The sequence below is a fragment of the Companilactobacillus pabuli genome (assembly GCF_014058425.1).
Classification (GTDB): Bacteria; Bacillota; Bacilli; order Lactobacillales; family Lactobacillaceae; genus Companilactobacillus; species Companilactobacillus pabuli.
This window is the reverse complement of the sequence record NZ_CP049366.1, coordinates 2,249,186-2,306,856: the sequence shown is the minus strand read 5'-3', so window position 1 is coordinate 2,306,856 and position 57,671 is coordinate 2,249,186. Positions and strand designations below refer to the sequence as shown.

57 protein-coding genes and 1 CRISPR repeat array are annotated in these 57,671 nt (G+C 35.2%); of the genes, 25 read left to right on the top strand and 32 right to left on the bottom strand.

Annotation, left to right across the window (positions count from 1 at the left end; translation table 11 throughout):
* Nucleotides 1–31: 31 nt before the first annotated feature.
* The 6 genes from G6534_RS11195 (at nt 32) to csn2 (ending at nt 6,139) form a co-directional block, all read left to right on the top strand.
* Nucleotides 32–214 (top strand): hypothetical protein, encoded by a 183-nt coding sequence (locus tag G6534_RS11195; protein WP_182082882.1) that lies wholly within the window; start codon nt 32–34, stop codon nt 212–214.
* A gap of 33 nt (nt 215–247) precedes the next feature.
* Entirely contained in the window at nt 248–4,102 is a 3,855-nt protein-coding gene (gene cas9, locus G6534_RS11190) for a type II CRISPR RNA-guided endonuclease Cas9 (RefSeq protein ID WP_182082881.1), read from the top strand.
* A gap of 157 nt (nt 4,103–4,259) precedes the next feature.
* A complete protein-coding gene (gene cas1, locus G6534_RS11185; RefSeq protein WP_182082880.1) occupies nt 4,260–5,138 on the top strand; it encodes a type II CRISPR-associated endonuclease Cas1 in 879 nt (292 codons plus the stop codon).
* A gap of 4 nt (nt 5,139–5,142) precedes the next feature.
* Nucleotides 5,143–5,448: a CRISPR-associated endonuclease Cas2 gene (gene cas2, locus G6534_RS11180; RefSeq protein ID WP_182082879.1), complete on the top strand. Its 306-nt coding sequence runs from the start codon at nt 5,143–5,145 to the stop codon at nt 5,446–5,448.
* Complete coding sequence (locus tag G6534_RS11175) at nt 5,445–5,855, top strand: P-loop NTPase family protein (RefSeq protein WP_182082878.1); 411 nt, start codon at nt 5,445–5,447, stop codon at nt 5,853–5,855. Before cas2 ends, G6534_RS11175 begins: the two co-directional genes overlap by 4 nt.
* An 11-nt stretch (nt 5,856–5,866) precedes the next feature.
* Nucleotides 5,867–6,139, top strand: coding sequence for a type II-A CRISPR-associated protein Csn2 (gene csn2 / locus G6534_RS11170; RefSeq protein ID WP_182083304.1), 273 nt, complete (start codon nt 5,867–5,869; stop codon nt 6,137–6,139).
* Nucleotides 6,140–6,159: 20 nt separating this feature from the next.
* Nucleotides 6,160–6,987: a CRISPR direct-repeat array (repeat unit 36 nt; unit sequence GTTTTAGAAGTATGTCTTTCTATTTACTTAAGAACC).
* A gap of 160 nt (nt 6,988–7,147) precedes the next feature.
* Here the strand turns inward: csn2 and G6534_RS11165 are convergent.
* Together G6534_RS11165 and G6534_RS11160 are read right to left on the bottom strand one after the other, a co-directional pair.
* Nucleotides 7,148–7,591, bottom strand: coding sequence for a flavodoxin domain-containing protein (locus G6534_RS11165; protein ID WP_182082877.1), 444 nt, complete (start codon nt 7,589–7,591; stop codon nt 7,148–7,150).
* Nucleotides 7,592–7,595: 4 nt separating this feature from the next.
* Complete coding sequence (locus G6534_RS11160) at nt 7,596–8,216, bottom strand: NAD(P)-dependent oxidoreductase (protein ID WP_182082876.1); 621 nt, start codon at nt 8,214–8,216, stop codon at nt 7,596–7,598.
* Nucleotides 8,217–8,327: 111 nt separating this feature from the next.
* On the opposite strand from G6534_RS11160, the gene G6534_RS11155 reads away from it, so the two are divergent.
* From G6534_RS11155 to G6534_RS11145, 3 genes are all read left to right on the top strand, one after another.
* Complete coding sequence (locus G6534_RS11155; protein ID WP_182082875.1) at nt 8,328–8,987, top strand: histidine phosphatase family protein; 660 nt, start codon at nt 8,328–8,330, stop codon at nt 8,985–8,987.
* A gap of 43 nt (nt 8,988–9,030) precedes the next feature.
* Complete coding sequence (locus G6534_RS11150) at nt 9,031–9,690, top strand: histidine phosphatase family protein (protein ID WP_182082874.1); 660 nt, start codon at nt 9,031–9,033, stop codon at nt 9,688–9,690.
* A gap of 236 nt (nt 9,691–9,926) precedes the next feature.
* Nucleotides 9,927–11,066 carry a trans-sulfuration enzyme family protein gene (locus G6534_RS11145; protein ID WP_182082873.1) on the top strand — a complete coding sequence of 380 codons (1,140 nt, stop codon included), beginning with the start codon at nt 9,927–9,929 and terminating at the stop codon, nt 11,064–11,066.
* Nucleotides 11,067–11,110: 44 nt separating this feature from the next.
* On the opposite strand, the gene G6534_RS11140 is transcribed toward G6534_RS11145, so the two are convergent.
* The 5 genes from G6534_RS11140 to G6534_RS11120 form a co-directional block, all read right to left on the bottom strand.
* The gene (locus G6534_RS11140; RefSeq protein ID WP_182082872.1) at nt 11,111–11,332 is read right to left on the bottom strand and encodes a hypothetical protein; all 222 of its coding nucleotides are present in this window, start codon (nt 11,330–11,332) and stop codon (nt 11,111–11,113) included.
* A gap of 108 nt (nt 11,333–11,440) precedes the next feature.
* Nucleotides 11,441–13,207 (bottom strand): PTS lactose transporter subunit IIBC, encoded by a 1,767-nt coding sequence (locus tag G6534_RS11135; protein WP_182082871.1) that lies wholly within the window; start codon nt 13,205–13,207, stop codon nt 11,441–11,443.
* A gap of 118 nt (nt 13,208–13,325) precedes the next feature.
* Nucleotides 13,326–14,756, bottom strand: a complete 1,431-nt coding sequence (gene lacG, locus G6534_RS11130) for a 6-phospho-beta-galactosidase (protein ID WP_182082870.1) — start codon at nt 14,754–14,756, stop codon at nt 13,326–13,328.
* A 13-nt stretch (nt 14,757–14,769) separates the two neighbouring features.
* Complete coding sequence (locus tag G6534_RS11125) at nt 14,770–15,114, bottom strand: PTS lactose/cellobiose transporter subunit IIA (RefSeq protein ID WP_010018965.1); 345 nt, start codon at nt 15,112–15,114, stop codon at nt 14,770–14,772.
* A 23-nt stretch (nt 15,115–15,137) separates the two neighbouring features.
* On the bottom strand, nt 15,138–15,998 hold the full coding sequence (locus tag G6534_RS11120; protein WP_238788898.1) for a PRD domain-containing protein: 861 nt from the start codon (nt 15,996–15,998) through the stop codon (nt 15,138–15,140).
* Between the two features lie 466 nt (nt 15,999–16,464).
* Between G6534_RS11120 and G6534_RS11115 the strand changes: the two genes are divergently transcribed.
* Nucleotides 16,465–18,159 carry a phosphoenolpyruvate carboxykinase gene (locus G6534_RS11115; RefSeq protein WP_119318580.1) on the top strand — a complete coding sequence of 565 codons (1,695 nt, stop codon included), beginning with the start codon at nt 16,465–16,467 and terminating at the stop codon, nt 18,157–18,159.
* Between the two features lie 567 nt (nt 18,160–18,726).
* On the opposite strand, the gene G6534_RS11110 is transcribed toward G6534_RS11115, so the two are convergent.
* The 14 genes from G6534_RS11110 to G6534_RS11045 all read right to left on the bottom strand — a co-directional run bounded on the left by G6534_RS11110 (nt 18,727) and on the right by G6534_RS11045 (nt 32,878).
* Nucleotides 18,727–19,467, bottom strand: a complete 741-nt coding sequence (locus tag G6534_RS11110; protein ID WP_182082868.1) for a hypothetical protein — start codon at nt 19,465–19,467, stop codon at nt 18,727–18,729.
* A 100-nt stretch (nt 19,468–19,567) separates the two neighbouring features.
* Nucleotides 19,568–21,259 (bottom strand): FAD-dependent oxidoreductase, encoded by a 1,692-nt coding sequence (locus G6534_RS11105; protein WP_182082867.1) that lies wholly within the window; start codon nt 21,257–21,259, stop codon nt 19,568–19,570.
* Nucleotides 21,260–21,274: 15 nt separating this feature from the next.
* Complete coding sequence (locus tag G6534_RS11100) at nt 21,275–21,763, bottom strand: prolyl-tRNA synthetase associated domain-containing protein (RefSeq protein WP_182082866.1); 489 nt, start codon at nt 21,761–21,763, stop codon at nt 21,275–21,277.
* 105 nt (nt 21,764–21,868) lie between these two features.
* Complete coding sequence (locus G6534_RS11095; RefSeq protein ID WP_182082865.1) at nt 21,869–22,321, bottom strand: hypothetical protein; 453 nt, start codon at nt 22,319–22,321, stop codon at nt 21,869–21,871.
* An 8-nt stretch (nt 22,322–22,329) separates the two neighbouring features.
* Entirely contained in the window at nt 22,330–23,481 is a 1,152-nt protein-coding gene (locus G6534_RS11090; protein ID WP_182082864.1) for an ABC transporter permease, read from the bottom strand.
* Nucleotides 23,474–24,151 (bottom strand): ABC transporter ATP-binding protein, encoded by a 678-nt coding sequence (locus tag G6534_RS11085; protein WP_059073778.1) that lies wholly within the window; start codon nt 24,149–24,151, stop codon nt 23,474–23,476. Before G6534_RS11085 ends, G6534_RS11090 begins: the two co-directional genes overlap by 8 nt.
* 12 nt (nt 24,152–24,163) lie before the next feature.
* Nucleotides 24,164–25,075 (bottom strand): permuted SH3 domain-containing protein, encoded by a 912-nt coding sequence (locus G6534_RS11080; RefSeq protein WP_182082863.1) that lies wholly within the window; start codon nt 25,073–25,075, stop codon nt 24,164–24,166.
* Nucleotides 25,076–25,268: 193 nt separating this feature from the next.
* Nucleotides 25,269–26,684: a Na+/H+ antiporter NhaC gene (gene nhaC, locus G6534_RS11075; RefSeq protein ID WP_182082862.1), complete on the bottom strand. Its 1,416-nt coding sequence runs from the start codon at nt 26,682–26,684 to the stop codon at nt 25,269–25,271.
* A gap of 386 nt (nt 26,685–27,070) precedes the next feature.
* The gene (locus G6534_RS11070; protein WP_059073775.1) at nt 27,071–27,724 is read right to left on the bottom strand and encodes an amino acid ABC transporter permease; all 654 of its coding nucleotides are present in this window, start codon (nt 27,722–27,724) and stop codon (nt 27,071–27,073) included.
* A 12-nt stretch (nt 27,725–27,736) separates the two neighbouring features.
* Nucleotides 27,737–28,375, bottom strand: a complete 639-nt coding sequence (locus tag G6534_RS11065) for an amino acid ABC transporter permease (RefSeq protein ID WP_182082861.1) — start codon at nt 28,373–28,375, stop codon at nt 27,737–27,739.
* Nucleotides 28,372–29,199, bottom strand: coding sequence for a glutamate ABC transporter substrate-binding protein (locus tag G6534_RS11060; RefSeq protein WP_059073773.1), 828 nt, complete (start codon nt 29,197–29,199; stop codon nt 28,372–28,374). Before G6534_RS11060 ends, G6534_RS11065 begins: the two co-directional genes overlap by 4 nt.
* 12 nt (nt 29,200–29,211) lie before the next feature.
* On the bottom strand, nt 29,212–29,949 hold the full coding sequence (locus G6534_RS11055) for an amino acid ABC transporter ATP-binding protein (RefSeq protein WP_059073772.1): 738 nt from the start codon (nt 29,947–29,949) through the stop codon (nt 29,212–29,214).
* Nucleotides 29,950–30,323: 374 nt separating this feature from the next.
* Nucleotides 30,324–32,114, bottom strand: a complete 1,791-nt coding sequence (locus G6534_RS11050; RefSeq protein ID WP_182082860.1) for an FtsX-like permease family protein — start codon at nt 32,112–32,114, stop codon at nt 30,324–30,326.
* Nucleotides 32,115–32,125: 11 nt separating this feature from the next.
* A complete protein-coding gene (locus G6534_RS11045) occupies nt 32,126–32,878 on the bottom strand; it encodes an ABC transporter ATP-binding protein (RefSeq protein ID WP_182082859.1) in 753 nt (250 codons plus the stop codon).
* Between the two features lie 601 nt (nt 32,879–33,479).
* Here G6534_RS11045 and G6534_RS11040 point away from each other — a divergent pair.
* Both G6534_RS11040 and G6534_RS11035 read left to right on the top strand, forming a co-directional pair.
* Nucleotides 33,480–34,919 (top strand): APC family permease, encoded by a 1,440-nt coding sequence (locus G6534_RS11040; RefSeq protein ID WP_059073870.1) that lies wholly within the window; start codon nt 33,480–33,482, stop codon nt 34,917–34,919.
* A gap of 80 nt (nt 34,920–34,999) precedes the next feature.
* Nucleotides 35,000–35,932 (top strand): DHH family phosphoesterase, encoded by a 933-nt coding sequence (locus tag G6534_RS11035; protein ID WP_182082858.1) that lies wholly within the window; start codon nt 35,000–35,002, stop codon nt 35,930–35,932.
* Nucleotides 35,933–35,974: 42 nt separating this feature from the next.
* On the opposite strand, the gene G6534_RS11030 is transcribed toward G6534_RS11035, so the two are convergent.
* Nucleotides 35,975–36,844: an aldo/keto reductase gene (locus G6534_RS11030; protein ID WP_059073768.1), complete on the bottom strand. Its 870-nt coding sequence runs from the start codon at nt 36,842–36,844 to the stop codon at nt 35,975–35,977.
* A gap of 116 nt (nt 36,845–36,960) precedes the next feature.
* Nucleotides 36,961–37,617 carry a histidine phosphatase family protein gene (locus tag G6534_RS11025; protein ID WP_059073767.1) on the bottom strand — a complete coding sequence of 219 codons (657 nt, stop codon included), beginning with the start codon at nt 37,615–37,617 and terminating at the stop codon, nt 36,961–36,963.
* 155 nt (nt 37,618–37,772) lie between these two features.
* Here G6534_RS11025 and G6534_RS11020 point away from each other — a divergent pair, with 155 nt between their 5' ends.
* Complete coding sequence (locus G6534_RS11020) at nt 37,773–38,795, top strand: lipoate--protein ligase (protein WP_182082857.1); 1,023 nt, start codon at nt 37,773–37,775, stop codon at nt 38,793–38,795.
* A 38-nt stretch (nt 38,796–38,833) separates the two neighbouring features.
* Here the strand turns inward: G6534_RS11020 and G6534_RS11015 are convergent, their stop codons facing one another.
* The 7 genes from G6534_RS11015 to G6534_RS10985 all read right to left on the bottom strand — a co-directional run bounded on the left by G6534_RS11015 (nt 38,834) and on the right by G6534_RS10985 (nt 43,487).
* On the bottom strand, nt 38,834–39,403 hold the full coding sequence (locus G6534_RS11015; RefSeq protein ID WP_059074791.1) for a hypothetical protein: 570 nt from the start codon (nt 39,401–39,403) through the stop codon (nt 38,834–38,836).
* Nucleotides 39,404–39,459: 56 nt separating this feature from the next.
* Entirely contained in the window at nt 39,460–39,645 is a 186-nt protein-coding gene (locus G6534_RS11010) for a hypothetical protein (RefSeq protein WP_057811927.1), read from the bottom strand.
* Nucleotides 39,646–40,142: 497 nt separating this feature from the next.
* Entirely contained in the window at nt 40,143–40,916 is a 774-nt protein-coding gene (locus G6534_RS11005) for a hypothetical protein (RefSeq protein WP_182082856.1), read from the bottom strand.
* Nucleotides 40,909–41,622: an ATP-binding cassette domain-containing protein gene (locus G6534_RS11000; RefSeq protein WP_182082855.1), complete on the bottom strand. Its 714-nt coding sequence runs from the start codon at nt 41,620–41,622 to the stop codon at nt 40,909–40,911. Before G6534_RS11000 ends, G6534_RS11005 begins: the two co-directional genes overlap by 8 nt.
* A 15-nt stretch (nt 41,623–41,637) precedes the next feature.
* Nucleotides 41,638–42,387 (bottom strand): hypothetical protein, encoded by a 750-nt coding sequence (locus G6534_RS10995; RefSeq protein ID WP_182082854.1) that lies wholly within the window; start codon nt 42,385–42,387, stop codon nt 41,638–41,640.
* Nucleotides 42,380–43,120 carry an ATP-binding cassette domain-containing protein gene (locus G6534_RS10990; RefSeq protein ID WP_182082853.1) on the bottom strand — a complete coding sequence of 247 codons (741 nt, stop codon included), beginning with the start codon at nt 43,118–43,120 and terminating at the stop codon, nt 42,380–42,382. Before G6534_RS10990 ends, G6534_RS10995 begins: the two co-directional genes overlap by 8 nt.
* Nucleotides 43,113–43,487 carry a GntR family transcriptional regulator gene (locus G6534_RS10985; protein ID WP_182082852.1) on the bottom strand — a complete coding sequence of 125 codons (375 nt, stop codon included), beginning with the start codon at nt 43,485–43,487 and terminating at the stop codon, nt 43,113–43,115. Before G6534_RS10985 ends, G6534_RS10990 begins: the two co-directional genes overlap by 8 nt.
* A 193-nt stretch (nt 43,488–43,680) precedes the next feature.
* Here G6534_RS10985 and G6534_RS10980 point away from each other — a divergent pair, with 193 nt between their 5' ends.
* Nucleotides 43,681–44,268, top strand: coding sequence for a hypothetical protein (locus G6534_RS10980; RefSeq protein ID WP_182082851.1), 588 nt, complete (start codon nt 43,681–43,683; stop codon nt 44,266–44,268).
* 15 nt (nt 44,269–44,283) lie between these two features.
* On the opposite strand, the gene G6534_RS10975 is transcribed toward G6534_RS10980, so the two are convergent.
* A complete protein-coding gene (locus tag G6534_RS10975; protein WP_182082850.1) occupies nt 44,284–44,634 on the bottom strand; it encodes a hypothetical protein in 351 nt (116 codons plus the stop codon).
* 116 nt (nt 44,635–44,750) lie between these two features.
* Here G6534_RS10975 and G6534_RS10970 point away from each other — a divergent pair, with 116 nt between their 5' ends.
* The 11 genes from G6534_RS10970 to G6534_RS10920 all read left to right on the top strand — a co-directional run bounded on the left by G6534_RS10970 (nt 44,751) and on the right by G6534_RS10920 (nt 56,516).
* Nucleotides 44,751–44,957 carry a hypothetical protein gene (locus G6534_RS10970; protein WP_182082849.1) on the top strand — a complete coding sequence of 69 codons (207 nt, stop codon included), beginning with the start codon at nt 44,751–44,753 and terminating at the stop codon, nt 44,955–44,957.
* A 174-nt stretch (nt 44,958–45,131) separates the two neighbouring features.
* Nucleotides 45,132–46,424, top strand: coding sequence for a GTPase HflX (gene hflX / locus G6534_RS10965; RefSeq protein ID WP_182082848.1), 1,293 nt, complete (start codon nt 45,132–45,134; stop codon nt 46,422–46,424).
* A 140-nt stretch (nt 46,425–46,564) separates the two neighbouring features.
* On the top strand, nt 46,565–48,202 hold the full coding sequence (locus tag G6534_RS10960) for a peptide ABC transporter substrate-binding protein (protein ID WP_059074802.1): 1,638 nt from the start codon (nt 46,565–46,567) through the stop codon (nt 48,200–48,202).
* A 23-nt stretch (nt 48,203–48,225) separates the two neighbouring features.
* Entirely contained in the window at nt 48,226–49,158 is a 933-nt protein-coding gene (gene opp3b / locus G6534_RS10955; protein WP_010019019.1) for an oligopeptide ABC transporter permease, read from the top strand.
* Nucleotides 49,158–50,183: an ABC transporter permease gene (locus G6534_RS10950; protein ID WP_182082847.1), complete on the top strand. Its 1,026-nt coding sequence runs from the start codon at nt 49,158–49,160 to the stop codon at nt 50,181–50,183. Before opp3b ends, G6534_RS10950 begins: the two co-directional genes overlap by 1 nt.
* 16 nt (nt 50,184–50,199) lie before the next feature.
* The gene (locus G6534_RS10945) at nt 50,200–51,246 is read left to right on the top strand and encodes an ABC transporter ATP-binding protein (RefSeq protein WP_059074804.1); all 1,047 of its coding nucleotides are present in this window, start codon (nt 50,200–50,202) and stop codon (nt 51,244–51,246) included.
* Nucleotides 51,246–52,172, top strand: coding sequence for an ABC transporter ATP-binding protein (locus G6534_RS10940; RefSeq protein WP_182082846.1), 927 nt, complete (start codon nt 51,246–51,248; stop codon nt 52,170–52,172). Before G6534_RS10945 ends, G6534_RS10940 begins: the two co-directional genes overlap by 1 nt.
* Nucleotides 52,173–52,588: 416 nt before the next feature.
* Complete coding sequence (locus G6534_RS10935) at nt 52,589–52,732, top strand: hypothetical protein (protein ID WP_161936662.1); 144 nt, start codon at nt 52,589–52,591, stop codon at nt 52,730–52,732.
* Between the two features lie 616 nt (nt 52,733–53,348).
* Entirely contained in the window at nt 53,349–53,855 is a 507-nt protein-coding gene (locus G6534_RS10930; protein WP_059074806.1) for a YagU family protein, read from the top strand.
* A 7-nt stretch (nt 53,856–53,862) separates the two neighbouring features.
* Nucleotides 53,863–55,176 carry a glycoside-pentoside-hexuronide (GPH):cation symporter gene (locus G6534_RS10925; protein ID WP_182082845.1) on the top strand — a complete coding sequence of 438 codons (1,314 nt, stop codon included), beginning with the start codon at nt 53,863–53,865 and terminating at the stop codon, nt 55,174–55,176.
* Between the two features lie 11 nt (nt 55,177–55,187).
* Nucleotides 55,188–56,516 carry a replication-associated recombination protein A gene (locus G6534_RS10920; protein WP_182082844.1) on the top strand — a complete coding sequence of 443 codons (1,329 nt, stop codon included), beginning with the start codon at nt 55,188–55,190 and terminating at the stop codon, nt 56,514–56,516.
* 35 nt (nt 56,517–56,551) lie between these two features.
* Here the strand turns inward: G6534_RS10920 and rpiA are convergent, their stop codons facing one another.
* Nucleotides 56,552–57,214, bottom strand: coding sequence for a ribose 5-phosphate isomerase A (gene rpiA, locus G6534_RS10915; protein WP_182082843.1), 663 nt, complete (start codon nt 57,212–57,214; stop codon nt 56,552–56,554).
* Nucleotides 57,215–57,671 lie beyond the last annotated feature (457 nt).

Genomic DNA, 57,671 nt, shown 5'->3' with positions numbered 1-57,671 from the left:
ACATTATAATTAAATGAAATTGGGGGATATTATGACTAAAAAAGAACAACCTTACAATATCGGTTTAGATATCGGAACAGGCTCAGTTGGATGGGCTGTTACCAATGACAATTATGATCTACTTAATATCAAAAAGAAGAATCTCTGGGGGGTTAGATTATTTGAAGGCGCTCAAACAGCTAAGGAAACCAGACTAAATCGTTCAACAAGATGACGCTATAGAAGACGCAAAAATCGTATCAACTGGTTGAATGAAATCTTTAGTGAAGAATTAGCCAACACTGATCCTTCTTTTTTAATTCGACTACAAAATTCTTGGGTTTCTAAAAAAGATCCTGATAGAAAAAGAGATAAGTACAATTTATTCATTGACAATCCTTACACGGATAAAGAATACTATCGAGAATTTCCAACAATTTTCCATTTAAGAAAAGAATTAATCATAAATAAAAATAAGGCGGATATTCGCTTAGTCTACTTAGCACTCCACAATATTCTTAAGTATCGTGGCAATTTTACTTACGAACATCAAAAATTTAATATCTCTACTTTAAATAGCAATTTATCAAAAGAACTAATTGAACTTAATCAGCAATTAATAAAATACGACATTTCTTTCCCGGACAATTGTGATTGGAACCACATCAGTGATATCTTAATTGGCCGTGGTAATGCTACTCAAAAATCAAGCAATATTTTAAACAACTTTACATTGGATAAAGAAACTAAAAAATTGCTTAAAGAAGTCATTAATCTAATCTTAGGAAACGTAGCACATCTAAATACTATCTTTAAAACATCATTAACTAAGGATGAAGAAAAACTGAGTTTTTCTGGTAAAGATATAGAATCAAAATTAGATGATCTAGATTCCATACTAGATGATGATCAGTTCACAGTTCTAGATACAGCCAACAGAATATATAGCACTATCACTTTGAACGAGATTCTTAACGGCGAATCTTATTTTAGTATGGCTAAAGTGAATCAATACGAAAATCACGCTATTGATTTATGTAAACTACGCGATATGTGGCATACTACCAAGAATGAAAAGGCTGTTGGACTATCAAGACAAGCCTATGATGACTATATAAATAAACCAAAATATGGAACTAAAGAATTATATACTAGTTTAAAAAAATTTTTGAAAGTTGCTCTCCCAACTAATTTAGCCAAAGAAGCTGAAGAAAAGATATCCAAAGGAACATATCTAGTAAAACCACGTAATAGTGAAAATGGCGTCGTTCCTTATCAATTGAATAAAATTGAAATGGAAAAGATCATTGATAATCAAAGCCAATACTATCCATTTCTAAAAGAAAATAAGGAAAAACTACTGTCAATACTAAGCTTTCGTATACCTTACTATGTAGGACCTTTACAATCATCCGAAAAAAATCCTTTTGCTTGGATGGAACGTAAGTCTAATGGCCATGCCCGTCCTTGGAACTTTGATGAAATAGTAGATAGAGAAAAATCTTCAAATAAATTTATTCGCCGTATGACTGTAACAGATTCATATTTAGTAGGTGAACCTGTCTTACCTAAAAATAGTTTGATATACCAACGATATGAAGTTCTCAACGAATTAAACAATATTCGCATAACAGAAAATCTAAAAACAAATCCCACTGGATCTAGATTAACTGTAGAAACCAAACAACGTATTTACAACGAACTATTTAAAAACTATAAAAAAATTACCGTAAAAAAGTTAACGAAATGGTTAATTGCTCAAGGATATTACAAAAATCCTATTTTAATTGGATTATCACAAAAAGATGAATTTAATTCTACTTTAACTACTTATTTAGATATGAAAAAAATATTTGGCTCATCTTTTATGGAAAATAATAAAAATTACAATCAAATTGAAGAGCTCATTGAATGGCTAACAATTTTCGAAGATAAGCAAATATTAAATGAAAAACTTCATTCTTCTAATTACTCTTACACATCTGACCAAATCAAAAAAATATCTAACATGCGTTATAAGGGATGGGGACGTTTATCTAAAAAAATTCTTACGTGTATTACAACTGAAACTAATACCCCAAAATCTTTGCAGTTATCTAATTACTCTGTACTAGATTTAATGTGGACAACAAACAATAATTTCATTAGCATCATTTCCAATGATAAATATGACTTTAAGAATTATATAGAAAATCACAATCTAAATAAAAACGAAGATCAAAACATATCTAATTTAGTTAATGATATTCACGTCTCCCCTGCTCTTAAACGTGGAATCACGCAATCTATTAAGATAGTTCAAGAAATAGTTAAATTTATGGGACATGCACCTAAATATATTTTTATTGAAGTTACTCGTGAAACAAAAAAATCCGAAATTACTACTTCACGTGGAAAAAGAATTCAAAGATTACAAAGCAAACTTCTCAATAAAGCCAATGGTTTCAAACCACAATTACGCAAATATTTGGTTCCAAATGAGAAAATTCAAGAAGAATTAAAAAAACATAAAAATGACTTGTCTAGTGAACGAATCATGCTCTATTTCCTACAAAATGGAAAATCATTGTACTCAGAAGAAAGTCTAAATATAAACAAACTATCTGATTATCAAGTTGACCATATTTTACCTAGAACTTATATCCCTGATGATTCCTTGGAAAATAAAGCCTTAGTATTGGCTAAAGAAAACCAACGTAAAGCAGACGATTTATTATTAAATTCCAATGTAATAGATAAAAACCTAGAACGATGGACCTACATGTTAAACAACAACATGATGGGACTAAAGAAATTTAAGAATTTAACTAGACGTGTAATTACGGATAAAGACAAACTAGGATTTATTCATCGTCAATTAGTCCAAACTTCTCAGATGGTAAAAGGTGTCGCCAATATTTTGAATAGTATGTATAAAAATCAGGGAACTACCTGTATCCAAGCTAGAGCTAACCTCTCTACTGCTTTTAGAAAAGCCCTAAGTGATCAAGACGATAGATATCATTTTAAACACCCTGAATTAGTCAAAAACCGTAATATCAATGACTTTCATCATGCTCAGGATGCTTATTTGGCTAGTTTCTTAGGTACATATCGCTTACGTAGATTCCCTACCGATGAAATGTTACTAATGAATGGTGAATATAATAAATTCTACGGTCAAGTAAAAGAATTATATTCTAAAAAGAAAAAGTTACCTGACAGTAGAAAGAATGGCTTTATTATTTCTCCATTAGTGAATGGAACAACTCAATATGATAGAAATACTGGCGAAATTATTTGGAATGTCGGATTCCGAGATAAGATTTTAAAAATATTCAATTACCACCAATGTAACGTTACCAGAAAGACTGAAATTAAAACTGGCCAATTTTATGATCAAACAATCTATTCTCCTAAAAATCCCAAGTATAAGAAACTCATTGCTCAAAAGAAAGATATGGATCCAAATATATATGGCGGCTTTAGTGGAGACAATAAATCTTCCATCACAATTGTCAAAATTGATAATAATAAAATTAAACCTGTTGCTATTCCAATTCGATTAATTAATGATTTGAAGGATAAAAAAACACTTCAAAATTGGCTGGAGGAAAACGTCAAACATAAGAAATCTATTCAAATCATTAAAAATAATGTTCCCATAGGACAAATAATTTATAGCAAAAAAGTTGGTCTTTTATCATTAAACTCGGATAGGGAAATTGCTAACAGGCAACAATTAATTTTGCCTCCTGAACACTCGGCATTATTACGAATACTTCAAATACCTGATGAAGATCCAGATCAAATTCTAGCATTCTACGACAAAAATATTCTTGTTGAAATACTTCAAGAATTAATTACAAAAATGAAAAAATTTTATCCTTTTTATAAAAATGAACAGGAATTTCTAGCATCCAATATTGAAAATTTCAATCAGGCTACTACTTCTGAAAAAATAAACTCGCTAGAAGAATTGATTACTCTTTTACATGCCAATTCTACTTCAGCACATTTAATTTTTAACAATATAGAAAAAAAAGCTTTTGGAAGGAAAACTCATGGTTTAACACTCAATGATACAGATTTTATTTATCAATCTGTAACCGGCTTATATGAAACAAGAATTCACATCGAATAACAAAAAGGGCAAAAAAAAAGCCCCCACGTGGGAGCAGTCTTATGACCGTTTAACATTATTGTTTATTTTAATCTAAGTATGTCTTTCTATTTACTTAAGAACAACTACAGTTTATCGTACTTCTATTTTTATATCAATATTTTTAGGAGGAGAAATTATGGGTTGGCGAACTATTTATATTACACAGAAGGCTAAATTATCTTACAAAGCTAATCATTTGCTTATTCAAACTAATATGGACATAAAGCAAATCCCTTTTCACCAGATTAATTGTATTATCATAGCTACTACGCAATCAGTTATTACAGGATATTTGATTTCAAAGCTAGTATCCGAAAATATCAAAGTTATTTTTTGTGCCGAGGATCACAATCCTTGTGCTGAATTGAACGGTTACTATAACAATATTCAACGTAATCAAAATATTGAAAATCAAGTTTCTTGGTCTTTACCTAAAAAACAAGATTTATGGACACAAGTCGTCAAAAATAAATTGCAAAATCAGCGTTCCGTACTCGTAAGAGCCAAACTATCACCGTCTTTTTTAGATAATGAATATAGATTTATTCAAGAAAATGATTCTTCAAACCGTGAAGCAGTGATAGCTAGAAAATATTTCTTGGCACTCTTTAATGAAAATTTCTCACGCGGGAAAGATACCAAAATAAACGCCATGCTTAATTACGGTTACACCATTTTGTTGTCCGCTACTAATCAAGAAATTATTGCTCAAGGATATCTAACACAATTGGGAATCCATCATCATAGTTTAAAGAATTGTTTCAATTTATCTAGTGATTTAATGGAACCTTTTCGCCCCTTTGTTGATGATAAGGTCTTTCAAAAATTAGACTACAATTTTGATGAATATATGAAATTAGAACTAGTTGATATTTTAAATCAAGAAATCTCTTACGGTTCTAAAACTTTTATCTTAAAAAATGCTTTATCTCAATATATTCGAGATTGCATCTCATATTTAGATTCAAATCAAGAAGTAGAAATCAAAAAAGTAGGTTTTAAAGATGAGGAGTAGAGTGATGCGTTTAATAATAATGTTTGATTTACCCACTTTAACTGCTGCAGATAGAAGAAATTATCGTCAATTTAGAAAACGACTTTTAAATGACGGTTTCACGATGATGCAAGAATCAATTTACACGTGTATTTTAATTGATCGTCAATCCGCTAATTTATTGAATAAAAGGATTTCTATGTACGCCCCACAGAAGGGATTGGTTCAATCCTTAATCGTTACTGAAAAACAATTTGCATCAATTTCATTTTTAACTGGTAAAAAAGATGCTTCAGAAGAAAATACTTTTGAAAGGTTGACGGTAATATGACTAATACAATTACAGTATTTCCTTATAAGCCTTTTGAAATAAATGATGGCATAACACTACTCAATTTTCAGAATATTGATGAATTCTCTAGTTTGATTTTTAGAATTAACAAATTAAAAAATGGTGAAACTTTTTATGACGACACCAACCGAATTATTCATTTTTATACTAACGACAACGATTCTATTGAAGAACATCTAAAAGACATTAGTTTTATTGGTGATCTTGGTTCATTCAATCTCAATGCAAGTAGTCAAATGAAAATTATTTTAAAAAAGATAATCGAAGACTCACAAATAATGCTTAACGAAATTGAAAAAGTTAATACCGATTTAAATAGTGTCGTTTTTGATTCCATTACTAGGTATTCGTTGCCTCTAACCCTTGATATGTTTGCCAACTTTTAAAGTCAAAAGACATCAAGATAGATTTTAGTAACTGGACCAATTACTGTGATAAACTTATGGATGTAATCAGTTTCTATTCTGATTTCACTAATAAAAAATTGCTTATTTTTAACAACATTGGTCGACTATTGAACGTTAATCAGTTAAATGAGATACATACTTATCTAAAATCCGTTGATTTAAAGCTAGTTTCTTTAGAATCTTACCCTATGATTTTTAAGGAGAAAAAATTAAATGCTAAAGTCTATTCAATCGATAATGATCACGTTAGATTTGATTATTAGAAATTGATTAGAAAATAACGGTTTTAGAAGTATGTCTTTCTATTTACTTAAGAACTAAGAATCTTAGCCACAACAAAGATGAGAGTGTTTTAGAAGTATGTCTTTCTATTTACTTAAGAACTCCATTAGGAGTAATTGTCCACCGTATCCAAGTTTTAGAAGTATGTCTTTCTATTTACTTAAGAACTAATTCTCTAAATTCTGTCACATCCGACATCGTTTTAGAAGTATGTCTTTCTATTTACTTAAGAACTAATGTCGAAACTAAAGTCGATGAGACTAACGTTTTAGAAGTATGTCTTTCTATTTACTTAAGAACCAGAATCTCATGCGTTTGTTGGTGATTTGAAGTTTTAGAAGTATGTCTTTCTATTTACTTAAGAACCCGTTAAGCATTCTCGAAGTAACTCAGCTAAGTTTTAGAAGTATGTCTTTCTATTTACTTAAGAACCCTAGTATCGAAGAGCCAAAACAAAACGAGCGTTTTAGAAGTATGTCTTTCTATTTACTTAAGAACCGTCTGCATTATAGTTTGTTTCCACGTGTGGGTTTTAGAAGTATGTCTTTCTATTTACTTAAGAACCCGTTAAGCATTCTCGAAGTAACTCAGCTAAGTTTTAGAAGTATGTCTTTCTATTTACTTAAGAACCTAAAAAACTCTTGATCCTTGCCAAAATGATGTTTTAGAAGTATGTCTTTCTATTTACTTAAGAACCTAGCACAAATGAGAACTGCAGATGATAATAGTTTTAGAAGTATGTCTTTCTATTTACTTAAGAACCATGAGATAATCGTAAAAAATCGAGATCGTGGTTTTAGAAGTATATCTTTCTATTTTTTCAAGAACTTGCTATACTGTTCCTCGTTAAAAGATTCAAATCAATAAACCATTTTTAGTATACTTACAAGTATGCCATCTCAATTACTTGTTTTAGAAGTGAATCATCTCAAATAAAAAGCTCTAGTACAGAATCCCAAAAGATTCCAATACTAGAGCTTTTCATTTTTTTATCCTAAACTCTTCATAACATAATCACCCAAAGTCCGAACACGTTTCAAATCATCTTCATATGGATCTTGATCAATCTTCACGGAGTCAGCAACTTGTTCGCCATTACTGGAGTTCAGTTGCATTGTAAAATAATCTACGGCACGACCAAAGTGAATGTGTCCTTTGGAACTTGATCCTAACACCGCAAACTTAGTTCTTTTTAAATCAACATCTTCCAAGTCTTCATAAAAATCCTGGGCTTCTTCTGGTACTTCACCATCATTGTAAGTATAAGTATCGACAATCACAGCATCATAATTAGAAATTTCATACGCATCAGTGTCGATCATTTGTTCTAGGGTCACGTCCGCATTATTTTTTTCTAAATAATCAGTCAAATACTTGGCTAATTTTTCATTACGACCAGTCATACTAGTATAAGTTATCAAAATGTTCATCATTTACCTACCATCTAACGCTAATACGTTCTTTTTGATGTTTAGCATTAACGATTTCATCAACCATGGCTAAGGCAAAATCTGCGTAACTGATCTCGCTTTTACCATTTTTATCAAAGGTCAATTCTTCGCCAGCTAAAACATATTCGTCAGTCTTTGGTCCTTTAGCATCGAAACTAGCAGCTGGGCTAATGAAGGTCCAGTTAATGTCACTTTCACGCAAAACATCTAGTGACTTACCCATTTCTTCACTCAAAGGTTTGACACTTTCTGGGAAATCAGCTTCTTGATAAAGTTGTTTAGTATGAGCTTTATCGACGTACAAAGAACCGGCTCCACCAACAACTAACAATCTAGTGTTCGTACCTTCCAAAACTTCAATCAAGTGCTTAGTTGCGGGTACATATTGATCCACGTTAGGTCCGAAAAATCCTAGTGCATCTACTAACACATCAAAGTCTTTGACATCATCTTTTTTTAAACTATAAACGTCACGGACTAAAAATTTATCCGTTTTAGCCTTCTTTTCGTCACGCACAATTGAGGTCACGTCCATTCCACGGTCCAAAGCTTCCTCAACGATCAAAGAACCTTCTTTACCATTAGCTCCAATAACTGCTATTTTCATAATCATTACCTCCAAATTCTTTCGACAAGTTTACTTTACACAAATACGAGCAAAATCACTAAAGATAAGTCTCTTTTATAGTAAACTTGTTGTGCTAGGAGGCGGAAATTAATGGCATATCAAATTTATTTAGTAAGACACGGTAGAACTTGGTACAACGAATATGAAAAAATGCAAGGTTGGTCTGACACACCTTTGACGACTGATGGGGTCGCAGTTGCTCAAAAAGCCGCTGAATCACTCAAAAATGTCAATTTTGCGGCAGCTTTGACATCCGATATGAAACGTGCAGTCGATACTACTCGCATCATTACTAGAAGAAATAAAAATCATTTGGTACCACAAGAATTATCCGAATTCAGAGAACAGTTCTATGGCTATTTTGAGGGTCGCAGTATTGATGAATCTTGGTTTGCCATTGGTAAGCCACATCACGCTAGAGGATTTGCGGACATCGTTAATAAATACGGCTTCGATGCCACAATGGACTTCGTTAAAGAAGCCGATCCACTTCACGATGCCGAAAATTCACAAGAGTATTGGAGCCGAATCGAACGTGGTTTCAAGAAAGTCGATCAAATTGCTAAAGACGGCGACAAAATTCTTTTAGTTACTCACAGTATTACTATTTTAGGTTTTGCTATTCGCTATAAAACTAAAGATATCGTCCTAAATGACATCCCTGCTAATGCCAGTTTAACTTTACTAGAACGTGATCCAACTACAGATACTAACAAAATCACTAAGTACAACCAGTCTCTAATCAAATAATGTAGTAAGATTAAGTTACACATTACCAGGAGGATACTTTTTAATGGCAAAATACCAAATTTACTTAGTTCGTCACGGACGTACTTGGTTTAATCGTTACAACAAAATGCAAGGCTGGTCAGATACTCCCCTTGCGCCCGAGGGAATTGAAGTAGCTAAACAAGCTGCTCACGCACTAAAAGATGTCGATTTTGCGGCCGCATTCTCATCCGATGCTAGACGTGCTATCGATACTTGTAAATTAATCGTTGATGAGAATATCAATCACGATAAAATCACTCCACAAAAAATGGTGGAATTTCGTGAAGAGTTCTACGGATATTATGAAGGTATGAATTCACCCGAAGCTTGGTTCATGGTTGGTCAACCACACGGTGCTAGTTCTTTTGCAGAAATCATTGCTAAATATGGCATGGATGCTACTAAAGACTTCATGAAAGAAGCCGATCCTTTCCACGAAGCTGAAAATGCTGAAGAATATTGGAATCGTGTCGATAAAGGTTTCGAAAAATTAGACCAAATTGCTAAAGATGGCGATAAGATTCTTTTAGTTTCCCATGGAACAACGATTCGTTCTATCACTGACCGCTATAACGATGGTTCTTTCGACGTAACGGTCAGCCCTAGAAACTCTAGTTTAACAATGTTAACTCGTGATAACGGTGAAAATCACGTCACTAGCTACAATCAAATGCTCAAATAAAAAAATATTTGACAAACTAATTTTATTCATCTATTCTCAAGTCATCAATTATTAGGAGGTCCCAAACATGATTTTTATCAATGCTCAAAACTTATGTTGTTGCGGTTCGCATTCTATGCGTGCCGTCTGTTTGAGTATTTAAAAATCACAACGGACTAGTAATAAAACGCGTAGGGTGCAGATCATTTATTGATTTGCACCCTTTTTTTACGCTCAAAAACAAAGGAGAATTCATAATGAAATTCAATACAAAGTTAATTCACGGTGGCATTAGTGAGGATCAAGAAACTGGTGCTGTTTCAATTCCAATCTATCGCTCATCCACCTTCCACCAACACCAACTTGGCGCTCAACCCAAATGGGAATATGCTCGTACTGGCAATCCTACTCGTAACGCTCTAGAAGCATTGATTGCTGATATTGAAAATGGTAAAGCCGGTTTTGCTTTTAGTTCCGGTTCAGCTGCTATTCACGCAGTCTTCTCACTCTTTTCTAGTGGTGACCACATTATCATTGGTAATGACGTTTACGGTGGTACTTTCAGACTAGTCAACAAAGTTCTCAAACGCTTCGGTTTAGAATTTACCGTCGTTGACACTAGAGATCTTGTAGCTATCGAGAATGCTATTCAAAACAATACCAAAGCAATTTATTTCGAAACGCCTACTAATCCTCTTTTGAAAATCACTGATATCGAAGCTGTAGCTAAAATTGCTAAAAAGCATGATTTATTGACTATCGTCGATAATACTTTTGCCACACCATACAATCAAAATCCTTTAACTCTCGGTGTCGATATTGTCGTTCACAGTGCTACTAAATACCTTGGTGGTCACAGTGACGTCGTTGCTGGTTTAGCTGTTACGAATGATACTGAAATTGCTGAAGAATTAGCTTTCTTGCAAAATTCAATCGGTAGTGTCTTAGGACCTGACGACAGTTGGCTCTTAATGCGTGGAATTAAGACACTTGGTGTCAGAATGCGTGTCCATCACGAAAATGCTAACGCAGTTTATGACTACTTAACTAACAACGACAAAGTTGCCAAAGTTTACTATCCTGGCAATCCAGATTCAACTGGCTATGAAATTGCTAAGAAACAAATGAACGGCTTTGGCGCAATGATCTCCTTTGAATTACAACCCGGCTTAGATGCTAAGAAGTTTGTCGAGAGTTTAAAACTGATTGATTTAGCTGAAAGTCTCGGTGGCATCGAAAGTTTGATTGAGGTTCCTGCTGTTATGACCCATGCTGCCATCCCTCGAGAAATTCGTCTTCAAAATGGTATTACTGACGAATTGATTCGTTTATCAGTTGGTTTGGAAGATGAAACTGACTTACTAGACGACTTGAAACAAGCATTTGCTCAAATATAAAAAAACTGCCCATCCCTTTGATAGGATGAACAGTCTAAATGATTTTAGTGACTCAATGGGCCAACTAGTAACATAATGGCAAAACAAAGTAATCCGATTGCCGTTACATAATTGTTCCAGATCATCATTCCTCCAAAAGATACCGGTTGACCGGTACCATGCTTCATAATCGTCTTTTTATAATTACGAGCATTTCTAAATTGATACAAGGATAATAGGATAAATATAACTGAGAAAACATGTTGTGCAGTAAAAATACTAGACATCTTGGTCACCTCACCATATTCATTTATTAATTTTATTATATCTCCAAATTGTTATTTAGACGAAAAAACATCCTCAATGAGGGTGTTTTTCTTCTTTAATGATGATTATTATTTATCATCTTTCTTTTCGTCATCTTTTTTATTCAAATTTTCCATAACGAAGTCCAAAGCTTTCTTAGAATCACGTGTTAGGGCAATGTATTGTTGACCTTTTGTAGCAACTAATTGAATACCTAAACGATCAGTATCGGCTTTTAGATCATCGTAATAAGTTCTAACTTGTGGAGCTAAGACAACTAAATCATAATTTGGAAGAATATCGTGGTGAGAACCATAAGCTCCGGCACTGGCTACGATAGGTTCGTCGTATTTCTCAGCACCTTCTGTTAAAGCATTTGCTAATTGTTCACTAGTACCACCACCGGCACATAGAACTAAGACTTTAACTTGTTTATCAAGTTTCTTTGCTTCTGGATCAGATGTTTCTTCTGTTGTTGCTGTTTCTGGAGTAGCTGAATCTGTAGCTGCTGTTGCAACTGCACCTGTTGTTCCTGCAGTAGCACCGGCAAGTTCAACACCTTCTGTAGCATCGTCTTCTGCATCAACAGCTGCTTCCTTAGCAACTAGTGAAGCATCATAAGCTTTACAGAATGGAAGGTAGATCAATGTATCTAGAGCTAGTAATAGAACCATTAATACTAATGAAATTGGTTGGAAGTTAGTATCCAAGAACGCACCGATAGGCCCAGGCAATGCCCACGATAGAACGTACATGAACCCTCTCATATTGAAGACATCAATAAATAGTTTACCAACGACAACGTTGACAACTGGTGATAAAACAAATGGAATGAAGAAGTAAGGATTCAAAATGATTGGAGCACCGAACAATAGAGGTTCGTTAACGGCAAACATTACGGGAATAAATGAGGCCTTACCAATAGCTTTCAATTGCTTTGATTTCATTAAGAACATGAAGATAAATGGAACAACAAATGTAGCACCAGTACCACCAAGTTCACCAACGAAGTTACCAAAGTTTTCTGTTAGTGAGTGGAATGGGAAATGACCGGTCTTGAACAAAGCCAAGTTAGCAGTTGTATTACCATACAAAGCAGCGGTAATAGCAGGCTTTACAACTGAAGGTCCGTGGATACCCATGAACCAGAACAAAGGAATAAGGAACCAAATAATTGCCATACCAAAGTAACTTTCAGCACCTTTGAACAATGGAGCAATCAAAGTAGCAATCATAGCACTGAATGGAACATGCAACCATGCACGGATAGCAACATCAATAATACCCATAGCAATGATTGAGAATGAGAATGGGAAGACATCACGGAAGTTTTGGGAAATAGCACCAGGAACTTCCTTAGGCATCTTGATAGTAATATCTTTCTCAACACAGAACTTGTAAATATGTACTGTTAAGAAAGCTGAAACAAAGGCTGATAGGATACCTTTTGTACCAAAGTAGTCGCCTAAGTAAGCACCACTCTTAGTAGTACCGATAGCCAAAAGCATGAAACCACACATTGCGGCCATCATAGTAGATGTACTATTAATAAATCTACTACCTTTAATACGTTGGTTCATAGAACCTGTGAAGGCTTTAGCTGTTGTCCCCGCAACGTAGAACCCTACAAATCCCATAGTATAGTTATAAATTTTGTTAAACCAATTGTTTAGATCAGTTGGTAGGTTAACTCCAAACAATGGTGGAACAGATGTTAAAAGAATGAAAATACTTGAGAACAAGATAATCGGCATAGCTGCCAAGAATCCATCCTTGATAGCCATCAGATAAACGTTCTTTGAAATTTTATCAAAGAATTTCTGGTGCTTTTCCAATCTATCAATAATAAACTGCATAATTACACCCCTTTTATAATTTCATAAAAAAATGACCGCAATTGGGCAAGGTACGACAAAGTACCAAGCACCAACTGCGGTCATGCCTAATTTAATAGTAACAATCCACAACTAGAAGCTATTTCATTGTGTCAGCAAGTGCCTTGTACCACAAAGCACTCTTCTTGATGTAACGTTTTTGTGTTGCAAAATCTACAAAGAACAAACCATAACGTTTGTTGTATCCATTGGCCCATGAGAATTGATCTTGAAGCGACCAAATAAAGTAACCATTTACATTGACCCCTTCACTACGAGCCTTCAAAATTGCTTCCATGTGTTGATCGACGAAATCGATACGTTTGTCGTCATTGATAATCGTGTCATCAGTCACATTTTCTGGCAATTCCTCTTTTAGTCCTAAACCATTTTCAGTAATGAAAATTTCTTTACTGTTTGGATATTCAGAACTTACTCGTTTCAAAATGTCATACAAACCTTCTGGATAGATGTTCCAATCCCAATCAGTTGTTGGGATATTAGGATTTTTAACTGCTTGACCAACTCCTTTGAATTTGAATGATGAGGTACCCTTCTCACCAGTACCATTGAAATGATTAGTACTTTCACCGTTATATGCGGCGAAGAATGATGGTTGATAATAGTTCAAACCAAAGTAATCATTTCGTGTCGAGGCTTTCTTCAAGATATCCATATCGCCATCTTGAATATCTAACTTAGCATCGTTAGCGTCAAGAATCTCATTGATAAGTTTCATTGTCTTATCAGTGTATTCACCTTTGAATGTCCCATCTAGTAAGAAGGCATTCATGAAGGCATCACTAAGGTCGGCTGCGTGTTGATTTTCTGGCGTATTTGGATATGGATAAACTGGTTGAAGTACATGAATCAAACCAATCTTGCCCTTGTAACCACCATCTTTGAACAAGTTGACTACTTTAGCATGTGCTAGTAGTTCGTTATGTTCAGCTTGAATGGCACTAGTTACATCGAACTTGTGGCTTGGTGGGAAGTTTCCTTGGATATATTGTGAATATGCTAGAGAAATCAATTCATTGATTGTAAACCAATGAGTAACTTCTGGGAATTCGTCGAAACAGAATTTCGCATAATCAACAAAATGATCAATATTCTTGCGGTTCAACCAATCGCCATCATCAAACAATGTCTTTGGAGAATCAAAATGATGTAGCGATACATATGGTTCAATGCCGTTATCTAAGCATTCCTTAAATAATCTGTGGTAGTAATCAACCCCGGCTTGAACTGGTTCTCCATAACCTTTAGGGAAGATTCTTGTCCAAGCAATTGAAACACGGATAGCATTCAAACCGTATTTCTTAGATAGGCGAATATCTTCAGGATATAAATGATAAAAATCACTGGCTGGATCTGGAGCAAAACGACCTTGAGCTTTCAAATAGTCATCCCACATCGTTTTACCTTTGCCATCAACTTTTGTAGCACCTTCTACTTGATATGCGGCAGTAGCGCCACCCCAAACAAAGTCTTTGGGCAATTTTTTCACACGATTTAATTCAATACTCAAACCCTTACCTCCTCTATTTCATATTCAAATTACGTTCGATCTTGTCGATACGCTTGTACTCATCAATGAAGAACTTGACCTCATCCATCAACATCATCGTTGTCATCAAAGTATCTTGTCCGTGAACCATGATGAAGGTAACATCCATATCTTCACCACCGGCTTCTTTACTCAAAAGCTTAGTTTGTTCATTGTGGGCATCAACGATTGATTGGTTAGCTTCATCGACACAAGCTTCAGCCTTGTCAAATTCACCCTTCTGAGCATGTTGTAATGCCTCGATCAAACTAGTTTTAGCATCACCAGCGTAAGCAACGATGGAAAAACCAGTCATTGATATTTCTTCTTTAGTAGCCATAAGAGAAACCTCCCTGAATTTCTTTATTTTTCTTGTATTATTCTTTGGATATGAATTAGAAAGTAGAGCAATTCATTATCATTCAAGTTAATATCCAGTCTTCTTTGAATCTTGTCACAAATTTCACTGGCAATCTTATAAGATTTTGGATATAACTTTCGAAAATCCGATTCGATATCTCGGTTCAAAATTCTTTTATCTTGTTCATGTGTTTGAATTCTCGCAACCAAATATTGGAGATGAATCATCAGACGGTCAAAATAATTCTGATTAGTGATATTTCTTGTGATTCCGTATTCTTTAAAAACTGTCTTAACGATTTTATTGACGTTATCACCGAAATTAGCTTGTTCTACTTTCTCCTTTTCCTCAGAGTTCTCACTCCCATGAGCATTGATAAAGTGCAAAGCAATTGCTTGGGCCGCATCTTTTGGAAAACGAACATTCAAATCATGATTAATCATCTCAACAGCTTTGTCCGCAATCTCATACTCAGTAGGATATTTGTCACGTATGTCAGGTGCGGTACTCTTTTGATACTTTCCTGCCATGATGTGCTTGTAAGTTTGTGCAATGTGGTCTGTTAACGTTACGTAGATGTAATCCAAAACTGGGTAGTGATAGGTTTGCTTTGCCATCTCAATGATTGAAAAGCTTGTCATCGTGATATCGATCGGTACGTCCTTGAGCAAGGTACCAAAACGATGCTTTGCTTCTTTGGTGTTTAGATAAAAGATCCGTTCAACTTGAGTTGGCGAAATATCATCTCCATGACGTTTTTGGAAGCCAACACCTTTACCTTGAACAATTGCCTGATCAGAATTATCTACGTCCACAAGAACTGTATTATTGTTATAAACTCGATTCACTACTAACAATGCCATCCATTCATCCCCCCTCTTTTCGAAAAAAAAGACCATGATCCCCACCCAAATAAAGTGAGGTTCATGGTCATGCCTAATTTAATAGTAACAATCCACGTGTTATTTAACTTACGACGTTAGTATAACTTCTATTGCCAATTTTGTAAACGCTTTAATTATAAAAATTGTTAAAAATTTTCATAATCCAATTATTTACCGGTCTACTTTTCAACCAAAAAAGTCATTGCTCTAGTCCGCTAATTATATGTAAGGAAGTGGTTTTTTTCATAAACCAAAATTAAAATATGATTAATTTAATAAAAAAGTTTTTTTCGTTTAAAATAAAGCGCTTAATCAATTGTCTAACAACAAGTTTAAACATTTTTATTTTTAGTAATATTAAATTTATTCTAATTATTACTACCAGTTTTATGAAAAATGCTTTAAACTATTACTAAGCTCGTATTTGAAAGGAGTTCTTTAACGTATGTCGAAATCTACACAAGCTATCGAATCTAAAGCATTTTATATTAACCCTAATCGATCAGTTGCCGTTGTTAATTACAATGAGGAGTATATCCAAGATATTGTTCAATTAGTCAACAGCCAAGGTTTCCACAACTTAGTTGACCTATATTTAAAGGAAAGCCAACTAGCTGTGACAAATAAAGTCGAAGGCCTAGCCGCTGATACTTACATCAATATTCTCAAGGCTATTTTGGTCGACGATAAACCTGCATATGAAAAGTATGGCAATGAACAGATCTTAAAGAGTATTGAAGATTTCTATTCATATTACCGTTCATATTTTAGAGTTTCTCTAATCAACAAACATGACAGTGCCATTGTCAAAAGTAATTTCATGAATATCGATAACCGATTCAATGAAGTTGTTATCAGCTTATACCGTGCTATCGAAGAAAAGCTTCAAGGATTTGCTAACCGTACTTATCGTCAAATCAATGCAGGTACTAATGCCTGTGTACTAACTCAATCGATCAAATGGGACACTCCTAAAAAGTATCAACCACTTGAAAGCATCCGTTTCTTGGACACAATCATGCTACGTCCACCAATGATGATGCACACTAAGAGTAATAAACGTGAAGGTGTCTTCAGTGCCGTTCCAACTAACCCTATCGAAAAATTCGACGGTACTCAAAATGACTGGTATTGCTTCCCTGCTAAAATTGGTGAAAGTTTAGCCTTCATCTACTTCCACCGTGACTACTTTGTTAGTGGTATCGCTTTGGCTAATTTGTTTGAAGTTGCTGATAAGGAAAGTATCGAAGGTAAGAAACCCGACGAAATTATCCTCTTTGGTCTCAAAGAAACAGAAGGCGACGTCAGCCACTACTATCACGATGAAGAAAATGATATTTGGGTCGGCGAAGTTCCTTACAACGATAAGACAACTTACTTCGGTTACATGAAGAAAATGTGCTTAACAGTTCACAATTTACACATGATTTATGAAAACCGTCTTCCAATCCATGGTTCAATGGTTAATATCAGTTTCTCAAATGGTAAAACTAAATCAGTCGTCTTCTTCGGTGATTCTGGTGCCGGAAAGTCAGAATCAATCGAAGCCTTGCAAGAGGTTGCGGATGATAAAATTATCAACATTGAAACTATTTTTGATGATATGGGTAGTTTTGCTTTTGATGACGACGGAAATATTTATGCTCAAGGTACAGAAACTGGTGCTTTCGTCCGTTTGGATGATTTGAGCAGTTCCGTTGCCTTCAACAATATGGATCGTGGTATCTACTTGAATCCAGAATTGAAGAATGCTCGTGTTATCTTGCCTGCCAATACTTACAAGCGTGTCATCGAACATCATTCAATCGACATGTGGGTTTATGCTAACAACTACGATTCAGAAATTGGTTTGCATCAATTCCCTAACGAAGAAGAGGCCAAAGCAACATTCATCGCCGGTAAGCGTAAAGCTCTAGGTACAACTGATGAAGTTGGTATGACTACTACTTTCTTCGCTAACCCATTTGGACCCGTTCAAGAAGAAGCAAAGACTCGTCCAGTTATCGATAAAGTCTTCAACAAGTTATACAAAGACAATGTTTACGTTGGTGAAATTTATACTCACTTGGGCTATGACAAGTCTAAAGCTAGTTTGAATGAATCAGCCAAAGAATTGTTGTCAGAGTTAATGAATAACTAAGACTATCAAAAAACGCTACTCAATTTTTATTTGGTTCTTTCTCAAGTTAGGTTACTGCTAGATGTCGTCGTCCGTTCTGCTTTGTGGATGCTGGAACGTACTGGGCGCAACTTGAAGCTAATTCCAGACCCGGGAATCATCTCCAAGCTTGACCTTTCACTAAGCGATAAATCGCTAAGTGAAATTTCAGTACTGAGCATCCACAAAGCTGCCACTACCGACTGAATAACGACAGTTATTATTTATTTCAGGTAAATCAAAATAGCATCAATTCAGATATAGCAAATTAACTATTCATCTGAATTGATGCTTATTTGTTTGATTATAAAAAATATAGAACCACTATCTAGTCCGGAATAGCAAAGAAAATTGGCTCAGCCGTGAAATTTCTCTTGGCAATTTATTGCCTAGTGAAAGACCGAGCTTGAAGACTTTGCCCGATTTTGGGTTTAGCAAAGGCTCCAAGTCGTGTCCACAGCGTTCCAGCCAAATTTTCTTTGCTATGGAGGACGGAATATTACTACTAACCGAAGTTAAAAAAGAACCCTTATTTCGAGTAACGTTTTTTTAATTGTATTTTTGATTTATTTTATTAGTTAATTTATCCAATTCGCGTGCCAATTGTTTATCTGCTTTTTTTACAGTGGGATTATTCAATTGGTATTTTTTTGTCTTCGAATCTTTGACCCAGAAATTATACTTTGCACCATCAATAGCAAAGGAATTCTTAATTGTAAAACCACTTTGCTTCAAGGCTGTATTGTATTCCAGAGGTTCATCCAAATGTATCGGCATCAACCCCGTTATAATCTCTGAACCAATATCAGGTAGTGGAAATTCATCGTGCTTGATCAACATTTTATGGTCAAAATCTTTTGGCTTGCTCATGTTAGCATACCAACGGTCGAATGAAACAACACCTCCATTTAGAGCTACGAAATAACTCTTATTTTGGAGCGTCTTATCCCCACTAAGAACTTTATCGATATGAATTGTCGCTTTAGTGTAGGCTCTGTTTTTGGGACTATGCATTTTTTCCAAATTAACAATCGTGCCCTTAATTAAAGCCTGATTATGATTCTTCAATTGATTCAAAGTCGTACCAACATAAGTTGATTCGTCCCTTAAAACATCACTTTGAATCACATCGGCATCGGCAATTTCTTTTTCCCATGCCTTTCTATTCTTTTTCAACAATTGAACTTGTTTTGATTGTCTAGTTTGGTTTTCGTGTACTGATTTTACACTACACGCAAATAACGGTAGCATAACGGTTAATGCCACCAAAATAATTAGTATTTTTTTCATCGGTCATCCCCTCGTTTCAATTATCTCACGTCTCAGACAACCGTTGTACCGCAATTATTTCATATTAATCACTAATTATTTTGTAAAAGATTTATAAGAACTATTCCACAGTAATAATTGGTTTTCGACCAGTCGTTTGATCCTTGAAATATTCATAATTACTTAGTTCCAAGAATGAACCTGAAATACCGGTAATATTAGTAAAGCCACGATTGATCAAAGCTCGAACCATGTTGTAACTTCTTTGGCTGGATTGACAGTGAATATAAACTGGAATATCAGTTGGAATCTCATCAAGTCTTTGACGGAACTGACTTAACGGAATATTAACGGCATTTATAATATGTCCAGCTTGATATTCATTTGGTTCTCTAGCATCAATAATAAAGGCATCTTTTTCAACTAGTTGACGGACTTTAGTAACAGGAATAGTTGGATATTCCCCGTTTAAGATATTCTCTGCGACTAAACCGGCCATATTCACAGCATTCTTAGCCGTACTAAACCAAGGAGAATAAGCCAACTCCAAATGCGTCAAATCAGAAATATTACCATTCATTGAAATCATTGTTGCAATAACATTGATTTGTTTGTCGACAGAAGATTGACCAATAGCTTGAGCTCCTAAGATTTCACCACTCGGATAGGCAAAAATCAATTTGAAGAAAATTGGCGACGTATTAGGCATTATGCTGACACGGTTTTGTGGTATAACGACGGCACAACGGTAGTCGATTCCTTCTGACTGACAAACTTTTTCGGTCAATCCCGTTGAAGAAACATTCAAATCAAACAAGTGAATCACTGAAGTTCCAATAACACCGCGATTATCAACTTTACGGCCATAAATGTGATCAGCTACATCTCTAGCTTGAATTTGAGCCGGAAAAGCTAAAGCTAAGCGAGTTTTCTTTCTAGTCAACCGGTTAGTAACTTCAATAGCATCTCCAACAGCATAAACATGCGGTATCGAAGTTTCAAAATGTTGGTCTACTGCAATTCCACCAGTTGTTCCCAATTTACAGCCTATTTTAGTTGCCAAAGTAGTTTCTGGTTGAACGCCAATCGCCATAATGACTGCTTGGGCTTTAATTTTTTTACCTGAAGCCAAGGTTACTTCTGTATCAGAGATTGCAGATAATCCATCATCTAGAATCAAATTAACACCATGATCATACAAATTCTTATGAACGAGTTGAGCAAAATCATCATCCACCGTCTGTAAAACTTGGCTGCTAGCCTCAATTACTGAAACATGTTTTCCCGCTTCAACAAGATTTTCAGACACTTCAAGACCAATAAATCCTCCACCGATAACAGCAACATCTGCCACTTTTTTATCAGTTAAATATTTTTGAATTTTTTTAATATCAACGACATTTCTAACTGAGAAGACATTTTCATTATCAATGCCTTTAATAGTAGTCGGCATAATTGGCTTAGCTCCGGGAGATAACACTAATTCGTCATAAGCATATTTCGTAACTTCACCTGTTTTGACATTTTTAACTTGAACAATTTTATTTTGGGGATCAGCCGAAATCACTTCTGAATTGACTACTGCTTTAATGTTGTACTGATTTTTGAATTGTTCTGGTGTTTTCAAAACAATATCATCAGCATTAGGAATCACACCACTCAAATGATATGGCAAGGAACAATTTGAGAAAGAAACATTAGGACCTTTTTCAAACATCGTAATATCTGCAAATTCATCTAAACGACGCACTCTGGCAGCAACTGATGCACCACCGCCAACTCCACCTACAATAACGATTTTTTTATTATCCATAAAAATCCCTCCTAATTAAATGCTCACTACTTGATAACCAAAGCCTAAACTATCTAAAAATTTCTGCAAATCATTCATCTTGATAAACATCGTTTTAGTATTGTCATTTGGATGAAAGGTCAATGGAATATCACCAACAATATCCTTTTCAAAATAAACTTGGACATCCTTTTGAGCGTTGTTCAACAATCCAAAAATCGAAACAAATCCTGGTTTCAAGCCAAGTTTTTCCATTAATAATTTTTCGGAAGCAAATTTCAGATGCTTTTCACCAATAATTTCCGCAAAACGTTTCATATCAAGTCTTTTATCATCATCCATAAAAACTAAATAATATCGGCGTTTCTTATTATCAGTCAAAAAGAGCGATTTAGTTCGAATTCCAGTCTTACCTTCGATATACTTATCCGCTTCTTCAGTCGTATAAACTGGAGGATGCTCGACCATGTCATAGGAAATATTTAATTCATCTAATTTAGATTTCACTTGCTCATAAGGTGTCATTATATTTACCTTCTTACAGTCATTTACTCTTATTTTAACAAGAAAGAGTACAAAAAAACCTGCAGCAATTGAATCCACCACAGGTTTTTTAAAAACAACGGAATCTTAGAACAAAGCTAGAATAAACCAGATTCCCGTCAAAACACTGATTTTAATTTTATCTGATTGAGATACTTCTAAGAATTTCCAATTCAACAGTGCTAACGTTCCAAAGCCAAGTACTCCAGCAATTCCATTGACCCAAACATTAGTCTTTTTAGCAATTAAGTAAATAATAGTAATCAGTACAGCCTCAATAGCTAGACCAATTGCCAAGTTAATTACCAATTTCACTTTGTAATTATCATTGTTTCTCAACAAGAGAGTAAACAACCAATAGCCAATCGCAAAACTAACGACTGCACTAATTACATATAGCAATAATTTCAACCACTTACCCATCTGTGGCATTTGTGCAACGTTTGGATCTGAAACAATCATTTCAATAACTGTCATCAAGATACTGATTAAAACTATTCCCAGCACTGACAACTTATCTAATTTGTATAATTTTTTCATGTTTTCCCCTATTCTTCTTTCAACAATCCGACTAATTCTGATTTAGCTGCTTTATTAGAAGGAATAAATCCGAAGATTAAACCAACTGCTGTCGATACCGCTAACGACAGGATAATTGCATAAGGCGTTATAACGGCTTTGAATGGTAAAAAGGCATTGATAATACTTACAAAAATATAACCGCAGATAATCCCAATAATTCCACCAATTATACAAAGAACGACACTTTCAATTAGGAATTGGTTGCGAATATCACCTGATGTAGCACCAAAAGCACGTCTGATTCCAATTTCCTTACGGCGTTCTGAGACCGTTATGTACATCACGTTCATGACTCCAATACCAGCAATCAACAAGGAGATCCCCGCAATAAAAGCGATAAAGTAAGTAATATCATTGAGAATCTTAGTAAATTGTTTACTGATTTGATCAGGATTTGAAACTGAATACGTACCAGTTTTCTTCTGTTCGCCAATCTTCTTCATCAATTTAGTGGCTTTTTTACCAACTTGTTTCTTGTTGGCATCAGAAGTGATATATAACTTTGCTTGATCTTTAGAAATTTGGTTCGCAAATAATTGTTTGAAAGTCGTTTTAGAAACATAAGCATCAGGACGGTAATCCATTGTTCCTACCCGATAAATTCCTTGGACTACAAAAACTGTCCCATCAATAGAGATCAAACGATTAAGAGCATTCTTCTTAAACAATTTATGAGCTAAATATTCAGAAATATAAACACCATTAGTATCACCATCTAATGACAAATACGTTCCCTTGACTAATTTCAAATGTTTAGGTTGTTTGTTCAAGCCGATACTGACATTTTTAGTTTTGTATTGAACTTTGGCACCAGCTTCAGCAACACTACTTGCTAGTTTGACGTGATCGACACCCTCGACACTGCTTAGAGCTGAAGCATCATTTTTAGTGAAACCACCGTCAGTATCGTAGACAGACTTAGATTCCCATTGCAGAGTAACTTTATTGCTTACGTTGTGACTACCCATTCCTTTAGTAACTGTGTGCGTGAAACCATCACCAATTGCCAAAATACAAATAACACTAGCAATACCAATGATAATTCCTAACATTGTCAAAAAGTTCCGGTTTTTATTTTTAGTAATCGATTTGAGTGCGATTGAAATCTTATCAGTCATGATTCTTCACGCTCTTTTCATCGTTATATAGTCGACCATCACGAATATAAACTGTGCGCATCGCATGTTCAGCTACTTCGCTATCGTGAGTAACCATGATAATTGTCGTTCCATCTTGGTTTAACTTTTCAAAGATATCCATAATCTCTTTACTAGTCTTTGAATCCAAAGCCCCAGTTGGTTCATCGGCGATAACTAATTTAGGACGATTAACAATAGCCCGAGCAATCGCTACTCTTTGTTGTTGTCCACCAGAAAGTTCCGTTGGTAAATTCTTCTCTTTACCTTTTAAACCAACTTTTTCAATCACCGATTCAATCAATTGATGCTTATTATTTTGCGCTTTTTTACTATAAATTAGTGGCACTTCAATATTTTCATAAACTGTATACGTCGAAAGCAACTTGAAATTTTGAAAAACAAATCCCAATTGATCGCCACGAATTTGTGATAATTCATTATCATTTACCGTTTGATAGTTCTTGTTCTCCAGCAAATATTCACCAGTATAACTTTGGTCAAGCAATCCTAAAATGTTGATCAAAGTCGATTTACCAGATCCAGAAGGTCCCATGATAGCCAAAAATTCACCATCTTTAACTTCCAGATTGATATCTTGTAAAGCAGTGAATTTGCCATAAGTCTTACCTACATCAGTAACTTTTAGCATCATTTCACCGCCTTATTTCAAAACTATCTTGTCGCCAGCTTTTAGACCGTCGATCACATAGTAATTTTGGTCTTTCTTCTTAATAGTGACGTGTTTTTTATGTTTTTTACCGTTCTTTAAAACTTTAACTGTGTTTCTTGCCCAAAGTGCATTCTTAGGAATCTTGTAACCATCAGCCTCAGTTTTGATTTGAACGTGCATTCCATAAGATAATTTAGTATCGGTTGCCACTCTAAAGTGATAGTAAGAAACATTGTGAGTGCTATAAGGAATAGCATCTTTTTGTTGGAAGTTACCAGAAATTTTCGTACCATCATTTTTGATAACAGTCACATTTTGACCTAATTTAATTTTACTTAAACTATATTCATTTACGTTTCCTTGAATCACTGGTGAACCATAGATGTAACTTCTACCAGAATCATCCTTATAGTAAGTTCCACTAATAGGTGCTGTGACAGTTCTATTTTGAGCTTTATTGATTTTATTTAACTTAGCTTGAGCCAAGGCTAAAGCTTCTTGATTCTTGCTCAATTCAATTTTATCGGCAGTAGTTTGATCCGATGAATTGTAATCTTGAATGGCTAATTGTGCTTGTTGAATTTCACTATTGGCACTAGCTAGGTCACTACTCATATCGCGATAAAAAGTAAATAAAATTTGTCCCTTAGTAACCTTTTGACCATTGATCACTCTTGAAGAAGCCAAAGTTTCATCTTCTGACTTAGGTTGGTCACTAACTGCTCGTTTATCATTTTCTTGAACAATTCCGTTAAAATAATTGCTATTGTCAGTACGAACGGTATAAGTTTTTTCAGCCGTATTTGTACTGCTATTATTCATTCCCTTTCCCATAACTAAAAAGAGGATAATTGCCACTAAAACAACATTGATTCCCCAAATGGCGATTTTGATTTTCTTCATAATAATCTCCCTAATTTGCTTTTAAAAACAGCATAACAATCATTAAACTAGCCAAAAGAGACTGTTATGTCAATATTTGGAAGACAAAAAAATAGAGCATCTCTGCTCTATTTTTTAAAAATTGATTATGAGAAATTAGTCGTAGCAACACAGTTAGCGTTTACAGTTTTTCTCTTATTTATAAAAATATTTTTTATGCCAATTCGGCAACTTTTTTATCTTTAGTTTTAGTCTTATCTAGCTTCTTTAAACCAATACCAGTGAATCCACTAAGAATGGAGAGAATTGGTGATAAGAGACTAAAGAAACAGAATGGTAAGAATGATAAGGTTGGTACGCCTAAGGTATTAGCAACGAAAGCACCGGCAACACCCCAAGGAATCAAGTAGTTGATTACAGTACCGCCATCTTCAAGTACACGACTCAAAGCTAAGTTATCAAGACCACGTTTGTTGAAAGTTTCCTTGAAAGCTTTACCAGGTAGGATAACTGACAAGTATTGTTCACCAACGAAGATATTAACGCCAATACCCGAAAGGATCGTAGCCGTAACGACTGAACCATTTGATTGAAGTTTTTCAGCTAGAGGCTTCATAGCAGTTTGAATGACGTCAAACTTCATTAATAAGCCACCTAAGGAAAGAGTTAAGAAAATCAATGAAACTGTACCCATCATGGAACTAATACCACCACGAGTCAATAAAGCATCAACACTGGCATTACCAGTTTTTGATACGAAACCATTTTCGATAAATCCAGCAACACTTTTAACTTGAGTATTAGGGTTTTCGATAAAGATCATTCCGACCGTAACGGTAATATTTAACAATAATGTTGCGACAGCTGGGATTTTCATAATTGAACAAATGAACAGTAGAGCGATTGGTAAAATAGCCCACCAAGAAATGAAGAAGTGACTATTTAATACATTCAAGGTTGTATCAATTTTACCGAGATTATTAGTAGAACCAGCATTACCTAATAAGGTGTAAAGAACTAATGAGATTAAAAATGCGGGAATTGTTGTCCACATCAAGTTTTTAATATGGGCAAATAAATCATCTTCGGCAATAGCTGATGCCAAGTTAGTTGAATCTGAAAGTGGTGACGTCTTATCACCAAAGATAGCTCCAGAAATGATGGCTCCGGCAACCAAAGCAGGATTCATACCTAGCGTTTGGCCCATTCCGAATAGTGCAATACCGATAGTTGAAACAATGGTAAAGGCACTACCGATGGAAGTACCAATCAAAGCACAAACCACGAAAACTGATGGCACAAACCATTGAGCGGAAATCATATGGAATCCAGCAACCATCATTGATGGAATAATTCCGGCCGCAATCCAAGTACCGATCAATGAACCAATTAAAATAAAAATGAAAATGGGAATAATACCATTACGGACCCCATCAGAGATTCCATCAAAAATTTCATCCCAGCTACTACCACGAAGCTTTGACCATAAGATCAATAGTCCAATGACTACTAAAACTGGCGTTTGAGGTGACAAACCAAATTTGATAACACCCAAACCTAAAATAACTAACATAACTACTAAGATAGAGATTGCTTCTCTAAAACTGACTGTCCTTTTACTTTTATTCATCCTAATTCCTCCAATTATTTCTATCTAATCCGACAAAACTAATATCGAGGATTACCACCACAAGTATGCATCATTTTCTCACCCTTTGTATAAAAAAAGTCCCTGCTGCAATTATGCAACAGGGACGATTTACCGTGGTACCACCCAGCTTGAGAATAGTCTAAATAAACTATTACTCCACTCTTGAGAATAACGGCTCTCTTATTCCGCTTGGAAAACCAAGTCATGTCTGGTATTTCATAACTACACCCTGACCGGTTCGCATCAACCACCGGCTTTCTTACACCCAGATGCATTACTAATTGATTCAGACACTTATATGTGTTTATTTGATTGACACCAACAATAACAGGCTTAAATTATTCTGTCAACCTCAATTAATTTTTTTATGCCATTTTATGATCAATGTACTTGGACAACAGTGACAAAGCATAGCAGACAACAAAGTACATCAAGGCCATCGCTACAAAGACTGGAATGATGTAATTAGGATCTTGTCCATAAACGACTTGGCCGTGTTGCATCAATTCAGGCACAACGATGATAGTTGCCAAAGAAGTATCCTTGATCAGTGAGATAAATTGACTAACCAAAGCCGGAATCATTTTTTTATAAGCTTGCGGCAAAACAATATGCCACATTGCTTGAGTAAAAGTCATTCCCATTGCTCTGGAAGCTTCCATTTGGCCAATATCAACTGCCATGATTCCTGAACGAATAATTTCAGCAATCATCATCGATTCAAAGACTGTCATCGCTAAAATTGCGGCCGGAATCGTATCTGGTTTGAATCCAAAAGCTGGCAAGCCAAAGTAAACAAAGAAGATAATCAGTAGCAACGGCAAATTACGAATAACATCAATCACAAAACCAATAATTCTTGATAAATAAGGAATCTTACTATAACGCACAATCCCCAAAACCGAACCGAAAATAAAGCTTAAAACCACCGATATAACGGAGATTAAAATTGTTACTGACAAGCCTTGGAGAAGAAATCTAATATTTATCCATGAATAAGCATCTATCCAATTTTGCATAATTTACCCCTCCTAAGCTAATTTTCTTTCTAGATGTTGCATATAGTAACTGATTGGCAAAGTAATAACTAAGTAGAACAAGCCAACGATTATATATGTATTAACAGTTTCAAAAGTCTGTGAGGCTATCGCATTACCTTGATACATCAAATCAAATCCAGCCACGAAAGCTAGAACTGATGAGTTTTTGACTAAGTTAACGAATTGGTTCCCCAAAGGTGGAATGACATATTTAAACGCTTGTGGCAAAACGATATAACGCATAGCTTGCCAAAAAGTCATTCCTTGTGAACGAGCAGCTTCCATTTGACCAATATCAACTGAATTGATTCCGGCACGGACTGTTTCGGCAATAAAAGCTGAAGTATAAATCGTTAAACCAATCGTTCCTGCAGTGAAACCATTGATCTTAACAATATACAACGGAATTACTAAGTAGAAAAACATCGTTATAACCAATAAAGGAATGTTACGGAAAACTTCAACATAAACATTACCGATTATTCGCAAAATTTTATTGGGAACAACCTCCAAAATGGCAAACAATGAGCCGATGATCAGACTAAAAAACAATGCTAAAACACTGGATAACAAAGTCCAACCGAATCCGCTAATAAAGGCATGCCAGTTGCTAGATAATAGATTTATCATTTGCGTAACACCTCCTTATAGTTAAATCCAGGAACATTTCCAAACCACTTAACAATCAATTTATTATAGGTTCCATCCTGTTGTACTTCTTTTAAAGCTTTATTGACTGCTTTTCTAAAGTCATCTTGACCCTTGTTAATACCGATACCATAAGGTTCAGTTGTAAAAGCCTTACCTTGTAGTTTATAACCCGGATTATTGACTGCCATACCAGCTAAAATAACGTTATCAGTTGTCAAAGCATCACCTTGTCCTGATTTCAAAGCTGTCAAAGCCTGAGCATAATCTGGCAATTGAAGCACTTGAGCTTTTGGAGCAAATTTCTTAACGTTTTCAACTGAATTTGAACCAACTACTCCGATGATGGTTTTGTTGTTCAAATCTTCAACTTTTTTAACCGATGAATCATCTTTTACTAATAATGATTGTCCAGCATCAAAATACGAATTAGAAAAATCAATTGTCTTTTGACGTTCTGGCGTTATGGTCATTGTAGCGATGATAGCATCAATATTACCGTTCTTCAGTAACGGGATACGAGATTGTGACGTAACGGTAACGAACTTAGCTTTGGCATCTTTACCGAGCATCTTCTTAGTTAAAGCTGTCGCTAAATCAATTTCAAAACCTTTTTCTTTACCATCTTTAACATCGATCAAGCCCAACAATTTGGTATCGGCTTTAACACCCCAAGTTATTGTCTTACTCTGTTTATCATTTTCGAGTATATTTTGAGAAGACAACGGTTTTGACCCGCAAGCAGATAAAGTAAGCAAGAGTAGTAAAGAAGTCATCATCAACATTAAATATTTCAGTCGTTTCATAACTACTACCCCCTAGTGTTTAATAATTTTACTCAAGAATTGTCTAGCACGTTCATTATCAGGATGATTGTAAAACTTGTCCGTTGGTTCATCTTCTAGAATTTGACCTTGGTCCATGAAAATAACCCGGTTGGCTACTTCTTGTGCAAAGCCCATTTCATGAGTAACGATCAAAGAAGTCATATCACCTTGATTAGTAACATACTTGATAACGTTCAAAACATCATCAATCATTTCTGGATCCAAAGCACTAGTAGGTTCATCAAAGAGCATGCAACGAGGTTTCATCGCTAAAGATCTAGCAATTGCCACACGTTGCTTTTGTCCACCAGAAATCTGTGATGGCATGTTATGAGCCTTATCAGCCAAACCAACTTGGTCTAATAAGTTCATCGCTTGCTTTTTATTTTCCTCTTCACTTAATTTCAAAACGATTCTTGGAGCTAACATAATATTTTCTAAAACGTCTTTATTAGCATATAGATTGAAGTGTTGGAAAACCATCCCGACATCTTTTCTAATCAAATTGATATCAGTTGTTTTATCGGCTATGTCATGACCATTGACGATCAATTGACCTTCTTGAATTGTCTCTAGACCATTAACCGTTCTAGCCAAAGTACTTTTTCCAGAACCAGAGGGTCCGATTAAAACTACCGTTTCCCCTTTGTCAATTTTCAAGTTAACATCTTTTAAAGCATGAAAATTACCATAATATTTTTGTACGTCACGGAATTCGATCATTGACATAATTAATTCTCCCTTCTTCATTAACAAAAATTTAATTTAATTTTTTTTATTAAGAAAATTCTAATAGTTTTTTCAAAATTTAGCAACAAAAAGTTATTTTGTGAAATAAATGTTCGATTTCAAAGTCAAATAATAATTACTTATAAAATCTATAACACGGGCATTATGACGTTATTTGTGCTCTTTTAAATCTCATGAAAAATTTTTTTCGAACAATCAAAAAAAATCCACATTACGTGAGAATGTGGATTTAATTTACGAAACTTGTTGAGGATTTCGAATAATTATTAAGGGGGGAGTGCTTCTCTTCCGAGAAGCTGAGCACGAAAGGTAATACCCGCCGTGCTCAGTTCCTCGGAAAGGAACTGTAAAACTTATTTTAGAACGATCTTCTTGTAAAGGTATCTCGTTAAGAAATAGTAACCAAGATACAAGACGATGAAGATAGCGAACGGAATTTCAATATGCATGTATGGTTGATACAAAATTTTCACAAATAGTTGCAAACCAATCAAGACGTGGATAATTCCCAAAATTGCTGGAACTGAGAACAAGACAGCTATTTCTTTGTTGATAGTGGAACGCAACATCTTAGGCTTAGTACCAATCTTGTAAAGCATGTTATAACGCTTAACGTCACTATTAGCACCAGACAAAATCTTGAACATCAAGCAACTGGCTAACATAGCTAGAAAGGCGATTCCTAGGAAGAATCCCATAAATTCTAAGCCAGAGAAGAAACCATTGATGAGAGTATAAGCGGCAAATTTATCGCCACCAGCTTTCTTCAAAATTGGATAACGTTTATTTTCGGCTTTAGAAATCGCTTTGATTTCAGACAAATTGTCTTTAAATGAATTAGTTTTAACTAACACAGTTTTGGTCACTGGACTGTTAATAGAATTGTATTCTTGATCACTAACAAATTTTGTTTCCATAGCCCTAGTTTGTGGCAATCTAGTATTCATTAATTCATATTGAGCATTAGTGTTTTTCTTTAAATTAGATGATTTATTGAAACTAGATTTCATCGTATTGATATTGATTTTTGAATAACCGATAGGTTGTTTCTTAAATTCACTAGCACGATAGTAAACATTTTTACCATCAGTTTTGTAATTGTAAGTAACTTTTTCTTTAACGTTTAAACTCTTCACACGCTTATTTTGAGCGGCATTTGGATTAGTTAATTGCACGTCATAATAGTTTTGACCATTTACAACGTTATCGATTTGATTATTAAAACCAAGTCCAACTGTAATAGCACCCAAAGCTAGAGCAAACATGATTGAAACCATTGAAAGGATCTTTGTATAATCATTGATTCGAAAACTCAATTGTGAAAGTGTAAAGTTATTCAACCCTTTTTGGGAGAATTTCGTATTCTTCTTCAACATAACAATCAATGAAGTAACAAAAGCATTGATTGTGAAATATGAACCACCAACAATTGTTACTAAAGCAACTGGAATTCCAATATAGATGGCACCAGGATTATTACCAGAGAAGTACATTGTGAAATAGCCAATAGCCAACAAAAGCAAACCTAAAACGGCTTGAACAGCTTTCAAAACGCCGTTACGTTTAATTTTGACTGGTTGACTATCACGATTCAATAACGTTAAAACTTTAGTTCTACGTAAGGAAATAGAATTTCTTAGTGCTGAAAAGATGAAAATAACGATGAAAAAGACGAAAGTCCAAATTAATGCAGGTAAATAGAAACTACTAAAATGCTTAACTTGCATATCTAGCATATTAATCAACCAACGGCTGACAAAACTAGTTGCAACGATACCGATCAATGTACCGATAATCGTTGAGATAGCACCAATTGCAAATGTTTCAACAAAAATCATTTTAGAAATTTTACTACTCTTAGCACCGAGCATCATGAACATCCCGTACTCTTTTTGACGCATACTCAACAGAAAAGTGTTGGCATAATTGATGTAGACGATAGTAATAATTGCTAAAAGAACAATCCCGAAAGCAAAGATGAAACTAGTTGCTGAAGCTGGGGAATTTGAACTTAAGAAAGCCTTATTCGTGGCTAACGACATAAACATATAAAAGATGGCTGAAGCAATCATCAAGCCAGAAAACAAAACACTGTAATCACGTAGACGATGCTTGATACCACTTAAAGCTAATTTGTTTAACATATTTTCCTCCCCTATTCTGCAAATGTTCCTAATGAATCTAAGATTTCTTGATAGTATTCAGCTCTACTTGCATCTTCTTTCTTCAATTCTTGGCCGATTTCACCATCTTTAATGAATAAAATACGGTCACAGAAACTAGCTGAAAATGGATCATGAGTTACTAGTAAAATTGAAACCTTATCTTCACGATTGATTTTTGTTAAAGTATCCATCAAAGCACGGGCACTCTTGGAATCCAAAGCACCAGTTGGTTCATCCCCAAAGACGATTGATGGTTCATGAACTAAAGCACGAGCGGCCGCAACACGTTGTTTTTGACCACCAGATAATTCGGTTGGATAGTGATTCAAAATCTCCGTTAAACCTAATTTTTCGGCAATACCTGAAACTGCCGGCTTAATTGCTTTAGCTGGTTTATTTTGTAGAGCCAATGGTAAAGCAATATTTTCATAAGCTGTTAGGTTTTCTAGTAAGTTAAAATCTTGGAAAATAAATCCAATTTTATTAGCACGAAAATCTGCCATTTGATTGTTATTTAATTTAGTAATATCTTGACCAGCGATTTGAACCTTTCCGCTAGTAGGGGTATCTAATGTAGATAAAATATTTAATAAGGTAGTTTTACCTGAACCTGAAGCACCCATAATTCCAACGAATTCGCCGGGCTTTACTTCAAAATTAACGTCTGACAAGGCTTTAAATTGTTTTTCTCCAGCCTTTCCATAAATCTTTTCAATGTTTTGTACTTCGACGATTTTTTGCATTTTTTGCTTCCCTCCATTTGATATATCTATCATAATGGTTAATGTCTTTTAGGTCGTTCGATTCTCCTTACATCTTCTTACACTTTTGTAAGTCCGAATTAAAGCGATATAATATTGAAGATATATTAATAAAGAATTCTTTTTAAATTTTGATTAGTGCCAAACTGCCGTCGTCCGTTCTGCCTTGTGGACGCTGGAACGTACTGGGCACAACTTTAAGCCAATTCCAAAACCGGGAACTGTCTTAAAGCTTGGCCTTTCACTAAGCGATGAATCGCTAAGTGAAATTTCAGTACTGAGCATCCACAAAGCTGTCACTCCCGACTAGATAACGTCTTTTATTTGTTACTTCAGTGATAAAAAATAGAACCACTATCTAGTCCGGAATAGCAAAGAAAATTGGCTCAGTAGTGAAATTATTCTTAGCAACTTGTTGCTTAGAATAAGGCCGAGTTTTGAGATTTTGCGTACTTTGTAAAAGCTCAAAATCGTGCCCACTACGTTCCAGCCAAATTTTCTTTGCTATGGAGGACGGAATCCTACACTAATCCAATTTAAGAAAGAATCACAAAAAAGGGGTGTATTTCCAATGGGGAAGAAAATGCCAGAATTAGACTCGAAAAAGTCATACATTAGCTGGCCTGTTGTTGCTTTAATGGACTTCGTTACCGTTATTGGTTTCGATGATATTGTCTACAACTTCCATAACCAAGGTTTGGGAATTGTTTTTACTTGGATTTTAATGTTATTTTTATTTGTTGTTCCTTATGAGATGATGGTCGGTCATCTAGGTTCAACTTTTGATGAAGAAGGTGGCGGGGTCACTTCTTGGGTCCGTGCCACTGGTGGTAACCTTTGGGGTTATATTTGTGCCTGGACTGTTTGGGTATCCAGTTTGCCTTATATCGTTGATGTTGCCAATTCAACTTTGATTTCATTTGGTTGGTTGATCAACGGTAATGGTTCCATGTCAGATAAGATGAGCAATTCAATGTTCGCCTTATTGACAGCTGTTATTTTTACGATCTTTATTTTTATTCAACATCATTTAAGAAATTCACTACAGATTTTGAGTATCATCGGTGGTGGTGCTATGTTCATCGTGTCAATCCTTTATGTAGTCATGATGATTGCTTATCTTGGACAAGGTAATATGCCACATACTCAACCATTTACTTTGAAGTCATTTATTCCTAAGTTCGATATGCACTACTTATCCACTTTCGGATTAGTTATTTTTGCAATGAATGGTTCTGAATTTGCAGCTCCATACGTTACCGAAATGAAAAATGGTAAACGTGACTTTCCTAAAGCTATGTGGATGCTAGCCATTATGACTGGTTTCTTAACTGTTTTAGGTTCATTTGCTCTAGGTGTCTTCTTCAATGCTCACCACTTACCAAATGATTTGAAGATGAACGGTTCTTACTATGCTTTCCAATACATGGGACAAGAATTCGGTATGGGACAATTCTTCCTATATCTATTTGCTTTAACGCAAGCACTTTATATGATGGCTCAACTAGCTGTGTTGTTGGACGCTGGTACAAGAATGTTCCTATCCGATACAGCTAAGGAATATTTACCAAAAGGTCTAACAAAATTAGATAAACGTGGTCTACCTATCAACGGTTACTGGTTAACGACTGGTATTTGTACGCTTATCATGGTTTTGAGTGCTACTTTGCCAAATATGAATTCAATTTTCAATCAGTTGTTAAATCTAAATGGTATCGTTTCACCATATACGACTTGTTTCCTATTTAGTTCCTTTATCTTAGTTAGATTACACGAGGACCGCTTCCAGTCTGATTTTGTTTACATTAAAAACAAGCATTTGGCTATCTTAGTTGGTGCTTGGTGTTTTGCCATCACTTTCGGAGCAGCCACTTTGGGTATCTTCCCAACTGATGAAACACCGGGAACTTCAGCTTGGACACATGTTTTAACTTTAAATATCATTGAACCGCTGATTATGATTGCTATTGGTATCATCTTGCCATTGATTGCTAGATACCAAAGAAATAAAGAACTTAACTAGAGTTTCTAATTGACTTATTCAGTCGATAAAGGTTAATTTGGTAGTGTTATAAATAAATATATATTCTGAGGAGAGTTATTATGATTGATGAAATTATGAAAAATATCGAGCATTACGATACGATTATTATTCTCAGACATCAAAATCCAGATCCAGATGCCGTCGGGTCACAAACAGCCCTAGCGAATATTCTGAGAGAAGCTTATCCTCAGAAAAATATTTATACTGCTGGAATTGATTTGTCCGTTCTCGACTGGATTGGCAAAATGCAGCAGGTTGACAGTGAAACTTATCAAAATTCACTTGTTATTGCCGTTGATACAGCCAATGCTAGACGAATTGATAACAATGGTGATTACAAAAAAGCTGACAAAATCATTAAAATCGACCACCATCCTAATGTTGATGCCTTTGGTGATATCAATTGGGTCGACGACACCTCAGCCAGTTGTGCTGAAATGATTTATGAATTAACTGAAAAAGTCGCCAATCTTAAAATTTCCAAATCAGCTGCCTATAATCTTTATGCCGGCATGGTTGGTGATACAAATCGCTTCTTATATGCTGGAACAACTTATAAAACATTAGAAGTGGCTGCTAAATTAGCCAAAACTGGTATCAATATTTCGGAAATAAGTTTGCATGAAGATGAAATGTCGATGCGAGTAGCACGTTTGGAAGCCTACATTCTAGACAATTTCCAAGTAACTGATTCCGGATTCGGTTATATCATTATCAGAAAAGACGAATTGGAAAAATTCAATCTAGACGATGGTGAATTAGACCACGTTGTTCCTTTAATTGGACGCATCAAAAACGTCAATAATTGGATCGTCGTCAGTGAAAAAGATCTCAACCGTTTTAGAGTTAATCTTCGTTCAAAGAATGTTTCTATCAACGGTGTAGCTGAAAAATTTGGTGGCGGTGGTCATCCCTTAGCTAGTGGCGTTTATGTCGGTAGTATGGATGAAGTCAAAGCTTTAATTCAAGATATGGATAACTTAAATAAATAGAAAAACGCAAAAACCAAAGTCGGTTTTTGCGTTTTTTATTTACTATTCTAATGATGATAATTTTTCAAAGTCAGCATCACTTAGTGAAACATCTGCTGATTCCAAATTATCCTTTAGATGAGCTAATGAGCTTGTTCCAGGAATTGGAATGATATTGTCAGAACGTTTCAACAACCAAGCTAGAGCTATTTGAGCAGGACTAGCATTGTATTTCTTAGCGATATCTGCCAAAGGACCATCATCCTTTGCTAAATGACCTGTATCCAATGGGAACCATGGCAAGAAGGCCATTTTTTGTTCTTTAGTATAATCAACAATTGCATCGTCGCCTTTATGGTGACCAACATTATACATATTTTCAACTGCATCAATCTTAGCTATCTTTTGAGCAGCCTTTAGTTCATCGAGCGTTACTTGACTAATTCCAATATGCTTGATTTTACCCTCGTCTTGCATTTTCTTTAATTCGCCAACTTGATCCTCAATCGGAACTTGTGAATCAATTCTGTGCAAGAACAACAAATCTTCATGGTCACGACCAAATTTACGTAGAGACAATTCCACTTCTTGACGTAAAAATTCAGGTCTACCTAGTGGTATCCATTCATTAGGACCAGTCCGAACTTGTCCTACTTTATCAGAAATAAAGATTTTATCAGAATCAGGATATTCCTTTAAAGCTTGAGCTAAATAAGTATCAGCTTCCCAAGGTCCATAGGAATCGGCTGTATCAACAAAATTAACGCCCAAATCAAAAGCATTCTTAATTAAATCAACGGCTTGTTGAGGATCTTTATAAGCACCCCAAACACCCTTGCCTGTCAATTGCATCGTCCCGTATCCTAAACGGTTAACGACAAAATCCTTATCGAATTCAAATTTTCCTGCATTTTCAACGCTATTTTTTACCATTAAATCAACCTTCCACAAGGAGATTAGTATCCCATTGCAATATAAACCCTAAGCCTTTTTTATAAGTTAAACAAACATTTGAACTGTACAAAAAAAACAGCCCTTTAATGACTGCTTTACAAATCTTGCTCAACTTTTTCATTATAATAAACAATTTTTGGTTCAAATTTCTTACCATCAAAATGAACTTTAGTTAGCGACAAATTGTCTGATTCTACTTGGCTTAACAAAAATGGCGCATTCATATTGACCATTGCCGTCAAAATTGCACTGTGCGTTACTACAATCACTGGTTTAGTTTCGACTGCCAATATTTTTTCGATACCCTTACCAAAACGATCCCAAAATTCCTTGCTATTTTCAGCTAAATGTTTAGGATCGATTTTTGATAGCTTATCCTGCATTTGGTTAGCATTCATTTCGTCTAAAGTTTCTTCAACCGTTTTACCAGCAATTTTCTTATAAACTTCTTTTTTAGATTGTCCTTCAAAACTACCATAAAATTGTTCACGCAATTCTGGCATTGTAATCATATTCAAAACTTTGCCACCAGCAGCTTTTAGCCCATTGTTCAATTCCGTTACTGTTTGGACTGAACGATTCATATCACTACAATAAATATTCTCTGAAGTTTCACCTAAATTAATCAAGGTCCGTCCCATTTGATAAGAATCTTTGTGACCATTATCAGTTAAAGGAGTATCCGACCAACCTTGCATTTTGTCTAAATAATTGAAAAAAGTTTCACCACTACGTATAAAGTAAATATCCAATCGATCACTCCCTTAATAAAAACGTTTACTTTAGGAACTATTGTAATCTTGCAACCGATAAAACTCAATTTTCTAAAATTTATCTGCCTAATCAACTTTCTTCTATTATAAGTAAAGGCTTACAATGAGAGTATAAAAAAGAAGGAGTGAAGAAAATGTTTTTTATTGATACCTCAAGAAATGGCAAACCAGTTTACAATGCCATTGTGAATCAATCATTAGATAATTATTTAGTCAACGACTTGCGACTACCCGGACACGGTCTGATTTTGTACGTAAATAACCCTTCTGTTATCATTGGTGTCCATCAAAATGCCTACGCTGAAGTCAACTTCCCTTATCTCAAGGAAAAGAATATTCAACTAGTCAGAAGAACTTCCGGTGGAGGTGCTGTCTACCACGATTATGGCAACTTCATCTTCGAAAATATCGTTATCGGTAACGATGAACATTTCGGTGAATATGACTACTTCGCTAAACCAATTCTCGATGCCCTACATGCAATGGGCGCTACTGATGCACAAATGCATGGTCGTAACGATATCGTCATCGACGGCAAAAAATTCTCCGGTATGACTATGTTCAAAGTCGGCGATTCCTTTGCAGCCGGTGGAACCTTGATGTTTGACCTCGATATGGACACTGCCAGTAAAGTTTTGACACCTGAAAAGGATAAGCTTGAATCAAAGGGTGTTAAATCCGTCAACAAGCGTATCACTAACATCAAATCTTACTTAGACGAACCTTATCGCAGTATGGATCCGGTTCAATTCAAAGACGAATTATTAAAACATATTTTCAAAGTCGACAAATTATCCGACATCAAGACTTACAAATTAACTGATCACGATTGGGATATCATCGACTCCCGTTTGAAAGACAAATACGATACTGATGCTTGGAATTACGGCAAGAACCCTGGTTTCACTAATTATGTTTCCAAACACTTCGATATCGGAACAGTTGCCTTCAATTTCTCACTCAAAGATGAAAAAATCTCTGCTATTAAAATTTACGGCGACTTCATTACCGGTGGCGATGTCAGTTTGATTGAAAAAGCCTTACTTGGAACTAAATTTGAAAAATCAGCTTTAGTTGAAGCTCTATCGAAAGTTGATTTGAAGAACAATCTCGGTGATATCGAACCCGAACCACTAATAGATTTATTATTATCGTAAGAAAAAAGCTATTCAGTTTTCGTAACTGAATAGCTTTTTTATACAGTTTGTTCCAGTAACTCTACATCTTGTCCCGATTTAGAAGTGATTTGTTTCAAGGCTTGTTCGATTTTTTCATCTTCTGTAGCATCCATCGACAAGTCCAAGGTAATTTCAAATCCATCTGTTGTTTTTAATTCAATATAAAATGGTGTCGCTAAATTGATTAATAATTTTTGTGGTGCGTAAACGTTAAAAAATACTCCACCGACAATATTATCAGGAACCTTGATTCCTTCGCCACTGACTAGTGAAATCTTGGCAATTTTAGAAAATTCCAAAAATTCTTGGTTAGTTTTGGCCGGCACAATAATGGCCGATAACTTGCGATCCAACGTACTGTAATCGTAAAAGTAAATTCCCTTATCAGTGACTTCCCAATAGCCGTAATTGTCATTGAGATTGATGGAGTACAAAAATGGTCCAATGATTAAACATAAAATCGTAAACGCTCCAGCAATCATAATACTGTTAGAAAAAGTATAAATAAAAATCCCAATTATCAAACTGACCGCCACAATGACTAATAACGGTTTGTAACTGACTTTTCGTCCAAATTCTAAATTCATAATATACCTCGAAAAATTTCATTCCCTTAAGAATACCATTTTTTAGTATATAGCGCTTACTTAATCAGAAACGCTCCTACGACCAGAAAGATTATCCCCATGATCAAGGAGAAGTAGACACCCATAAATACGTATGGTTGAGGGTTCTTTACTTTTTCTTTGATGTTGTAGTAAGTTTTCCGACCAACATAAATTTGATAAATCCCCATAATAATTACGATTATTCCAATTAATTCAGTCATTATAAGCGCACCACCTTTAACTCAATGATATGCCACTATTGAGTAAAAGAAAAAGGTTTGATTCTCTAAGAAAAATATTTAGAAAAGTTAAATACTGAACTCACTACCGAAACCAGTCCAGTTACGACAATAATTAAGAATGCGATACCTTTTATACTACAGACATCTTCCCAAGGAAATTTCAGCAGAAAAGATAATCCTAAAATGCCGATCCAAAAATATTTTACTTTGTAAAAATCTCGATTGAAGCTCACACAATCCCTTCTTTACTCCGTCTTTACTTTTAGTTTAATTGAAAATTATTTTTTCATGCCAAGTTTATCCTGAACCAGCAATTTTTCATCATGAACGAGTTGTCTCTGATAAATTTTCTAACAAATATAAGTCGATAAGCACAATCGCTATAACGATAAAGGATATAAGCAATCAAAGATGTTAGAAAATCACTGAATAATAGCTTTTTATCACTAAGCGGAATTAAACGATATCTGTTGTTATTAACGGATTGTTTCTACCCAACGTTTCATTAAATAAATATTGATAAAACTAAAGATTACTAGCCAAATGAACATAATTCCTGAAGTTATCCAAATAGCATTACTAAATTGTGAAAGCGTCTGTGCTCCCATGTATCCTGTTGTATAAATCAATCGATAAACGTAACCTGTTGCAACATCAAAAACCACCGATGCAGCCCAGATCACTATTAGATAGAGAATAAAAGTTACGAATTTTTGTGATTTAAATGGTAGAAAACCCTTGATCCAACTAATTAGAAAATGGATTAAAGTAATTCCGCTCCACGTTACTAAAGTCACTAAAATCATAAAAACTACTGCTCCAAACAATAGTCCCATTCCTGAAGTCGAGCCTGAAAAATCACCAGACCCGATATTTCCAAAATTGCCGATTGCATATAAAATAGCTGCAATAATTGCTTCCAAAATTTGTAAATAGACAAACGCTACAAAAGTAGTAAATAAATTACTGATGTATAAAGTCGTATCGGTAACTGGTATCAAGCGATAGTTATTACTTGTAAATACGTGTTCATTTTTGCGCGACAGCATAATGAAACTGACAAAATTGACGATTGTCACACTAACAACAAAAGTTTGAAAGAAGAAATCAAGCGTAGTATTAGAGCCACTAGAGATTAGTTGCATAATAAACAAAACAATTAAAGCTAAAATATCGATTCCGACGATCCAATTCATCAATCGCCACTTTTCACGAATCAAGCTTTTACTCAAACTAGCGAAATCATTCATTAGGTAGACCCCCTTCGTAGACTTTTTCGTAATACTCTTCGACACCCAAATGATACTTCTCTTGAATCGATTCGACTGAACGCATTTCATAAACCGTCTTGTCCTTAATAATTACGATGTCATCCAACAAACTAGCTATTTCTGTCACGTAATGATCACTGATAATGATTGTAGAATCATCCGATTTCCAACGAATAATACTGCTGACGATTTTCTTACGGGACATACTGTCGATGCCACTCATCGGTTCATCCAACAAGTACAATTTCGTATCTCGTGCTAAAGCTAAAGCAATCACTAACTTGCCAAGTGTTCCGGTTGAAAGACTCGACAATCGTTTTGACTCATCCAGCTCCAAATACTGAGCAATTTCTTGATACTTTTCCATTGAAAAATCAGGATAAACGTTCTGATAAAAGCTAACTATTTCACTGACTTTGGTATTGCGACCGAAGCCACCTAATTCATCACTCAAACTGACATTTTTCTTGATATCGGCTTTCTTAGTTTTACCGCATACCGTTATAACGCCTTCTTTGATGGAATTAACTCCTGCAATCAGTCTCATTAAAGTGGTTTTACCAGCTCCGTTTTCTCCCAGGAGTCCGATAATTTTGCCACTGACAATTGATAAATTGATGTTGTCTAAAATAGTCTTATAGTTTTTCTTGTACGTTAAATTGTTTATTTTAAGTAATTCTGCCATTTTATCTCCTCCTTTTTACTTAGTTGCTTCTGACCATCTATTTAATAGATATAAATTCAAAAATGTTAAAACAATATTCCAAATTAATAGTATGAACAAACTCATATTGAGCATTCTCACGACACTACTGAAACTAGTAGTAACTTCTCTTACACCTAAAAGGATCAAAGTGTTGGCAGTAATAGCATTGAACGCCACCATAACGCCCCAAATCACAATTAAAGTTAAAATCACTGTCGCAAAAGTTTGTTTTTTAATTGGTAAAAAATCTCCTACTAGAGAAACTAATAACCGAATTACAACACTACCAACTAAAATCAACATGATCCCTAAAACAATTGCTATAACTACTTCAAATTTGAACCAATACTGGCCGGCACTGAAATCTTTAATCATAATTTGGTCATATGGATTTGGAAAAATCGCATAAGCAACAAAATAGACAATTGCCTCCCCGACTAGTAAATAAATTACGACGAAAAAGGCTGATAAAAAATTGCTGAAATAAAGTCCTTTGTCACTAATAGGAATCAACCGATACTTGCTGCTGTCACAAATATTAATGACTGACATTACCAAAAAGACTACACCGATAATCACGGCTATAAAAACGCCACCAGTTAAACTCGTGGAATCAGTAATATTGAAGATTTTCTTATAAAGAATCATTAATAGTAGAGCTAATGCGTGAAAACCCAATATCAATGAAATTATCTTTCCACGTTGACGAAACAAATTTTTATTAACTCGACTAATACTACTCATCGTCTGTACCCCCTTCGTAAACTTCTTCATAGTAAGCTTCAATACCCAAGTGATACTTTGCTTGAATTTCTTCAACTGAATCTACTTCATAAACGGTTTGATTCTTGATAATAATCACGTCATCCAACAAAGCAGCAATTTCTTTAACATAATGAGAACTAATTATCATTGTGGCATCATCATTTTTCCATTGAATAATGCTCTTAATAATCTTTTTACGTGTTATAATGTCAATTCCATTCAGAGGTTCATCCAATAAATAAAGTGGAACTTGACGTGCTAAAGTTAATGCAATCGTTAATTTTTCAGTCTCACCGGTTGATAAATTCTTTAGATTTTTTCGATTATTAATAGCTAGAAAATCAGCCATCTCTTGATATTTTTCCATGGAAAAATCAGGGTAAACGGTCTGATAAAATTTAACAATATCTTTGATACGATTGCGTTCAAACCAACTTCCAGCAAAAATATCTTTAAAAGCACTCTTGAGTGAATAAGTTGTGCTGACACAAGATTTGATGGCTTCTTTACTGTCAATTCCCGCAACGGTAATCTGACCGGATGTCCTAGAGTTCAGTCCAACTATCAAGCGCATCAAAGTCGTTTTACCTGCTCCATTAGCTCCGAGTAGGCCGACAATTTTCCCGTTGTCTAGACTTAAATTGACCTTGTCTAAAATTATTTTGTGATTCTTCTTATATCGAAGATCTTTAATTTCTAGTACCTTACTCATCGTCCTCATCCTTTTGTTTGACATAGTTTTTAAAGCTATCAATGATTTCTTGGTCGTTCATATTTAATGAATGCAATTTATCATATGTTGCATCAAACATTTCATTAACAATGTGATTTCTTAGTTTGTTCACTATCTGTTCATCCTCAGTTACAAAATTACCTTTACCACGCTGTGGAGTAATGATTTTTTCTTCCATCATCTCTTTAAGCGATTTTTGAACGGTATTAGTATTTGCAGAAAATTGAACTGCCAACTGTCTAACAGAAGGAAGCTGTGATCCAAGTTCATACTCATTACTGACGATCTTGCGATACAAAATATCCTTGATCTGTAAATAAATTGGTATGCTGTCGATATATTCCATCTCTTCACCTTCTTACTGTTCTAGTACACTAATACAGTATAACAGAGCAAATAAAAAAGCAACCGATTGATGTCGATTGCTCATATTTATTTTTTAGTACAATTCGTCCACGACACATTTATAACATTTGATAAAAAGCATGTTATATTAACAATTAAATTGGGAATGGATACATAAGAAAGAATGATGTATCATGTTAAAATTTGGAAAAAAAGTCAACTACCGACCGCTAGGTTTGAGCTTATTAACGGGACTAACAGTTGGGATTTTATTTGGCTCCAATATTTCATTAATTCTTGGTGTCGAAGTTGGAATCATCATGTTTAGTGTTATGTTTCTTGGACATTATCTTCTTTTTCTACCGACTATCTTCAATTATTGGGAGTCCAGTTCGGAATTTATTCGTTATAGCGATATAACCAAAACTATGAATCGCATCATTGCCATGATATCGCCCGCCAAATTACCGATGAAAGTAATCGATAAGGCCAAAATCAAAGAAATAACCATTACTGGTTTACCGCCAACTTACACTAATTTAACCGCTCAATTCATTGCAGCTGAAGAAGGTAGTTTAATGTATGGATTATTTCTGATGATCAACAGTCCTGTCAAAATCCAAATCATCCTAGATGATAAAACTAAGATCAATTTGGATATTTCTAAAGACTATTTCACACATCCACAGACTACCCTCGCTAAATTAAGATTATTTTTAAACGAATTCAAACCTTCAAAAGTTAATTTGTCAGAAGAAAATCTAAAATTCATTAGTGAATAACAAAAAATGCTTCTCCTACAATCGTAGGGAAGCATTTTTTGAATTAAGAATATCTATTAAAGAATAGGCCGTCTCGAAACTAGTCGTTCGTTGAGAAATCTGAGAAATTTGTTCCCAGAGACGTCTCGAATAATCATTAAAAATTAAATGTTCATCATTTTTAGCATGGTTGACGGATTTAATCAATTCGTTAACTCGCTTGTCAAAGAGTGAACCACGATATTGTTTATTGGAAAGTTCTTGAACTGAGTCAGTTACTAACTGCTCAATTTCTTGATTAATTACTGATTCATTAATTTGCTTGCTAAAAGACTTCTCGAACTCAACTAATAACGACAGCAATAATTTTTGTTTTGAATTATCCATTTGTATTTTCACCCGTATATTAATATAACTGATTTTGCCTAGAATAGATACCATTTTTGTACGATTGTCTGGTGTATAATAAAACGTATACATTTTATTAATTATCAGGAGAAATCATGAATAAACAATTTTATAAGACAATCAATTTCTGGTACGGTGTTGCCATGTTAGTAGTTGGCATTATTTTCATCGATCATTCAACCGAGTCAACTTGGCTCTTAATCGATGCTATCTTCATCATTGCCGCAATAGTATTCTTCCTACTCAGTTTATTCCACAAACCAAAACCCAAGAAAGAAAATGACCGCAATCCTTTAATGTAATAAAAAGCTATTTCTACCTATTATATAGCTTCAAAATGTCTTCCATGTTATTATTTAAACAGTTTACTGAAAGGATGGTATTTCATCATGAGTACAAAAATTAATATCATTGCAAATAATTTATAAAAAAATGGCATTGTTACCCTGGGGTAATTAGTGCCACCAGGAGGAAACATGAAAGAATCTAACTTAACTTTTGAAAAGACACGTGTCATCGTTGCCGGAGTCAGCCACTTACAAGCTGATTTTGAATATACGATGCAAGAACTAGCTTCATTAGTCGAAGCCAATAATATGGAAGTTGCCGATACAATTATCCAAAATGCCGATACTGTCAGTGGGGCTACTTACTTTGGTTCTGGTAAAGTTCACGAGATCAAAGAAATTGCCAATGCGGACGATGTACAAATTGTCGTTTTAAATGACGAATTGACACCTTCACAAATCCGTAACCTTGAAAAAGAAACTAAATTAAGTTTCATGGATCGAACCGAATTGATTTTACAAGTTTTCTCGACTAGAGCTCAAACTAAACAAGCTAAGCTGCAAGTTGAAATTGCTAAACTCCAATATCAGTTGCCAAGAATTCATCCATCAGGTAATCCTTTGGATCAACAATCCGCTTCCGGTGGTTTGGCTAACCGTGGTGCTGGTGAATCAAAACTAGAACTTGATCGTCGAGTTATCAGAAAACGAATCACCGCTCTACGTAACGAACTTAAAACGGTCGATAAGACAATTAATGTTCAAAGTAGACGTCGAACTAATACTTCTTTACCATTAGTTTCTCTAGTTGGTTATACGAATGCTGGTAAATCAACGACAATGAATGGATTGTTGAATTTTAACAAAGAAGACTCCCAAGACCGCAAAGTTTTTGAAAAAAATATGCTTTTTGCCACTTTGGATACTAGCGTTAGACGAATCGACTTGGAAGACAATACAAGTTTTCTACTTTCCGATACAGTTGGCTTTGTTAGCAAGCTACCTCACAACTTAGTTGAATCTTTCAAGACTACTTTGAAAGAAGCCCAAGCAGCTGACCTTTTGATTCAAGTTATTGATGTCAGCGATGAGCATTGGAAGAACATGATCGATGTTACGGAAAAAACTTTAAAAGAGATTGGCGTAACTGATAAGCCAATGATTTATGCTTTCAACAAAGCTGATCTAAAAAAAGGTCAACAATTCCCTACTATTGAGGGTGATAATATCTATTATTCAGCCCTTGATAAAGAATCGATCGAAAAATTAGTCGATTTGATTAAATTAAAAATCTTCAATAATTATCAAAAGGCCGATTTACTAGTACCTTACAGCGACCAAAAGATTACAGAAGAAATTTTACAAAACTCCCAAGTACTCAAAAAAGAGTTCACGAATGATGGTTCTTTGATTACTGCTAATTTAAGTCCCACAGAATTAGAAAAGTTTAATAAATATATCAAAACAGAGATGTCTGAATAACAGATTTCTCTGTTTTTTTTTGCATTTTTGTCCATAATGTATTATTATTTTATAAACATTAGAATTTTTCTAATTAAGGGCATTGTGTTTTAATATTCATTAGTTTATTCTAAGAATAATTACTTTAGGGAGGTTAAACAATGAAATTCAAGAAGAAGTATTTACTTGCATTGTTACCGATATTTCTATTCGCATTAGTTCTGAGTGGCTGTGGTTCTTCCGCTGAAAAAGATAGCAAAGATACCCTCTCAATCAGTTCTAGTGATGTTATTGCAACAATGGATTCATCTATGAACACCGATGTTATCGGAGCTCAAAATTTAACTAACACTATGGAAGGTCTTTACAGATATGATGGTAAAGAATTACAACCTGCCATAGCTAAGAAAGTCGTTAAACCTACTGATGGTGGTAAGGTCTATACTTTCCATCTAAGACATACTAAGTGGTCAAACGGCAAACCCGTAACTGCTAACGATTTCGTTTATGCATGGAGAAGAACCGTTGATCCAAAGACTGCTTCACAATATGCCTATATTTATACCGGTATTAAAAACGCTGATAAGATCAGTGCTGGTAAGAAACCTGTAAATTCATTAGGTATCAAAGCTTTGGATAAATACACTCTTCAAGTTACTTTGGAAGATGCCATCCCATACTTTAATACTTTGATGGCTAGTTCTACTTTCTACCCACAATACAAACCAGCAGTAGAAAAAGCTGGTAAACAATATGGTTTGAAGAGTAAAGGAATGGTCTTCAATGGACCTTTCAAACTAGTTAACTGGTCTGTTTCAAGTAACAGTTGGACTGAAGTTAAGAACAACTCATATTGGAATGCTAAAGCCGTTAAATTAAAGAAAGTAAAGTATTACGTTGTTAAGGATGCTAATACTGGTTTGAATCTTTACGATACTAACCGTATCAACCGTCTAGAAAAACTTGGTGGCGACACTGCTCGTCAAGTTTCAAACTACAAGACATTCTCAATGGATAAACAAACAGGTAACTTCTATCTTGAATTTAACCAAAAGAAATACAAATTCTTTAAGAATCCTAAGATCAGACAAGCTATCTCAATGTCTATCAATCGTAATCAATTAACTAACAACGTTCTTGGTAAAACTGGTGGTATTGAACACACAATGGTTCCAGTAGGTATGTCATACAACCCTACAACTAAGGTCGACTTTACTAAAGAAAAGATGCTTCAATCTTCAAATAAATACACTGAATACAATCCAACCGAAGCTAAGAAACTTTGGAAGGAAGGTATTAAAGAAACCGGTCAAAAAGATCTCAGCTTTACCCTTCTAGGTGATGATACTGATGGTGCTAAGAAACAAAACGAATACCTTCAAGGTCAACTAGAAAAGAACTTACCTGGATTGAAGATCACACTTCAAAACGTTCCATTTAAGTCACGTCTAGATAAATCAACTAATGGTCAATTCGATATCGTTGTTACTGGTTGGAATGCCGATTATCCAGATCCTGTTACATTCTTGGATCTATTCACAACAACCAACTCACAAAATAATGGTAAATATTCTAATAAAGAATACGATGAATTGATCGACAGATCTAAGACAACTGATGCTACTGATGAAGATGCTAGATGGCAAGACCTTCTTCAAGCAGCTAAGATTTTAGCCGATGACGAAGGGGTCGTTCCTTTGTATCAATCATATCAAGCCAACTTGACTAGAACTAACGTCAAGAATTACCGTATGACACCAAATGGTAGTTACAACCTTGTCACTGTCTACAAAAAATAACTAAAGGTGAGGGAGATTAAATAATGACTAAATATATTCTCAGAAGAATTTTTTATTTATTCTTGACCCTCTTCATTATTGCGACAATAACTTTCTTCCTGATGAAGATGCTTCCTGGTACACCGTTCTCTAACCAGAACCGTATGTCCGCGGAACAATTGAAGATCGTTAAAGCCCAATATGGATTGGATCAATCAGTATTTGTTCAATATGTTCGTTATCTCGGTGGGTTATTACAAGGAAATCTTGGTACTTCCTTCCAATTCAACAATGAACCCGTTACATTATTAATCGGTCAAAGACTTGCTCCATCAATGCAAATTGGTGCTCAAGCTATGATCGTTGGTACTATCTTCGGTATCCTACTTGGTGCCGTTGCCGCTATTCGTAAAAACACATGGGTTGATACACTTGCAACATTCGTTTCAATTCTTGGTCTATCAATTCCATCTTTCGTTTTAGCCGTTTTACTTCAGTTCTACCTAGCCTACAAGTGGAAGATTTACCCAGTTGCTCTATGGGACAACTTCCAATCAAGTGTCCTTCCAACAATTGCTCTAGCTGCATTGCCATTAGGTACTGTTGCTCGTTTCATGAGAACTGAAATGGTGGACGTTTTGAGTAGTGACTATATCGAATTAGCCAAATCAAAAGGTAACTCTAACTGGAAAGTTGTTACAAAACACGCTCTACGTAATTCATTGATCCCAGTTGTTACTATCATCGGTCCAATGGCAGTTTCTGTTATGACTGGTTCCATGGTTGTTGAGAACATCTTCTCAATTCCTGGTATTGGTGAACAATTCGTTAAATCAATTACTACAAATGACTACCCTACTATCATGGGTCTTACAATCTTCTATTCATTCTTATTAATCATAGTTTACTTGATCGTCGATATCCTTTATGGACTAATCGATCCAAGAATTAGACTAGGAAACGGAGGTAAAGAATAATGGAACAAATTCCTCAAATTCCTAAGGAAAAATTTAAATTAGTTCATGATGATAACAACAAAGAACAAGAAAAGCTTGGTACTCCTTCACTAACTTATATGCAAGATGTTCGCCGTCGTCTGTTCAAAAACAAAGTCGCTGTTGTCTGCTTGACATTGTTATCAATTATCGTTGTAATCTCTGTCTTTGCCCCAATCATCGCGCCACATAATCCTAATGCTCAACAAGTTACTATGTCTAACTTGCCTCCTAAACTAGGTCAATTGAACATCCCAGGATTCAATGGTTATCAAAACATGGGTGGTCACATGGTCGATGCTTATAAGCAAGCTGGTGCTCCTAAAGATTCTTTCTATCTTCTAGGTACTGATTACCTTGGCCGTGATCTTCTTTCAAGAATCATCTACGGTACTAGACTTTCACTAGTCGTTGCCGTTCTTGCTACATTAGTTGACCTTCTAATCGGGGTACCTTATGGTATCGTTTCTGGTTGGAAAGGTGGCAAAACTGATACATTCATGCAACGTATCGTTGAAATTGTTTCATCAATTCCTAACTTGATCGTTGTTATCTTGATGATGATCGTTTTAAAACCAGGTCTAACATCTATCGTTATTGCGATTGCGATTACTGGTTGGGTTACAATGGCGCGTCTGGTGCGTGCTCAGACCTTCCAGTTAAAGGAGCAAGAATATATCTTAGCTGCTAGAACGCTTGGTGAATCATCAACTAAGATTGCTACAAAGCACTTGATTCCTAACCTATCCTCAACAATTATTATTCAAACAATGTTTACAATTCCGAATGCCATTTTCTTTGAAGCTTTCCTAAGTTTCATTGGTATTGGTATTCCTGCACCAAATGCATCATTAGGTACACTTTTATCAGATGGTCAAAAAGCCTTCAGATTCTTACCTTATCAAATGTGGGCTCCAGCTATTATCTTGAGTATTATCATGATTGCCACTAACCTTCTTGGTGATGGTCTACGTGATGCCTTTGACCCACAATCATCTGATCATTAACTAAGGAGAAATCGAAATGGAAAAAATTCTAGAAGTAAAAGATTTACATGTAGACTTTGATACCTATAACGGTACTGTCCATGCCATTCGTGGTGTTAACTTCCATTTAAATGCCGGTGAAACCTTAGCTATTGTTGGTGAATCTGGTTCTGGTAAGTCCGTTACAGTTCGTGCCGTTCTACAATTGTTGGCTTCTAACGCCAAAATCTCTAAAGGAGAAGTCCTCTATCATGGGGACGACCTTCTTCAAAGAAGCGATAAGGAAATGGATAAGATTCGTGGAAATAAAATTTCCATGATTTTCCAAGACCCTATGACTTCACTTGATCCTACTATGACAATCGGTAAACAAGTTGCGGAACCACTCTTGATTCACAACAACGTTTCCAAAAAAGATGCCCTCCAACGTGCTGAAGAAGTACTTCGTTTGGTTGGTATCCCTAACCCTAAAGCTAGAATGAATGATTACCCTCACCAATTCTCTGGTGGTCAACGTCAACGTATCGTTATCGCGATTGCTATCGTTGATTATCCTGAAATTCTAATTGCCGATGAACCTACGACTGCCCTTGATGTTACTGTTCAAGCTCAAATCATCGATCTATTAAAAGAGTTGCAACAAAAGATTGGTACTTCAATCATTTTCATTACCCACGATTTAGGTGTCGTTGCTGGTATTGCTGACCGTGTGGCTGTTATGTATGCCGGACGCTTCGTTGAATACGGAACTGTTAATGAAGTATTCTACAATCCTCAACACCCTTATACTTGGGGCTTGCTTGATTCCATGCCTACACTAGACACTAGTGAAACGGATCGTTTAAACTCTATCCCTGGTACTCCACCAAACCTCTTGAATCCCCCAAAGGGCGATGCGTTCGCTCCACGTAACAAATATGCTTTGGAAATTGATGAAGAAGAGCAACCACCATTCTTCAAAGTTTCTAAAACTCACTACGCAGCCACTTGGTTGCTACATCCAGATGCACCAAAGGTTACCCCACCTGCAGGCATCTTAAAACGTTTTGAAAAATTCCAAAAGTTAGGAGGCAATGCTAAATAATGGCAGATGAAAAACAAGTAATCGTATCCGTAAAACATCTAAAACAATATTTCAACATTGGCAAGCCTAACGAAGTTAAAGCTGTTGATGACGTTTCATTCGATATTTATAAAGGTGAAACTTTTGGCCTCGTTGGTGAATCTGGTTCTGGTAAGAGTACTACTGGACGTAGTATTATCAGACTTTACAACCCAACTGATGGACACATTTTCTTCAATGGCCAAGACATCAGTACTATCAAGGCCCACGGACCTAAGATGAAGGAATTCCGTCGTGAAATGCAGATGATCTTCCAAGATCCTTATGCTTCATTAAACCCAAGAATGAAAGTTAAGGATATCATCGCTGAAGGTCTTGATGTCCACGGCTTAGTTAAAAATGACGAGGAACGTGACCAAAGAGTCCGTGAATTGCTCGACATGGTTAACTTAAACCCTGAACACATGACTCGTTACCCATACGAATTCTCTGGTGGTCAACGTCAACGTATCGGTATTGCCCGTGCTTTGGCCGTTGATCCTCAATTTATCATCGCCGATGAACCTATTTCAGCCCTTGATGTTTCTATCCAAGCCCAAGTTGTTAACTTGATGCAAGATATCCAAAAGAAGCAAGGACTAACTTATCTCTTCATCGCCCATGATCTTTCCATGGTTAAGTACATCAGTGACAGAATCGCTGTTATGTATCGTGGTAAAATCGTTGAATTAGCTGAATCCAACGAAATTTATAACAATCCATTACATCCTTACACACAAAGCCTTTTGTCAGCTATCCCCGTTCCTGATCCAGAAGTGGAAAAGAAACGTACTAGAATCGACTTTGACCACAAGAGTCCTTTCAAAGATGATCAAAGACTTCAAGAAGTATTACCTGGCCACTTCTTATATTGCAGTAACGAAGAGGCTAAGAAATATCAAAAATAGACCAGAAAATGAGTGCAGCATTTCCTAGTCTATTCGGCAAAATCCAAATCCAATACCAAACAAATATTATTTTACACAAAGAAAGGAGCTAGCCTTTAAGCTAGCTCCTTTTGTATTTGCGTTTGTCATAAGCAATTTCTTCTTTCTTTTTAAATTCTATATATTTAAGGGGGGAGGATAAATATATTGAAAAATATCATGTTTTAAGTTTTTAATTATCTAGTTTAAATGTTTCTTATATAGTCATCGAGTCACCTCTTGTTTCTTGACTATGCTTATATAATAACGGCCAAATATGAAGTAATAATTGGGTTTTTGAGAAATAAATCGTAAGTAATTGTGAAGAAAAATCGACATTTAGTATTGTAGAAAGCCTTGATTAGTGTAGGCATTCCGTCCTCCATAGCGAAGAGAATTTGGCTGGAACGATGTGGACACGACTTGGAGCCTTTGCTAAGCCCAGAACCGGGCAAAGTCTTCAAGCTCGGTCTTATTCTAAGCAACAAGTTGCTAAGAATAATCTCACATCTGAGCCAATTTTCTTCGCTATTCCGGACTAGATAGCACTTTTATTTTTAATTACTGAAATATAGAAAAAAATGCTATCTGATTGGTAATGATAGCATTTTAAGACTAACCTAATTTGAAAAAGCAAAAAACTCGCCATTTCGACGAGTTTTCTTTTTTGTGATATTTGCGGGGAACAAATATCAAATTGTTTTTTAGGAAATTAACTTTTTATATCTTTAGGGGGGAGATATTTGAAAAAGTTTTTTATCTATGTGTTTATAAGGGGATTAAACTTTTTAAAAATAGAGTATTTATATAGGGGTTTATTTCTATTCATGTGTAAAGTGAGTTATCTAAGAAAATAATATCTTACGAGCGGTTTCCAATTTCATCCGGTCACTTCTTTCAAGTAAATTCTTTATTAGGGGGGAATTCATAATTTATATTTTTAATAATCTTATAACTAAGAACAAATTGCTTTGTTGCTTTGTTATTTGACTATGCTTATATAATAGCGGGGATTTATGAAGTAATGATTGCTAAACTACGAATTAATTTATAACAATTTATGAAGAAATTATGACGCTATCTCAAGACTAATTACCTGAATTAGCATTTAAGCTGTTTTATACTTAAATTAAAATAATAATAAAGTGAGGGATTTTTATGAAATTAACGAAAGATCAAAAGGTCGATTTGAAAGCAGCCATTGTTGCGGGGACAGCTGCCGGTATCGTTTCTGGATTTGTCAAACTAGGATGGGAAAATGTCTTGCCACCTCGTACTCCTGAACGTGATGCCGTCAACCCTCCTCAAACCTTAATGGAACAATTCGGTATTCCTAAGAAAATCACTCGTGGAACTTACACTTATTCTGAACAAAAAATGCCTTGGGCAAGTTTTTTGATGCACTTTGGTTTCTCCACTTCATTTGCCATTATTTATGAAGTCTTGTCAGAATATAAACCATTCATTAGAAAAGGATCCGGCGCAATTTTTGGCTTGGCTATCTGGGTGGCCTTCCATATTGGTATTATGCCTATGATGAAGACTGTTCCTAGTCCTAAAGACCAACCTACTGAAGAACACTTATCGGAAGCTCTCGGTCACATTGCTTGGATGTGGACCAACGATATCGTCGGCCGTGAACTATATCGTCGCTTAACTAAGTAGGTTACTTTTGAATAAATGGAAAACCTCATTAACTGAACGGATCAGTTATGGCTTAAGTGATGCAGCGGATAATCTTGTCTTTCAAATGATGACCACCTATCTATTATTCTTCTATACTGACGTTTTCGGATTGACCGCCAATGAGGTGGCCATTCTATTTGTCGTAGCTAGAACTGCTGACGTCTTTGAAAGTTTAATAATTGGTGTGATGATCGATAATACCCATTCTAGATGGGGCAAAAGTCGTCCCTTCTTTTTGTGGTACTCATTTCCATATGTAGTATTCGCTGTTTTGACTTTTGTTACGCCTAATTTCCTTCCACACTCTGGGAAACTTATTTGGGCATACGTTACTTATTTAGGTTTAGGATTTTTCTATACAGCCGTTAATTTGCCAATTACTTCAATCTTGCCAACAATGACTAACAATGAGCAAGAAACAACTCTTCTAGGTGTTATTAGACAATTTTGTGGTAGTTCCGTTCAAATTATCGTGGCTGTCTTTACGATTCCTTTAGTCAATCTATTTGGCCAAGGAGACCAGGAGAAAGGATTCTTAGGCACAATTATTCTCTTTGGTTTCATCTCATTAGTTTTGATTTTAAATACCTTCTTTCATGTCAGGGAACGTTACACTAACAAAGAAATCAGTCATCAACCAATTTCAGAAGTTTGGAAAATGCTCAAGCAGAATAAACCTTGGATTGTTATTTCTATCGTTATCTTCCTATATTGGTTGACGACTTCAATTAAAAATCAAACGACGATTTACTACTTCAAATACGTCATTCATGATGAAAATCTAGTTTCTTTCGCCAATAGTTTTACCTTCACTGCCTTAATCGGTGTCGTCGCAATTTACTTTGTTTCGGCCAAATTAGGTAAAAAGAACACGATGCTACTGGGAATCATCACTGCTTTTGTCGGTCAATTGATTATTACTTTTGCCGCTTATACAACCAACTTACCAGTTCTATTTATTGGTATTTTCATTAACTGTATCGGTGGTGGTTTCATAATTGGACTAGTTTCAATTATGATTGCTGATACGATTCGTTACGGAACGGCTATGGGCATTCAAGCTGAAGGCGTGCTCGCTTCAACGGATGACTTTGGAGTTAATCTAGGACTCGGCCTTGGTGGTTTGATCACTGCTGAATCATTGCAGATTTCTGGTTATGTTTCAAACAAAGCTCAGACTGCTGCCACAATTTCCGCTATCAATTTAAATTACGCTTTAATCCCCTTAATTTTATATGTCATCATGTTTTTAATTTTATTGGGATACAATGAAAAGAAAATTATTCAAGCAATTAAATAAAGAAGGCAAATATGCAACAAGAATCTCTTTTTGCCAGTTCAAATAAAGATGACAACAATACTCCTCTAGCAAATCGGGTCAGACCGACGACATTAGAGGAGTTTGTTGGTCAAAAACATTTGATTGGCGACAAAAAAATCTTACGAGAAATTATCGATCAAGATAAAATCCCTTCATTAATATTTTGGGGCCCTCCCGGGGTTGGTAAAACTACCCTTGCCGAAATCATCGCTAAAAAAACTAAAGCTAATTTCATCACTTTTAGTGCCGTTACTAGTGGAATCAACGATATCAAAAAGGTCATGAAAGAAGCCGAACTCAATCGAGAAATGGGACAAAAAACTATTGTCTTCATTGATGAAATTCATCGTTTCAACAAAGCTCAACAGGATGCTTTTTTACCTTTCGTCGAAAAAGGCAGTATCACTTTGATAGGTGCCACAACAGAAAATCCTTCGTTTGAAATCAATTCAGCCCTATTATCTCGTTGCAAAGTTTTCGTTTTAAAATCATTAACACAAGATGATTTAGTCGAATTACTGAATAACACGTTGAATAATCCTAAAGCCTTCAAAAAAGAAATTGATATTCAAGACGATACCTTACAATTAATTGCCGCTTATGCTAACGGTGACGCTCGAGTGGCCTTGAATACTTTAGAAATGGCTGTTATCAATTCTCAAACTAAAGATGATAAAATTACCGTCAATATCGATGATATCCGTCAATTGCTCAATACTAAATCACTGCGCTATGACAAAAATGGTGAGGAACACTACAATATTATTTCAGCTTTGCACAAATCTATGCGCAATAGTGACACCGATTCAGCGATTTATTGGGCTACTAGAATGTTAGAAGGCGGTGAAGATCCACTTTATATCGCCAGACGTTTAGTTCGATTTGCATCTGAAGATATTGGTTTGGCCGACACGAATGCTTTAAATGTCGCCATCAATACTTTTCAAGCTTGCCAGTTCTTAGGAATGCCTGAATGTAACGTTCATTTGATTGAGTGCGTAATCTATTTGTCAGTCGCTCCGAAATCAAATGCCACTTACAAAGCTCTTCTAAAAGCTCAAAAAGATGTTAAGAAATATGGTAACCTGCCAGTTCCTTTACAAATCCGAAACGCTCCCACTAAGTTAATGAAAAAACTTGGTTACGGTAAAGACTACAAATTAGCCCATGATTATCAAGATAAATTAACAACCATGCAAACTGTTCCTGATGAAGTTTTGGGGCATCAATATTACGCTCCAACTGAACAAGGACGCGAAAAACTCTTTAAACAGCGAATCGATTACATTAAAAATTGGCATGAAGAACACAACAAATAAACCGAAAAGACTATCGAAGCCTCTTCGGTTTATTTTTATATATCTTTTTTTACGTGCTTTACACCATCATCAGTTGCTAACAGTGCATCTGTCACAATATCTTTAAAATAAGAAGTTCCCATCACACCGACCATTGATCCCAATTCAGCGTCAATTTCATCGATGTAAGACCAATCATCAAAATGACAATCTAGTAATCCGTTACCATTTTTCGTTCGAACCATCCCGGCGATATCGCTAGATTGACGAATTTCTGCAGTACCACCAAGTTTTTCAACCGCAGCGATAACTTGTGGCATGGCCAAATCTAAAACTTCCAAAGTTAATTGAATATCTGGATTTAAAACTTTAGTAAAACGAGTTTCTGGAGCCAAAATAATGTAGCGTTTGGATAAGTTAGCGTAAAGTTTTTCAAAAACGTGAATCCCACCATTACTCTTCAGAGCGTTCAAATGATGATCTAAACTATCACATCCATCAAAAGCTAAATCAAAAGTAGCCACTTCTTCTAATGAAGTCACCGGTAATTCCAATTCCTTACATAATTCTCTAGTAGCTTCAGAAGGACTAGCAATCTTAATATCTAATTGACTATCCTTAACTGCTCGAAGCAAGCGACCAACTGTCCGTCCGCCCCCAAAACTAACGGTCATCTTTGGTTCAATCATTTTTAAAGCTGATTCAATTAACTTTTCCATGACAATCTCCTTATTTTTTAATTCAGTTATATTTTACCAATTAGACGAAAAAAAAGCCTGCCAATAGGCAAGCTAATGTGATATTCATAAATGTGATAAATATCGCTTCTTTCTTTTAGAGTTACGGGGAATAACTCTGTAATTGACTTCATATCTATTAGGGGGGAGATATTTGAAGTTTATTTTTAGGGGATTAAATTTTTTTAAATATATGTTTTAAGGGTTTGTTTTTCTATTCATTGTTTTCAATAATTATCTTTTTAAAAGGGTTATCTCTATTCGGGAAGTTATCTAACCATCCGGTCACCTCTTTGCTTTTTGACTATGGTTAAATAATAACTTACAAATACGAATAAAATTGTAATAAAATGTGAAGAATTTTTGAAATAGAGGGCGGAGAGAGACGTCTAGATGTTGAGCATTTGCCTAGCTATGGGAATTATCCACGGTACCTGGG

Excerpts from the sequence above, each read along its gene's own strand:
- G6534_RS11195 (WP_182082882.1), top strand. The coding sequence starts at position 32 with ATGACTAAAAAAGAACAACCTTACAATATCGGTTTAGATATCGGAACA.
- cas1 (WP_182082880.1), top strand. The coding sequence starts at position 4,260 with ATGGGTTGGCGAACTATTTATATTACACAGAAGGCTAAATTATCTTAC.
- cas2 (WP_182082879.1), top strand. The coding sequence starts at position 5,143 with ATGCGTTTAATAATAATGTTTGATTTACCCACTTTAACTGCTGCAGAT.
- G6534_RS11175 (WP_182082878.1), top strand. The coding sequence starts at position 5,445 with ATGACTAATACAATTACAGTATTTCCTTATAAGCCTTTTGAAATAAAT.
- G6534_RS11165 (WP_182082877.1), bottom strand. The coding sequence starts at position 7,591 with ATGATGAACATTTTGATAACTTATACTAGTATGACTGGTCGTAATGAA.
- G6534_RS11160 (WP_182082876.1), bottom strand. The coding sequence starts at position 8,216 with ATGAAAATAGCAGTTATTGGAGCTAATGGTAAAGAAGGTTCTTTGATC.
- G6534_RS11155 (WP_182082875.1), top strand. The coding sequence starts at position 8,328 with ATGGCATATCAAATTTATTTAGTAAGACACGGTAGAACTTGGTACAAC.
- G6534_RS11150 (WP_182082874.1), top strand. The coding sequence starts at position 9,031 with ATGGCAAAATACCAAATTTACTTAGTTCGTCACGGACGTACTTGGTTT.
- G6534_RS11145 (WP_182082873.1), top strand. The coding sequence starts at position 9,927 with ATGAAATTCAATACAAAGTTAATTCACGGTGGCATTAGTGAGGATCAA.
- G6534_RS11140 (WP_182082872.1), bottom strand. The coding sequence starts at position 11,332 with ATGTCTAGTATTTTTACTGCACAACATGTTTTCTCAGTTATATTTATC.
- G6534_RS11135 (WP_182082871.1), bottom strand. The coding sequence starts at position 13,207 with ATGCAGTTTATTATTGATAGATTGGAAAAGCACCAGAAATTCTTTGAT.
- G6534_RS11125 (WP_010018965.1), bottom strand. The coding sequence starts at position 15,114 with ATGGCTACTAAAGAAGAAATATCAATGACTGGTTTTTCCATCGTTGCT.
- G6534_RS11120 (WP_238788898.1), bottom strand. The coding sequence starts at position 15,998 with ATGGCATTGTTAGTAGTGAATCGAGTTTATAACAATAATACAGTTCTT.
- G6534_RS11115 (WP_119318580.1), top strand. The coding sequence starts at position 16,465 with ATGTCGAAATCTACACAAGCTATCGAATCTAAAGCATTTTATATTAAC.
- G6534_RS11110 (WP_182082868.1), bottom strand. The coding sequence starts at position 19,467 with ATGAAAAAAATACTAATTATTTTGGTGGCATTAACCGTTATGCTACCG.
- G6534_RS11105 (WP_182082867.1), bottom strand. The coding sequence starts at position 21,259 with ATGGATAATAAAAAAATCGTTATTGTAGGTGGAGTTGGCGGTGGTGCA.
- G6534_RS11100 (WP_182082866.1), bottom strand. The coding sequence starts at position 21,763 with ATGACACCTTATGAGCAAGTGAAATCTAAATTAGATGAATTAAATATT.
- G6534_RS11095 (WP_182082865.1), bottom strand. The coding sequence starts at position 22,321 with ATGAAAAAATTATACAAATTAGATAAGTTGTCAGTGCTGGGAATAGTT.
- G6534_RS11090 (WP_182082864.1), bottom strand. The coding sequence starts at position 23,481 with ATGACTGATAAGATTTCAATCGCACTCAAATCGATTACTAAAAATAAA.
- G6534_RS11085 (WP_059073778.1), bottom strand. The coding sequence starts at position 24,151 with ATGCTAAAAGTTACTGATGTAGGTAAGACTTATGGCAAATTCACTGCT.
- G6534_RS11080 (WP_182082863.1), bottom strand. The coding sequence starts at position 25,075 with ATGAAGAAAATCAAAATCGCCATTTGGGGAATCAATGTTGTTTTAGTG.
- nhaC (WP_182082862.1), bottom strand. The coding sequence starts at position 26,684 with ATGAATAAAAGTAAAAGGACAGTCAGTTTTAGAGAAGCAATCTCTATC.
- G6534_RS11070 (WP_059073775.1), bottom strand. The coding sequence starts at position 27,724 with ATGCAAAATTGGATAGATGCTTATTCATGGATAAATATTAGATTTCTT.
- G6534_RS11065 (WP_182082861.1), bottom strand. The coding sequence starts at position 28,375 with ATGATAAATCTATTATCTAGCAACTGGCATGCCTTTATTAGCGGATTC.
- G6534_RS11060 (WP_059073773.1), bottom strand. The coding sequence starts at position 29,199 with ATGAAACGACTGAAATATTTAATGTTGATGATGACTTCTTTACTACTC.
- G6534_RS11055 (WP_059073772.1), bottom strand. The coding sequence starts at position 29,949 with ATGTCAATGATCGAATTCCGTGACGTACAAAAATATTATGGTAATTTT.
- G6534_RS11050 (WP_182082860.1), bottom strand. The coding sequence starts at position 32,114 with ATGTTAAACAAATTAGCTTTAAGTGGTATCAAGCATCGTCTACGTGAT.
- G6534_RS11045 (WP_182082859.1), bottom strand. The coding sequence starts at position 32,878 with ATGCAAAAAATCGTCGAAGTACAAAACATTGAAAAGATTTATGGAAAG.
- G6534_RS11040 (WP_059073870.1), top strand. The coding sequence starts at position 33,480 with ATGCCAGAATTAGACTCGAAAAAGTCATACATTAGCTGGCCTGTTGTT.
- G6534_RS11035 (WP_182082858.1), top strand. The coding sequence starts at position 35,000 with ATGATTGATGAAATTATGAAAAATATCGAGCATTACGATACGATTATT.
- G6534_RS11030 (WP_059073768.1), bottom strand. The coding sequence starts at position 36,844 with ATGGTAAAAAATAGCGTTGAAAATGCAGGAAAATTTGAATTCGATAAG.
- G6534_RS11020 (WP_182082857.1), top strand. The coding sequence starts at position 37,773 with ATGTTTTTTATTGATACCTCAAGAAATGGCAAACCAGTTTACAATGCC.
- G6534_RS11015 (WP_059074791.1), bottom strand. The coding sequence starts at position 39,403 with ATGAATTTAGAATTTGGACGAAAAGTCAGTTACAAACCGTTATTAGTC.
- G6534_RS11010 (WP_057811927.1), bottom strand. The coding sequence starts at position 39,645 with ATGACTGAATTAATTGGAATAATCGTAATTATTATGGGGATTTATCAA.
- G6534_RS11005 (WP_182082856.1), bottom strand. The coding sequence starts at position 40,916 with ATGAATGATTTCGCTAGTTTGAGTAAAAGCTTGATTCGTGAAAAGTGG.
- G6534_RS11000 (WP_182082855.1), bottom strand. The coding sequence starts at position 41,622 with ATGGCAGAATTACTTAAAATAAACAATTTAACGTACAAGAAAAACTAT.
- G6534_RS10995 (WP_182082854.1), bottom strand. The coding sequence starts at position 42,387 with ATGAGTAGTATTAGTCGAGTTAATAAAAATTTGTTTCGTCAACGTGGA.
- G6534_RS10990 (WP_182082853.1), bottom strand. The coding sequence starts at position 43,120 with ATGAGTAAGGTACTAGAAATTAAAGATCTTCGATATAAGAAGAATCAC.
- G6534_RS10985 (WP_182082852.1), bottom strand. The coding sequence starts at position 43,487 with ATGGAATATATCGACAGCATACCAATTTATTTACAGATCAAGGATATT.
- G6534_RS10980 (WP_182082851.1), top strand. The coding sequence starts at position 43,681 with ATGTTAAAATTTGGAAAAAAAGTCAACTACCGACCGCTAGGTTTGAGC.
- G6534_RS10975 (WP_182082850.1), bottom strand. The coding sequence starts at position 44,634 with ATGGATAATTCAAAACAAAAATTATTGCTGTCGTTATTAGTTGAGTTC.
- G6534_RS10970 (WP_182082849.1), top strand. The coding sequence starts at position 44,751 with ATGAATAAACAATTTTATAAGACAATCAATTTCTGGTACGGTGTTGCC.
- hflX (WP_182082848.1), top strand. The coding sequence starts at position 45,132 with ATGAAAGAATCTAACTTAACTTTTGAAAAGACACGTGTCATCGTTGCC.
- G6534_RS10960 (WP_059074802.1), top strand. The coding sequence starts at position 46,565 with ATGAAATTCAAGAAGAAGTATTTACTTGCATTGTTACCGATATTTCTA.
- opp3b (WP_010019019.1), top strand. The coding sequence starts at position 48,226 with ATGACTAAATATATTCTCAGAAGAATTTTTTATTTATTCTTGACCCTC.
- G6534_RS10950 (WP_182082847.1), top strand. The coding sequence starts at position 49,158 with ATGGAACAAATTCCTCAAATTCCTAAGGAAAAATTTAAATTAGTTCAT.
- G6534_RS10945 (WP_059074804.1), top strand. The coding sequence starts at position 50,200 with ATGGAAAAAATTCTAGAAGTAAAAGATTTACATGTAGACTTTGATACC.
- G6534_RS10940 (WP_182082846.1), top strand. The coding sequence starts at position 51,246 with ATGGCAGATGAAAAACAAGTAATCGTATCCGTAAAACATCTAAAACAA.
- G6534_RS10930 (WP_059074806.1), top strand. The coding sequence starts at position 53,349 with ATGAAATTAACGAAAGATCAAAAGGTCGATTTGAAAGCAGCCATTGTT.
- G6534_RS10920 (WP_182082844.1), top strand. The coding sequence starts at position 55,188 with ATGCAACAAGAATCTCTTTTTGCCAGTTCAAATAAAGATGACAACAAT.
- rpiA (WP_182082843.1), bottom strand. The coding sequence starts at position 57,214 with ATGGAAAAGTTAATTGAATCAGCTTTAAAAATGATTGAACCAAAGATG.